Origin of the sequence: Bacillus sp. JS (assembly GCF_000259365.1) — a bacterium.
GTDB lineage: Bacteria > Bacillota > Bacilli > Bacillales > Bacillaceae > Bacillus > Bacillus stercoris.
Genome location: NC_017743.1, coordinates 833,015 through 890,685 on the forward strand (window position 1 = coordinate 833,015; position 57,671 = coordinate 890,685).

Here is a 57,671-nt window from a genome sequence, read left to right on the forward strand (position 1 = left end):
TGGCGGTATGCATGACATGGTATGCATCAAAAAAAATCTATCGTCCCATCCAGCATTTGCTTGGCTTGTTTACCGGTGGAGAGAAGAAAGTATGGCAGGCATCCGGGCAGGATGAATTCAAGTGGATTGAAAAGAGATGGCAGGATCTATCCCTTGAAAGCCGGAAGCTCCAAGAGCAGCTCCTGCGGCAGACGCCCCATATGAAAAAGAGTTTTTTGCAGCATCTCTTGCAGGGTGATTTTTACTACGACAACGAGGAAAGTCTCAGATCTCGGATGGAGGAGGCCGGCTGGAACATCGGCGAAAACGAGTTTCATGTGCTGGACCTTCAATTGACAGGGCTCCGCTGTGAAAAAAGCATCTTCTGTTGTGATGATGAACAGCTCGCTGTGTTTACACTGACTAATATCGCTGAGGAATTGGCGGCTAAACGCGTTTTTCAGCTCTCCATACTTGATATCGGCCGGCTTTCTGTCACCGTGCTTGTGGTGACAACAAACAGCTCTGATCTCAAAATGTATATAACGGAGCTGGCACGCCAATTTGGGGATGTAACCGGACTATGCCTGACCTCGACATTGAGCAGCAGGACGGAACGTGTCACGGAAATCCCTTCTTTATTTCAGGATGTGAAAAGCGGCAAATCCCGCAGGCAGTTTGCCAATCGGGATCAGGTCATTGATTTGCAGGCCGACTTCCCGCAGGATAAGCAGTCTGCCCCTTATTACCCTTTTGAGCTGGAAAAACAGATTGTTCAGGCCATCCGGCTGGAAAGAAAACAGGAAGCCCAGGAACTGATAAATAGCTGTATGAAGGAACTGGCGGAAAAGGCGGCCATAGACAGGCATGTGCATTCTGCCCTGATTCAGCTGTTCTCACGCATTCAGGAGGATATTTTGCATTCCGGTCTTAATCCCAGCGAACTGTTTCAGCATCGGAATCTGCTTCTTGATATATCAGAATTGCGCGAACCTAATGAAGCGGCGGCCTGGCTGATGGATATTGTGGTGACGCCTTACCTTTCCAAGCTTGAAGGCAGAAAAAACAGACAGCAAAAGCAGCTGGTAGAACGTGTGATAACGATGATTCACGATCAGTATATGGCGGATATTTCTCTGGAAAGCTGTGCCGATGCGTTTGGCATGAATTCATATACGTTAAGCAAGGCATTTAAGCAAGTGACCGGCATTAACTTTATCGATTATGTGACCCAGATCAGAATCGAAAAGGCGAAAGAACTGCTGGTCAATACGAATAAAAAAATTCATGATGTGTCAGAAGAAGTCGGCTACCGCCACAATTACTTCAATCGGATTTTTAAAAAACAGGTCGGCATGCCGCCGGGTGTCTTCAGGCAAATGTATCAGGAAACGCAGTGAAAGGAGAGAACATGTGATGGAGAAACCGATTCACGTATTTTTGGCCGGGGATTCCACTGTGAGTGACTGCCCGCCTCATGAAGCGCCGATGGCGGGATGGGGGCAGGTATTCGGGCAATTGTTTTCTGAAGAGGTAGTGGTGCGCAATCACGCCAAAGGAGGAGCGAGCACCAATTCTTTTGTGGAGGAAGGGAGGCTTCAAGCAATTGCCGAGCACATGACACAAGGGGATTATTTGTTGATTCAATTCGGCCACAATGACCAAAAACCGCGGGGGACGAAGCCGTACTCCACATTTCAGCAGTTTCTTACCTTGTTTGCAGATACGGCACGCGAAAAGGGCGCGCATCCTGTTTTCGTCACATCGGTGCAACGCCGCCGCTTTGACGAAAACGGACGGATCGAGCATACGCTCGGTGAGTATCCCGATGCGATGAAAGCACTGGCGAAGGAGCTCGATGTACCTGTGATTGATCTGCTTGCGAAAACAAAGGTGCTGTATGAAGCATACGGTCCTGAGGAGTCAAAGCGATTGTTCGTTTGGTTTCAGCAGAATGAACATCCGAATTATCCGGACGGCATTGAGGACAATACGCATTTTTCGGAAAAAGGTGCAATGGAGGTTGCGAAGCTTGTGGCAGAAGGCATTGAAGAGCTCGGACTTCCGCTGAAGGACCATCTTGTGAGCCGGGAGGGAAAAGAACATGTATAAGAAAGGCGCGTGCCTGTACCGTAATTCGCTCCAGTCAGAAAGCGATGTGAAGAACTGGCGGATGGAGGGTGGCGGACAGATCTCATTTGATGATCACAGCATGCACCTGTCACATGTCCAGGACGAAGCGCACTTTGTCTTTTGGTGTCCGGAAACCTTTCCGGACGGCATCATTGTGACATGGGATTTCTCCCCGATTGAGCAGCCGGGACTATGTATGCTGTTTTTTTCCGCTGCAGGGATTGGGGGCGAGGATTTATTTGATCCAAGTCTCCAGAAAAGAACGGGAAAATACCCCGAGTATCATTCAGGGGACATCAACACTCTCCACCTGTCATATTTCCGCAGAAAATACCCGGAGGAAAGAGCATTTCGCACCTGCAATTTAAGAAAAAGCCGCGGTTTCCACCTCGCCGCAATGGGAGCCGATCCGCTGCCTTCTCCAGACGACGCTGATTCTCCGTATCGTATGAAGCTCATTAAAGACAAAGGCTATGTGCACTTTTCAATCAATGATCTGCCCATTCTTGAATGGATGGACGACGGCAGCACATACGGGCCTGTTTTAACTAAAGGAAAAATCGGGTTCCGGCAGATGGCGCCCATGAAAGCCGCTTACAGAGATTTTGCCGTACATCAAGCGGTGAGAAGATGAAGACGACCGTAACGGATGCGTTCTATGCAGGCTGCGAAGCGGTGGTGAAAATCGCATGGCTAAACGGGCTGTGGCTGTTATTTACCCTTTTGGGCGGCGTTCTTTTCGGTTGGGCGCCGAGCACAGCCGCGATGTGTGCCGTGATAAGAAAATGGCTGATGGGGCAAAAAGATGTACCGGTATTTCCGTTATTTCTCGATACCTATAAAAAAGAGTTTCTCAAAGTTAATGCGATCGGATTGGCGTTTTCGGCTCTTTTGCTCATATTGTCCACGAACTATCATTATTTTTCGGCCAGTACGGATTGGCTGTCCTTTGCCGTAACAAGCTGCACGCTGCTCGCGGGGCTTTTGTATATCATTGCGCTGATGTATGTGTTTCCCCTTTATGTGCATTACCAGCTCCCGCTTCGCAAATATATTCCGCAGGCACTGCTGTTTGGCGCCATGAGGCCGCTGACGACCAGCTGTATGCTGATCGGGTGCGGATTTGTCCTTTATTTGCTGTATACGCTTCCCGGCCTGATTCCATTTTACGGCCCATGTTTATTTGGGCTTGTGATGATGTTTTTTGCTCTTAGGGGATTTCAAAAGACGGAGGCCCAGCATCACCAAGCCGGGTAACAAAAAAATGACACATACGCAAAAAAGTGCAGTGGCTGAAATAGGCAGATGCAAAAAAGTGAAATTGAAGACAGCTCACACAGCGCATAAAATCCAATTTAGGTAAGCGCTTACAGAAAAATAAGAAGGAGCTGTCTGATGATTACACGAAGGAAACGCATGTTTACCACTGTTACGTTGCTGGTCTTGTTGGTGATGGGAGCCTCTGTATATCCTGTGAAAGCTGAAGGGGCAGCGCGGCAGATGGAAGCGCTGAACCGGGGGCTTGTCGCGGTCAAGACGGACGGAGGCATTTTTGTCAGCTGGCGGTTTCTTGGCACTGAAAACGCATCTGCTTTGTTCAATGTGTACAGAGACGGGCAAAAACTGAATGCTGCGCCTGTCAAAGCCACGAACTATGTGGATAAAAACGGATCGGCCGGCTCAACGTATACGGTTCGGGCCGTCGTTAACGGTACCGAACAGGCGGCATCTGAAAAAGCCTCCGTATGGGCGCAGCCGTATCATTCCGTCCCGCTGGATAAACCGGCTGGCGGCACGACACCAAAAGGTGAAGCTTACACCTACAGCGCCAATGACGCAAGTGTTGGCGATGTGGATGGTGACGGGCAATACGAGCTAATCCTGAAATGGGACCCATCTAACTCAAAAGACAACTCGCAGGATGGCTATACAGGTGACGTGCTGATTGACGCGTATAAACTGAACGGAACGAAGCTATGGCGGATCAATCTCGGCAAAAATATCAGAGCGGGCGCGCACTACACCCAGTTTATGGTGTATGACCTTGATGGTGACGGAAAAGCGGAAGTGGCGATGAAAACGGCGGACGGGACAAAAGACGGCACTGGAAAAGTGATTGGAAATGCCAATGCTGATTACAGAAATGAACAGGGGCGTGTGCTGTCAGGGCCGGAATACCTTACTGTGTTCCAGGGAGCAACCGGGAAAGAACTTGTTACAACAAATTTTGAGCCGGCACGCGGCAATGTATCGGATTGGGGAGACAGCTACGGCAACCGTGTTGACCGTTTTCTCGCCGGCATCGCCTACCTTGATGGACAGCGGCCGAGCCTGATCATGACCAGAGGGTATTATGCTAAAACCATGCTAGTCGCTTATAACTTCAGGGACGGAAAGCTGTCAAAGCTTTGGACGCTTGACTCCTCAAAGCCAGGAAATGAAGCGTTCGCAGGACAAGGGAATCACAACCTGAGCATTGCGGACGTTGACGGGGATGGAAAAGATGAGATTATTTTCGGCTCAATGGCTGTTGATCATGACGGCAAAGGCATGTACTCAACGGGCTTAGGCCATGGGGATGCCCTCCATGCCGGGGATCTTGATCCGAGCCGGCCGGGGCTTGAGGTGTTTCAGGTACATGAGGACAAAAACGCCAAATACGGCTTATCCTTCCGTGATGCGGCAACCGGAAAAATCCTTTGGGGCATCTATGCCGGCAAGGACGTAGGCCGCGGAATGGCTGCTGATATCGACCCGCGTTATCCGGGGCAGGAAGTGTGGGCCAACGGTTCCCTTTACTCAGCGAAAGGGGCCAAAATCGGAAGCGGGGCTCCGTCCTCGACCAACTTCGGCATATGGTGGGACGGCGACCTGCTGCGGGAACAGCTGGACAGCAACCGAATTGATAAGTGGGATTATCAAAACGGCGTATCGAAAAATGTGCTGACCGCATCAGGCGCAGCGGCTAACAACGGCACAAAAGCAACGCCGTCACTTCAGGCTGACCTGCTTGGTGACTGGCGTGAGGAAGTGGTGTGGAGAACGGAGGACAGCAGCGCGCTCCGCATTTATACGACGGCCATTCCGACTGAGCACAGGCTGTACACGCTGATGTATGATCCTGTGTACCGGCTTGGCATCGCCTGGCAAAATGTCGCCTATAACCAGCCGCCGCACACAAGCTTCTTTTTAGGAGACGGCATGGCGGAACAGCCAAAACCAAATATGTATACGCCTTAACTGAAAGGGGGAAGGAACGGGCTGCGCGCAGCCCGTTCCCATCAAATGAAACCAAAAAAGAGGCAAATGGAATACTTGACCAGAGGTTTGATTGCGGTACAGACAGAACAGGGCGTGTTTGTCAGCTGGCGTTTTCTCGGAACGGATCATGAGACGACGGTTTTTCACCTTTATCGAGATGGAAAGCGAATCACCCGCGATCCGATCGCTGACAGCACTAATTTTCTTGATCAAAACGGAATGGCAGACTCAGTTTATCAAGTGGCGGCTGTCAATAAAGGCCGGGAAGAAAAGCTTTCCAAGGAAGCTCGTGTTTGGCAGGAAAATGTCCTGGAGGTTCCGCTTGCCAAACCGGAAGGCGGTGTGACGCCGGACGGAAAGCCGTACACTTACAGCGCCAATGATGCCAGTGTCGGAGATGTAGATGGGGATGGAGAATATGAAATAATCCTGAAGTGGGATCCGTCCAATTCAAAAGACAACGCTCATGACGGTTATACCGGGGAGGTGCTCATAGATGCCTATAAACTGGACGGCACCTTTTTGTGGCGCATCAACCTCGGCAGAAACATCAGAGCGGGCGCTCATTATACACAATTTATGGTGTATGACCTGGACGGTGACGGAAAAGCAGAAATCGCCATGAAAACAGCTGACGGCACAACAGACGGGAAAGGACATATCATCGGTGATGAGCATGCCGATTTTAGGAACGAACAGGGCAGAATCCTGTCCGGTCCGGAATATTTGACCGTGTTTAAAGGAGAAACCGGTGAGGCGCTCACGACCGTGGAATATGAACCGCCCCGCGGCAAGCTGGAGGATTGGGGAGACGGCTATGGAAACCGGATGGACCGTTTTCTCGCTGGAATCGCTTACTTGGATGGGGAGCGGCCGAGCCTCGTAATGGCGCGCGGCTACTATACGAGAGCCGTGCTCGTGGCATACGATTTCAGAAACGGAAGGCTCAAAAAACGTTGGGTATTTGACTCCAACCAGCCGGGACATGAAGCGTACGCAGGACAGGGGAACCACAGCTTGAGCGTGGCAGATGTGGACGGAGACGGAAAGGATGAAATCATCTATGGCGCAATGGCGGTCGATCATGACGGAACCGGCCTGTACTCAACGGGGCTCGGACACGGAGACGCGATGCATGTAGGGGATCTGGACCCGTCACGAAAAGGGCTTGAAGTGTTCCAAGTGCATGAGGACGCCGCGAAGCCGTACGGACTGTCACTCCGAGATGCCGGAACCGGTGAGATATTATGGGGCGTCCATGCTGGAACTGATGTGGGCCGGGGCATGGCGGCTCATATTGATCCAAGCTACAATGGGTCGCTCGTCTGGGGAATTGATCCGCCTGGCAATGATGGCATGTCGTATGGGCTTTTTACGAGCAAAGGAGAAAAAATCAGCGACAAAGCGCCCGCTTCAGCCAATTTCGCCATCTGGTGGGACGGTGATTTGGTCAGAGAACTGCTTGATCATAACTGGGACGGAACGATTGGCAGGCCAAAGATTGAAAAATGGGATGCTGAAAACGGCTGTCTGAAGACGATATTTCAGCCGGCCGGCGTGCTGTCCAACAACGGCACGAAAGGAAATCCTGTTCTTCAGGCCAACCTGTTCGGGGACTGGCGGGAAGAAGTGATATGGAGAACGGAAGACAGCAGCGCACTCCGTATCTATACAACGACACATCTCACCCGCCACCGTTTTTACACGCTGATGCACGATCCGGTTTACAGGCTTGGCATCGCTTGGCAGAACACCGCCTATAACCAGCCGCCGCACACGAGCTTTTACCTCGGTACAGGGATGGAAAGACCGCCAAGGCCTGCCCTGTATATAGCGGGCAGCAAAGCTGAGGCACCGCTGTAGGAGGACTAAGGGATAAGAAGCAGCCGTATAAAAAACGAGGAGGAATGAAAAAATGGCAAATCATATTTATCTCGCCGGCGATTCGACTGTTCAAACGTATGGAGACAGCACAAATCAAGGGGGCTGGGGGCAGTTTCTCGGCTCGCATCTGCCGGAGCATATTCAAGTAATCAATAGAGCGATCGGGGGAAGAAGCTCGAAAACATTTGTGGAAGAGGGCAGGCTTCAGGCGATTCTTGATGTGATCGAGCCGGATGATTGGCTGTTTGTGCAGATGGGCCATAATGACGCATCGAAAAATAAGCCGGAGCGCTACACCGAGCCCTATACTACCTATAAACAATATTTAAAACAGTACATCACCGGCGCGCGGGAAAAAGGCGCCCATCCGCTTCTCATTACCCCCGTAGCGCGATTTCACTACGAAAACGGCGTGTTTTTGAACGATTTTCCTGATTATTGCATTGCCATGAAGCAAACGGCTGCTGAGGAGAATGTCCAGCTCATAGATCTGATGGAGAAAAGCCTTTCTTTCTTTACAGAGAAGGGCGAGGAAAAGGTGTACACCTATTTTATGGTGTCAGAAGGGATTAACGATTACACGCATTTTACAAAAAAAGGCGCAAATGAAATGGCGAAACTTGTGGCAAGAGGCATAAAGGAGCTCGGCCTGCCATTGACAGAATCGATCATCAAAGAAGGGTGAAGGATGTGAGAAGAAAACTATATCATGGCGCTTGCTATTATCCGGAATTATGGGATGAAGAGACGATTCAGCAGGACATTGACATCATGCGTGAAGTTGGCGTGAATGTTGTGCGGATCGGCGAATTTGCCTGGTCTGTCATGGAACCTGAAGAAGGAAAAATTGACATCGTTTTTTTCAAAGAAATCATCACCCGGCTGTATGATAGCGGCATCGAGACGATCATGTGCACGCCGACGCCTACCCCGCCGATTTGGCTGTCACACGGCCGGCCCGAACGCATGCATGTCAATGAAAAAAGAGAGATCATGGGGCATGGCTCCCGTCAGCACGCCTGTACGAACAACCCATACTTCCAAAAAAGAGCCGCCATCATCACGACAGCCATCGCCAAGGAGCTTGGCCGGCTCCCGGGGCTGATCGGCTGGCAGCTAGACAATGAGTTTAAATGCCATGTTGCAGAATGCATGTGTGAGACGTGCTTGCGCTTATGGCATGACTGGCTCAGAAACCGCTACGGAGTGATTGAGCGGTTAAACGAGGCATGGGGAACCGATGTGTGGAGCGAAACCTATCAGACGTTTGAGCAAGTGCCGCAGCCGGGGCCGGCCCCGTTTCTGCATCACGCCTCTTTAAGGACCATGTATCAGCTGTTTTCGATGGAGATGATCGCTTCGTTTGCGGATGAACAGGCCAAAATCATCCGCTGCTATTCGGATGCGCCGATCACTCATAACGGATCAGTCATGTTCAGCGTGGACAATGAGCGAATGTTTCAGAATCTCGATTTTGCCTCCTATGATACGTACGCTTCGCAGGAAAACGCCTCTGCCTTTTTATTGAACTGTGATTTATGGAGAAATCTGAAACAGGGGCGCCCATTTTGGATTTTGGAAACGAGTCCGTCGTATGCCGCCTCGCTTGAAAGCTCCGCTTACCCGCACGCCGACGGGTATTTGCAGGCCGAAGCCGTATCGTCCTACGCCTTAGGAAGCCAGGGGTTTTGCTACTGGCTGTGGAGGCAGCAGCGTTCAGGCAGCGAGATTTCCCACGGTTCGGTTCTCAGTGCCTGGGGCGAGCCCACCATCGGCTACCCAAATGTGCTGGCGGTTGAGCGGGCAAGAAAGGAAATCGAACCGATTATTCTATCGACTGAACCCGTTCAAGCCGAGGCGGCGATGACGTATTCTGATAGAGCAAAAGCATTTATCAAAACTGAGCCTCACCGGGGACTCCGGCACCGTTCGCTTGTGACGCATTTTTATGAACGCCTTCTCAATACGGGGATTCACCGTGACCTCATTCCGGAAGGCGCTCCGCTGGACGGCTATCGTTTGCTGTTTACGCCATTTGTGCCGCATTTGTCTTCTGAATTTATCCAAAAGGCTTCGGCATTCACTGAAGCCGGCGGCATCTGGATCGCCGGGCCGCTGACAGGAGGGCGCACATGCGAGCATACGATTCATACCGATTGCGGACTTGGCGAACTTGAGAAAACGTCAGGGATCAAAACGCTGTTCACCTTTCCGATGAACGAGAACGTGAATACAGGAAAAGCGTTTGGCATCACGGCGCCGCTCGGACTGTGGAGCGCGGTGTTTGACACAGAGAGCGGAAACACCCTTGGCACGGTTGAATCGGGACCGGGAGCGGGCCACGCTTTTTTGACGGAACGAAATTACGGCGAGGGGAAAATCGTCATGCTGGGCTCGCTTCCAACCGGGAAAGACGGGGATGCGATGCTGGAGGCGCTTGTCAGGCATTACGCCGCTGAGGCAGCCATTTCTGTCCGCTCGGATGTGACACCCGGCACGATCGTTGCCCCGCGCAAAGGCGATAACGGCCTTGTGTGGATCATCGTGAATATGGATGGAAAAGGCGGAAGCGTGACACTGCCGGAAGCGGGAACGGATCTGTTGAAAAAACGTTTGGAAAAGGCGGGGAGGCTGGCGGTCGGACCGCATGAATACCGTGTAATTCAGTTTGACAATCACAGCTGATTCTTTGCATCGAATCAGCTTTTTTCTATGGAAGGGGAGGACCGATGAAAAGGATCAAATGGTTATCAGAACAGCCAAAGGTGACAAGCGGTGTGACGTGGGGCGTGTCATGGAAAAAAGGAGAATTAAAAAAGGGTGGCCGTCTCGCGCTTCTGAATGAAAACGCGGAAATGCGATATGTGCAAAGCGAACCGTCGGCCTATTGGCCTGACGGGAGCATCAAGTGGACGAAGCATGCGGCGGTGTTTGGCGGTCAGGAGAACCAAAGCTTTACAGTACAAAAAGGAGATGCACCGCAGCCGACAAAATCGATCAGCATTCACGAGTCAGTGCATGACATCCAAGTGGATACAGGAACGCTCGTCTGTACCATTCATAAAACAGGCTCTGATTTCATTCAATCGCTGCAGATCAACGGAAAGCCGATCGCCGCAGGCGGGAGGCTCGTTGCCATAAGAGAAACGAGAAAGGAGTCAGCGGCGGAAATGGTTCTTTTTCAAGAAACGTCTGTCAGCCTTATCAAACAGGCGGCGATTGAGCAAAGCGGTCCTGTCAAAGCAGTGGTCAAAATCGAGGGAGTTCATGTGCTCCATAAAACGAATGAAGAATGGCTGCCGTTTGTCATCCGTTTGACGTTTTATGCCGGGATGTCTGAGATCGGCCTTGTGCACACGCAGCTGATTGACAGGAGCGGTAAACAAGAATTCATTAAGGGGATCGGCATCGAATTTGATCTTTTTTTGGAGGGAGAGCCGTACAACCGCCATTTTCGTTTTGCGGGAGAGAAGGGGATGTACAAAGAACCCGCCCAGCTGTTTGGCACACGTAAATTCAATGAACGGTATCCGCTTTATGAAAAACAAATCAATGGCGAAACGCTGTCACCAGATGAAGAGCATAAGGAATGGTTTGCGCACGGAACACAGAATGCGGTTTGGGACGATGTGAAGCTTGTTCAGGATTCAAGCGATCATTACAGCCTGTCAAAACGGACCGGAAAAGATTATGCGTGGGTCGGCATGCTGCATGGCAGCCGGGCGAAGGGGCTTTGCTATGCGGGCGGCGAAAATGGCGGTGTGGCTCTCGGCCTGCGGTATTTCTTTGAGAAATATCCGTCAGCACTGGAAATCACAGGTCTTGCCGGCAGCCGTCCCAAAATGACCGTCTGGCTTTGGCCCCCGGATGGAGAAGCGATGGATTTGCGGCATTATACAGGAAATACCCATGTGGCCAGCGCGTATGAAGGCTTTGATGAACTGCGCTCTGATCCGACCGGCATTGCGAACACAAATGAAATCAGCCTGGCGTGCTTTTCGCACATGCCGTCTGGTGATGTCCTCAATGCGCTCGCTGACAAATGGCAGGCGCCGCCGCTCTTGGTATGCGAGCCGAACGTCTATTACGAATCAAAAGCGCTCGGGGTTTGGAGCATCATTGACACATCCCATCCGCTCAAAAAAGAGCTGGAGGAACAGCTTGACGCCGCCTTTCTGTTTTATAAAAAGGAAGTAGAGCAGCGCAAATGGTACGGATTTTGGCATTATGGCGATGTCATGCATACGTATGATCCAATCCGGCACATATGGCGATATGATCTCGGCGGATACGCCTGGCAAAACAATGAGCTCGTTCCGACCCTATGGCTGTGGCAGGCGTTTTTCCGCTCAGGCAGAGAGGATATCTTCCGAATGGCAGAAGCCATGACCCGCCACACGAGTGAAACGGACAGCTTTCATCTCGGTGAATACGCCGGGCTTGGCTCACGGCATAACGTTGTGCACTGGGGATGCGGCTGCAAGGAAGCGAGAATCAGCATGGCCGGACTTTATAAATTCTATTATTATCTGACGGGTGATGAACGGACGGGAGATCTTTTGACAGAAGTGAAGGATGCCGATTATGCCCTTGTCAAAACCGATCCGATGCGCGCTTTTTACGAGAAAGGCAAGCACCCGACTCACGTGAGAACGGGACCGGACTGGGCGGCGTTTTGCTCAAACTGGCTGGCGGAATGGGAGCGTACCGAAAATCCGGAATATCTCAAAAAAATCAAAACGGGCATCAACTGTCTAAAGCAACTGCCGCTCCGCTTATTATCCGGCCCGACATTTGAATATGATCCGGCGACTTCGATGCTTCATCACATGGGAGACGGCATTGCGGGCGGATATCATATGATCATTGCCTTCGGCGCGCCGCAAGTGTGGATGGAGATGGCTGAGCTTCTTGATGACCGGGAATGGGAGGATATGCTGAGTGAATTCGGCGAATTTTACACCCTCAGTGATGAGGAAAAACGCAAAAAAAGCGGAGGCGCGCTTCATGACGGGCATTTTCACTGGCCGATGTTCGCCGCCGGTATGACAGCCTACGCCGCGAGAAAAAAACAAGATCCTCATCTCGCCGCCAAAGCGTGGAATCTTTTGCTCGATGATAAGCTCAGCCATACGCCGCTTCCGATCAAACCCGAGCGCATCGAGACATGGACGCAGCTGGAGGAACTCTCGTGGGTGACAACAAACACCGTCTCCCAATGGTGTTTAAACGTCATAGCAGCACTGGAACTGATCGGAGATTCTCTTCCGGCAAAAAAAGAAACATTGGGCAAAAAAGGATAACAGCCGGAATTTCATAGGAGAAATGAAGCAAAAAATGAAGATTGCAAGAATTTATGTAAGCGCTTTATATTGAGAGGGGCAAAGGGGAAATGCAAAGTGAAAAAAAGGGGGACTTACGCATCATGAAAATAAAAATGCGAAAAAAATGGCTGGCCTTGCCGCTTGCTGCCATGATGATCGCCGGATGCAGCAATTCGGAAACATCCAGTTCAGCGGGCGGTTCGAAAGACACGATTAACATTATGGCGCCGCTCTTATCGCCGGAAAGCCCGAGTGAAAAGAGCCCTTCATTAAAAGCGCTTGAAAAGTACACAGGCAAAGAGATTAAGGTCACATGGGTGCCTGATTCATCCTACAACGACAAATTCAACATCGTCATGGCTTCAGGAGAGATGCCTCATGCGATTGTCATTAAAGATAAGTCAGCCGGCTTTATCAAGTCTGTCAAAGCAGGGGCATTTTGGGAGCTGTCCCCTTATTTAAAAGACTACAAGAATTTAAGTCAGGCAGATGAAAAGATTTTGAAGAACAGCTCGGTGAACGGCGAGGTGTACGGAGTCTACAGAACGAGGGACCTGATCAGGGCGTGTATGATCATCAGAACCGACTGGCTGAAAAATGTCGGTCTGGATATGCCGGAAACGCTTGATGATTTCTATGAAGTGCTGAAAGCTTTTAAGGAAAAAGATCCTGACGGGAACGGCAAGGATGACACGTACGGCATGGTCGTGCCGAAATGGATGGGGCTCGGCAACGGAAGCCCGTGGGATGTTCTGCAAATCTGGTTCGGCGCCCCGAACCGCTACGGTGTTGAAAACGGAAAGCTGATTCCTGATTTTACAACGAAGGAATACATGGAGGCGCTCAAGTTTTTTAAAAAGCTCTATGATGAGGGTTTGATCAATAAGGATTTTGCGGTCATGGATTCAGCAAAGTGGAATGATCCGGTTGTGAAAGGAAAAGCGGGTGTCATCGTTGATACAGGCTCCAGAGCGTCTCAGATCCAAAGCGCGATGGAGGAGGCGGATGAATCGAACAAGGATATCATTGATATTGTCGGCTCGCTTGAGGGGCCGAATGGCAAGCGCACCTTCCCGACATCCGGTTATTCAGGCATGATCGCGATACCAAAATCAAGCGTCAAAACCGAAAAAGAGCTGAAAGAGGTGCTGTCCTTCCTCGATAAAATGAATGATAAGGAAGCGCAGATTCTCACGAACAACGGAGTGGAGGGGCGCAATTACGAGCTCAAGGACGGCGTATTCACCTCACTTGAAAAAAACAACAAATCCCTCCTGTATGAGCACGAAGGCTTGGCGCAGTTCAGCATGTCGATCCCGAAAAGCGAGTATTACATCGAAGACCAGAAAACAAAGCTCTTTCAACATCGCAAAGACATCATAACTGAAGGAGAAAAAATAGCCGTCTTTAACCCGGCTGAGTCGCTTGTATCTGATGTCTATACCCAAAAAGGAGCCCAGCTTGACAACATCATTCTCGACGCGAGAACACGATTTATCATTGGAGAAATTGATGAAAACGGGTTCGAGGATGCGGTGGAGCTTTGGAAAAAAAGCGGCGGCAATGACCTGATGAAGGACTTGAACAAATTGTATCAATCGTCAAAATAAACCGATGCGCCTGCCGCTCGGCGGGCGCGCCGGTACCACGAAAGGAGAACAGATATGGAAACAGTGACGAAGAAGGGAGATTCACCTGTTCTCACTGCTGGAAAAGACATCAGTTGGATGGCTGCGCTCAAACGGGACAAATGGCTTTATCTTCTTCTTATTCCCGGTCTGCTTTATTTTTTGATTTTTAAATACTTGCCGATGTGGGGCGTCCTGATCGCATTTAAAGACTATTCGCCATATCTCGGCTTCTGGAAAAGCGAATGGGTCGGCTTTGATTACTTCAAAGACTTTTTTATGAATCCGGATTTTTTCCGGCTGCTGCGCAACACCCTCATGCTGGCGAGCTTGGATCTTCTGTTTGCCTTTCCCGCGCCGCTCATTTTGGCCTTGCTTTTGAATGAGGTGAGAAAGGCCGTGTATAAAAGATGTATCCAAACCTTTATTTACGTCCCCCATTTTGTATCCTGGACAATTGTGGTCAGCATCACCTTCGTTTTCTTTACTGTCGATACAGGTGTGATCAACAAAATGATTATGAGCCTGACAGGTGAGCAGATTTCTTTCTTGTCTGATGCAGACTGGTTCCGCCCGATGATTGTGATGCAAAGCATTTGGAAGGAGACAGGCTGGGGGACGATTTTATTTTTGGCCGCGCTGGCAACTGTTGACCAAGAGCAGTATGAAGCCGCCATCATGGACGGAGCGGGCCGGTTCAGGAGAATGTGGCATATTACGCTGCCGGCAATCAGAAGCACCATTATTGTTTTGTTGATTTTAAGAATCGGCAGCTTTTTGAATCTCGGCTTTGAACAGGTGTATTTGATGACGAACTCGCTCAACCGCAGCGTGGCTGATATTTTTGACACGTACGTGTACATGATGGGGATTACCCAAGGCGCGTACAGCTACAGCACGGCGGTGGGGTTGTTTAAATCGCTTGTCGGAATCATCTTGATTTTCGGCGCCAATTACATTGCGAAAAAGTTTGACCAGGAAGGATTGTTTTAGAGGAGGGAGAGGTATGGCTGAAATTCACACGATGCATAACACCAAAGCCGGACGGGTGTTTGACGTCTGCAACATTCTGTTTCTCGGCGGTGTCGGCGCGATTACCATTTTGCCGTTTTTGTATATTATCGCTGGTTCCTTTGCGACAGAAGCGGAACTTGCCCAGCGGAGCTTCTTTATTTTTCCGAAAACCTTTACACTCGATGCTTACAAGTATGTGTTTTCGACACCGACGTTCATTCGAAGCATGGGCGTGTCCATCTTCATCACCGTGGTCGGGACGGCTGTGCAGCTGTTTTTCACCTTCACGATGGCATATCCGCTTGCGAAGCGGCATGTGAAGGGACGGAACCTGCTGTTGAATCTGGTAATTTTCTCGATGCTGTTTTCCGGCGGCATGATCCCAACATACCTTGTCGTAAAATCACTCGGCCTTTTGGATACGTATTGGGCATTGATTCTGCCGATGGCGATTAATCCGTTCAACCTCATTATTATCAAAAACTTCTTTCAGCAGCTGCCGCGCGAGCTGGAGGAGTCGGCAAAAATTGACGGGTGTTCCGAAATCGGCGTCTTCTGGCGGATCGCCCTGCCGCTGTCAAAGCCGGTCATCGCGACCTTTGCGCTGTTTTATGCGGTCGGGATTTGGAATGATTTCTTCCACGCTCTCTTATATATCAATGACAGTGCAAAATGGCCGCTGCAAATGGTGCTTCGCCAAGTCACGATTTTATCGGATTTAACGGCGACCAATGGCGATACGTTGCAACATGCCGTTCCGCCTGAGCAAGGTATAAAGCTCGCCGTCATTGTCATTGCGACGCTGCCGATTTTGGCGGTATATCCATTTTTACAAAAACACTTTGCAAAGGGTATGCTGATTGGCTCGGTAAAAGGCTGAGAAAGGGAGTGTTTTATATGAGTACGTTACATCAGATTAAAATTGCCTATATCGGCGGGGGGTCTCAAGGCTGGGCCAGAAGCCTGATGAGTGATTTGGCGATTGATGAGAGGATGTCAGGCATGGTGGCACTCTATGATCTTGATTTTGAGGCCGCCCAGAGAAACGAAGTGATCGGCAATTACAGCGGGAACGGCAGATGGAGATATGAGGCCGTTTCTACTTTGAAAAAGGCGCTATCTGGCGCGGATATCGTCATTATTTCCATTTTGCCGGGTTCTCTGGATGATATGGAAATTGATGTTCACTTGCCTGAGCGCTGCGGTATTTATCAGTCTGTAGGTGATACTGTCGGGCCGGGCGGAATCATCAGAGGCTTGCGAGCTGTCCCGATATTTGCGGAAATTGCCCGGGCAATAAGAGACTACGCACCAGAGTCCTGGGTTATTAATTATACAAATCCAATGTCTGTCTGTACTAGAGCGTTGTATAAAGTGTTTCCCGGAATCAAAGCGATAGGCTGCTGCCACGAGGTGTTCGGGACGCAAAAGCTATTGGCGGAAATGGTCACGGAAAGGCTGGGAATAGAGGTGCCGCGGAGAGAAGATATCCATGTTAATGTGCTCGGCATTAACCATTTTACATGGATTACGGCAGCCTCTTACCGCCATATTGACCTGCTGCCTATATTCCGTGAATTCAGCTCGCACTATGGGGAATCAGGATATGAGCTGGAGGGAGAAAGCTGGAGGGACAGCGTCTTTCATTCGGCACACCGTGTTGCGTTTGATTTATTTGAAACGTATGGCGCGATCCCTGCTGCGGGTGACAGGCACCTGGCAGAGTTTCTTCCCGGTCCATATCTTAAACAGCCTGAGGTATGGAAATTCCATCTCACACCTATATCATTCAGAAAACAAGACAGAGCACTGAAACGACAAGAAACAGAACGGTTCATTCAGCAACAACGGGGTGTTGCTGGGAAAGCTTCGGGAGAAGAAGGCGTGAACATCATAGCGGCCCTTCTCGGATTGGGTGAACTCGTCACGAATGTAAATATGCCGAATCAAGGCCAGGTCTCAAACCTTCCTATACAAGCCATTGTCGAAACAAACGCATTCATCACAAGGAACAGTGTCAAGCCGATTTTTTCCGGAGCGCTTCCAAAAGGTGTGGAAATGCTGGCGGCTAGGCATGTATCCAATCAGGAGGCAGTGGCGGAAGCTGGTTTGACAAAGGATACAGGCCTCGCGTTTCAAGCCTTCCTTAATGACCCGCTTGTCATGATTGACCGCAATGATGCAGAGCAGCTTTTTGATGACATGCATCAAAGCACCATACAAAGCTGAGCAGGCCGATTTTTCTAGCAGGGTGAGCTTCTTTCGCGGTTTAGAAAGGAAAGCATTGACCATACTGATAGTATTATCAAGAAGTAGGTGCTATCAATATGGGAAATTATTTAAGTGTTGCGGTGGAACTGGTCTGCGGTTTAGGCATTTTATTTATCATTTTAAAGCTTCTCGGGAAAACCCAATTTTCTCAAATTACGCCGTTTGACTTTATTTCTGCTTTAATTTTAGGAGAATTGGTCGGAAATGCCGTTTACGATCATGAAATCAAGATCAAAGAAATTATTTTTGCTTCGCTATTGTGGGGCGTGCTGATTTATATTATTGAATTTATCACGCAAAAAATGAAATCATCGCGGAAGTTTTTAGAGGGCGAGCCGAATATCGTCATCCGCAAAGGGGAGCTTCAATATAAAGTATTGAAGAAAAATAAGATGGACATTAACCAGCTGCAAAGCCTTTTGAGGCAAGCGGGGAGCTTTTCAATCCAAGAAGTAGAATATGCGATTCTTGAAACAAACGGGATGGTCAGCGTGCTCCCCAAATCCGACTTTGACAAACCGATAAATAAGGATTTGCAGATTCCTTCGAAGTCTGTTTCTCTGCCGATCACTTTAATCATAGATGGAGAGATTGTGCAGGATAATTTGAAGGAAGCAGGTGTGGATGAACAGTGGCTGAAGCAAGAATTGAAAAAGAAGAACATTGATAAGGCGGAGGACGTGTTATTTGCGGAGTGGCACAAAAATAATCCGCTGTATACCGTAACCTACGAACAAAGCAGATCAACATGACTCTTTGAAAAAAAGCTTGCAGCGAGGCGCAAGCTTTTTATTGATTATATGTCCCTTGTTTGACAGCACGTACATGGTACATGCTCACTTCAGTGTTGATCAGATAGTCAGGCTTTGGTTTGCCTTTGTTTGCTTTATGGCCGGCGATATGCGCATCGCTTTTTTCCCATTGTTTCCAGTGATCCTCTGATTCCCAGCGAATCATGACAACAACTTCTTCATCACCGCGGCGCACATTTTTCTCAAGCACTGTCACATCAATTAAACCTTCTTGTTTTTCAATGATTCCTTCAGTACTGAAACGTTCTATGACTTTATCTGCAAAGCCTTCTTTAACCGTCATTTTTCTCAACTGTACAAACATTTGTCTCACTCCAATCATTCTCACATATGAATAATTGTAAATGAAATTCATTCTCAATGTCAAAAGAAAGCGCAGGGCGGAATGAACCGCCGTGCGCAGTTTATTCTTTTAATAAAAACACATTTCCGTCTTCGTCCTTAAATTGAACGAAGGTGCCCCACTCCATTTGATTGGGCTCACCGAGAAATTCTACGCCGTTTGTCTTCATTTTCTCGTATGTACCGAAGATGTCTTCACATTCAAACACGATAGAAGCCTTCATTTGCTCAGAGCCTTTCATCATGGCTTTCGGATAAATGACTAAACGAGTCTGAGCACCTTTTGGCGCAACCTCCAGCCAGCTTGCTTCAGGTCCCATCGGGTGGTCGGCTGCAATATCAAAGCCTGCCTTCTCAGTCCAAAATTGTTTCGCTTTCTGCTGGTCTTCAACATATACAGCTACAGTGCCAATTTGTTTGATCATAGGGGAAACCTCCAAGTTGCAAAGATAATAATACTATAACCTGTTTAAGGCCGAAGTAACACAAAAAATCAGCCGGGAAAACCGGCTGATTTTTGATTAAACTGAGCAGCTCACAACATCGATCTGATTTGTGTCTAAGGCGAAATAAACCCAGCGGCGCCGTGAATGATCCCAGTAAAAGCCGCCGACGGATCTTCTGCCAAGGATAATTGGGTAGAACCAAAATGAGCGGCCATTGGTTAACCAAACATAGGTAAACCGGAAAAGGCAAGGACGAATGGTGATTGGTTCAACTAACAAAACGGCTCCTTGAGAACTCTGCGGTTTTTTTGGTTTCGCTGGTATTTGGGAAGGAGGAGGTCCCTGTGGCGCACCGCCGAAGCCCGGAGCGGCGCCGCTGCCGATGCCAGGGCCGGAGCCGCCGCCAAAGCCCGGAACGGCACCGCCGCCAATGCCAGGGCCAGAGCCGCCGCCGAAGCCCGGAACAGCGCCGCTGCCAATGCCAGGCCATGGATATCGATATTCATATTCAAAAGCAGGCCAAGGCTCATAAAAATGCCCTGCAAACATATAAGGATCAACATAATACATGTGATAACGCCCTTTCTCATTGTAAACTGTACACTGCAGTTTATGCGGGCAGGCTCTTATTGGTGCATTCGCCTATGGATATAAACTGGAATGCGTTCAGGGAGTAGATTCATTTGATTTTTTCCTAGTCTTATTCACAATTTCGATTTATCATTTTATAATGAAAGTGCTTCTATTACGAAAAAGGAGACAGACCGTGAATATCGATCAATTATTATATCAATATATCATAGACCACACTGCGGACATTACTGAGAAATGGTTCAGTTTACGCTGCCAGCTACAAGGCGAACTGTATTCCGCCGACCATTTAAGTGCAGAAACGAAAACGCTTTTAACCGAGCAGCATACGTTTACCAATATAACAATTGCAAGCGCGTTTCTAGAGGATCAAACCGATTTTCAAGAAAATATGGCGAAATGGGCGCAAACCGTTGCGAAAAACAGGGTAGAGCAGGATGTTCAGGTGCATGAGGTCGTAGAAGCCATATCCAATTCTAGAATCTCATTCTGGGACGCAGTCGTCACATTTATAAAAGAAAATCAGGAGATCGTCACAAATGAAGATGCAGACCGATGGAACCGCATTGTGAATCAGTCGTTCGATAAGCTGATTATTGAATTCTCCGAGCAGTACCAAAAATTCATGCTGATGAGGCTTACATCTCAGCAGGAACTGATCTCAGAGCTTGGCTGTCCGGTCATTTCCATTGCTGATGGAATCGGGATATTGCCGCTTATCGGCTCAGTTGATACAAAACGGGCACAGATCATTTTAGAAACAGTGCCGGTCCGCTGTGTCGAGAGAAAAATCACAAGCCTCGTCGTTGATCTTTCGGGTGTCCCGATTGTGGATACCATGGTGGCGCAGCAATTGTACAACCTGTCTAAAACGCTTTTCTTATTAGGCGTCAAAGCCGTATTTTCGGGGATTCGCCCGGATGTGGCCCAAACATCGATTCAATTGGGGCTAGATTTTAGTGAATATGAAACGTATGGCACGCTGAAGCAGGCATTAGAAAACATGGGTGTCCGCTGTATTGTTGAGGAATTGGAAGAAAACAAATAGGAAGTTCCAGGCATATGATTGTCCATCATCGGGTGATCATATGCCTTTTTGATTTGAAGAGAAATCACCATTGATTTATCAAAAAAAACATAATATTATAATTCTTATAAGAATACTGTGAATTAAAACCTATTCAACAGGGGGGAAGGTCTTTTGGTTTCAAAATTAACGATTGATCCGGAAGTGATTGAAAAAATCATCAGTTCGCTGGAAACGCTCGATTTCGGCACCGTTCAGATTACGGTTCATGATTCTCAGGTTACCCAAATTGAGAAAATAGAAAAGCATCGTTTTTCGCTGAAAAGGAAAGAATCGAAATGATAACGTAAAGGGCGTTTGTTTTCATTAAATTCTCCTTAAAACATATACATATTTCATCCAATTTTTATATAATAGACCTTTAAGATCATTTTTTAGGAGGATTTTTGACATGCAAGCTACGGTTCACGAGAGTAAGCAATCGATCATGCAACGCATTTTGACAGTCTTTGTCTTCACATTGCTGATCGCGACTGTCGGCCTTTTTATCGGCCAATTTGTTCCTGTCGCTTTGATGCTGCCGCTTTCTATTCTTGAAGTGGCGATGATTATTATGGCCTTCTGGATGCGCAGAAGAAAAGCGGTCGGGTATGCGTTTGTATATACATTCGCGTTCGTTTCCGGCATTACCTTATTTCCGATCGTCAGCCATTACGCTTCCATCGCCGGCGCCTATGTCGTGCTTGAAGCCTTTGGTTCTACATTTGTCATTTTTGCCGTCTTAGGCACAATCGGCGCAAAAATGAAGAAGGATTTATCCTTCCTGTGGTCATTTCTGATGGTAGCGGTGCTCGCCCTCGTTGTGGTTGGCATTTTCAACATTTTCAGCCCGTTAAACTCAGCGGCGATGATGGCGTATTCCGTGATTGGAACCATCGTCTTTTCCCTTTACATTTTGTATGATTTGAACCAAATCAAGCACCGCCACATTACGGAAGACTTAATTCCCGTTATGGCATTATCGCTGTACCTTGACTTTATCAACTTGTTCATCAACCTGCTTCGCTTCTTCGGCATTTTGAGCAGTGATGATTAATGAAAAAGCGCCTGTCATTGGATAGGCGCTTTTTGCCATACACAAAAAGGCAGGTGGAGTGTTGATGAGTATCCTATCATTTTAAATACACTGGAGCAGGTCACAGTGCTGGAGCCATGGTGAAAAGGCCCGTCGTCATCGGAGGAGACGCCGCCCACGCCGGAGCGCCGACCCTGGCGCAAGGAGCGGCAATGGCGATCCTGGATGCCATCGTCCTCGCCGGAGAACCCAAAAACCCACGCCGATCACGAAACAGCTTTACTGGGCCTACTTCAAAAGAAGAGCGCTCAAAGTCCAGAACCTATCCTCAGAAATCGTCCGCCGCGGGCTGAAAGGAGAGCTGGGAGCGGAAGAGCTGATTGGGGAGTGCTATGCGGTGTTGAGGGAAGGGTATTAAATTGGAAAAGTCCAGAAAGTGATTTCTGGACTTTTTAGTCTTGCTCTGTTTTATTCCTTATCCGCTCAATCACCTCATGCAGCCCCTCAGGCTTATAAAACTCCACCGGTGAACTGCCTTTCTCAAACGAAATCGTCTCGGCTTCAATCAGCGCGACATAGCGCCCGTTTACTTTTGCGAGATGAATAGAATCGCCAAAATCCGCTAGCAATCCTTTAATCTCTGTTTCTCCGACTTTCATTTTCAGCTGGGCCTCTGGCGTGTGCTCGATGATTTGGGCGGAGGCTTCGATCACTTGATGGGTGTCGAGGCGCTCTTGGATCTCCCGCTTTTCGCTCGCTTCCCAAATCTCAATGTCGTGCTCGAACTGCTTGAGCTCTTCGCTGTTGTCTTCAAATGTCTCGTAGACGTGCTCCTGCACCATGTTCATGACCTGGTTTTTCATGATTTCCGGCATCGATTCGCCGTACTCGACGAATTTCAGAAAGTCCTCAAAATAGCGGGCGTGCGAGGCCTGGTGGATTTTCAGCTCGCCTTCCTCGACCATTCCTTCCTCGGGCATGTACGGGTATTGGATGCTTTTCATGTTTTTTGTCGTGATCGCCATTTCGACTTTTTTAATGAGAGAAGACGCGTCAGAGATGCGGGCGACCTTCGGCTCAAAGTCACATTTCATAATGAAGACAAATGACTCGTCAAAGTATTTTCTCGGCACGGCTGAAGCGACGAGAAACACGCCGCCGCGGACTGCGCTTGTGTCGAGGTACGTGCGGACGAACTGCTCGCTCAGCTCATTGAAGTCTTCTTTTGTTGCCGCCAGACGCGCGCGGTTGAACATGTTGTAGTTTGGGTTGGAATCAAGCTCGTGGCCGGGCTCGACGATAAAATGGCCGATTTTCGTCGGCACCTGCTCAGACTGCGGATGACGTTCTGCTTTCCGTTTGACGATTTTTTTCAGTTCCCCGTCGAGAAAGTCCTTCAGCTCGCTTTCTTCAAATTCGCCCGTATCAAGGGTCTGAAAGTGCTTGAACTGTTTGTTCGCCTGCTCATCCTTGCCTTCCACCTGTATGACATAAAAGGATAAAAACCGAATTTCAAAATCCATATGTGAACTCACCTTATTCGTGTATTGTACAGCTTCTCAAGTATAGAAAAAACAGCGATCATGCGTCAATTGGAAGAACGGAATAATCATGACCATGAAAGGGAAATGTAGTCAAATAGAAGGCATTTCATACGGAAAGGAATGGTTCGATGAAGGAAACAAGCCCGATTCCTCAGCCGAAGACGTTTGGGCCGCTCGGCAATTTGCCTTTAATTGATAAAGACAAACCGACGCTTTCACTGATCAAGCTAGCGGAAGAACAGGGTCCGATTTTTCAAATCCATACACCCGCGGGCACGACGATTGTGGTGTCCGGCCATGAATTGGTGAAAGAGGTTTGTGATGAAGGACGGTTTGATAAAAGCATTGAAGGCGCCCTGGAGAAGGTTCGCGCGTTTTCCGGTGACGGATTGTTTACGAGCTGGACGCATGAGCCTAACTGGAGAAAAGCGCACAACATTCTGATGCCGACGTTCAGCCAGCGGGCCATGAAGGACTATCATGAGAAAATGGTCGATATCGCTGTTCAGCTCATTCAAAAATGGGCCAGGCTCAATCCGAATGAAGCTGTTGATGTCCCGGGAGATATGACCCGGCTGACGCTCGACACCATTGGGCTGTGCGGGTTTAACTACCGCTTTAACAGCTACTACAGGGAAACGCCCCACCCGTTTATCAACAGCATGGTGCGGGCGCTTGATGAAGCGATGCATCAAATGCAGCGGCTTGATTTCCAAGATAAGCTTATGGTCAGAACAAAGCGGCAATTCCACCATGATATTCAAACGATGTTTTCGTTAGTCGATAGCATTATTGCAGAGCGTAGGGCGAATGGAGACCAGGATGAAAAAGATTTGCTCGCCCGCATGCTGAATGTGGAAGATCCGGAAACGGGTGAAAAGCTCGACGACGAAAATATCCGCTTTCAAATCATTACGTTTTTGATTGCCGGCCATGAAACAACGAGCGGCCTGCTGTCCTTTGCGATCTACTTTTTATTGAAGCATCCTGACAAACTGAAAAAGGCGTATGAAGAGGTAGAGCGGGTGCTGACAGATGCAGCGCCGACCTATAAACAAGTGCTCGAGCTGAAATACATACGGATGATTTTAAATGAATCACTGCGCTTATGGCCGACAGCTCCGGCTTTTAGCCTTTATCCAAAAGAAGACACAGTCATTGGCGGAAAGTTCCCGATCACGACGAAGGACAGAATTTCTGTGCTGATTCCGCAGCTTCATCGTGATCGAGACGCTTGGGGAAAGGACGCCGAGGAATTCCGGCCGGAACGGTTCGAGCATCAGGACCAAGTGCCTCATCATGCGTACAAACCGTTCGGAAATGGGCAACGGGCCTGTATCGGCATGCAGTTTGCCCTTCATGAAGCCACACTTGTGCTGGGCATGATTTTAAAATATTTCACGCTGATTGATCATGAGAATTATGAGCTTGATATCAAACAAACCTTAACGCTCAAGCCCGGCGATTTTCGCATCAAGGTTCAAACCCGTCATCAGGAAGCCATTCATGCTGACATCCAGGCAACAGAAAAACCGGGGCCTGATAAGCAAAAAGAAGAAACGGAGACAAAGGGCGCATCGGTCATCGGCCTTAACAACCGCCCGCTTCTCGTGCTGTACGGCTCTGATACCGGCACCGCAGAAGGCGTCGCCCGGGAGCTTGCAGATACAGCCAGTCTTCACGGCGTCAGGACCGAAGTGTCACCTCTGAACGATCAGATTGGCAAGCTGCCGAAAGAGGGAGCGGTTGTCATTGTGACCTCGTCCTATAACGGAAAACCGCCAAGCAACGCGAGACAGTTTGTCCAGTGGCTCCAAGAAATCAAACCGGGTGAGCTTGAGGGCGTCCATTACGCGGTATTTGGCTGCGGCGACCACAATTGGGCGAGCACGTATCAAGACGTGCCGAGATTCATTGATGAACAGCTTGCAGAGAAAGGCGCGACTCGGTTTTCTGCACGCGGGGAAGGTGATGTCAGCGGGGATTTCGAAGGGCAGCTTGATGAGTGGAAAAAGAGCATGTGGGCGGACGCCATCAAAGCATTCGGACTGGAGCTTAATGAAAACGCCGATAAGGAACGAAGCACGCTGAGCCTTCAGTTTGTCAGAGGGCTGGGAGAGTCCCCGCTTGCCCGATCGTATGAAGCGGCTCACGCATCCATCGCCGAAAATCGTGAGCTTCAGTCCGCGGACAGCGATCGAAGCACCCGCCATATCGAAATCGCATTGCCGCCGGATGTTGAATATCAAGAGGGCGACCACCTTGGCGTATTGCCAAAAAACAGTCCAACCAATGTCAGCCGGATTCTCCATAGATTTGGTCTGAAGGGAACCGACCAAGTGACATTGTTGGCAAGCGGCCGCAGTGCGGGGCATCTGCCATTGGGCCGTCCTGTCAGCCTGAATGATCTTCTCAGCTACAGCGTTGAGGTGCAGGAAGCAGCCACAAGAGCGCAAATACGTGAACTGGCCGCTTTTACTGTGTGTCCGCCGCATAAGCGCGAATTAGAAGAACTGACAGCAGAGGGTGTTTATCAGGAACAAATATTGAAAAAACGAATTTCCATGCTGGATCTGCTTGAAAAGTACGAAGCATGCGACATGCCGTTTGAACGATTTTTAGAGCTATTACGTCCGTTAAAACCGAGATATTATTCGATTTCAAGCTCTCCAAGAGTGAATCCGGGGCAAGCATCAATCACAGTCGGCGTTGTGCGCGGCCCGGCGTGGAGCGGCCGTGGCGAATACAGGGGCGTGGCATCAAATGATTTAGCTGAGCGTCAAGCCGGTGATGATGTCGTGATGTTTATCCGCACACCGGAATCCCGGTTTCAGCTTCCGAAAGACCCTGAAACTCCAATTATTATGGTCGGGCCAGGCACGGGAGTCGCACCATTCCGCGGCTTCCTTCAAGCCCGTGATGTTTTAAAGCGGGAGGGGAAAACGCTCGGTGAGGCTCATCTCTATTTTGGATGCAGGAACGATCGGGATTTTATTTACCGAGATGAGCTTGAGCAGTTTGAAAAAGACGGTGTAGTCACAGTCCATACAGCCTTTTCCCGAAAAGAAGGCATGCCGAAAACATATGTCCAGCATCTCATGGCTGAACATGCAGAAACCTTAATATCGATTCTTGACCGCGGAGGCAGGCTTTATGTATGCGGTGACGGCAGCAAAATGGCCCCGGATGTGGAGGCGGCACTTCAAAAAGCGTATCAGTCTGTTCATGGAACCGGGGAACAAGAAGCGCAAAACTGGCTGAGACATCTGCAGGATACCGGTATGTATGCCAAAGATGTCTGGGCAGGGATATAGATAAAGAAGACTGGAAACATCCAGTCTTTTTTGTCCTTTCGAAAAAATGGTGATCACGCTAAACATTAGTGCATACAATAACTTCAGTCCGCCGGAAGGGCGGGCTGTCTGCAAAACCTATTTTTCGTTTTTGCTAGTTTATGTTATTCTTATACTCGGTATCTATTTCTTTTTCCAAAGGCACACATGACAAAAGAAATCCTTTTTTTATTTCTGAGGAAAAAAGTGAAACGAAATGAAGGTTTCTTTCGTCCAGTGATTGGTTTCCAAATGGTTGTAATAAAAATGGTATGGTGCGAAACATAAATATTCCGGCTTGCCGCGGTGTATTTATTGTTGTGTGATGCCTTGATTTTGTTTGGAAAGAAGAAATGAGAAGGCAGGATATAAAGAGCAGGTAAATATGAATGAAGAACTTAAAGTGTTTAAGAAAGTAGAGGTTGCCATGAAGAAACTTTTTTCTTACAAACTTAGCTTTTTTGTGCTGGCTGTTATACTGTTTTGGGCAAAAACGTATTTATCCTACAAGACTGAGTTTAATCTTGGGGTAAAAGGCACAACTCAGGAGATCCTCCTGATATTTAACCCATTCTCAAGCGCCGTCTTCTTTTTAGGACTGGCTTTGCTGGCGAAAGGGCGTAAATCAGCCATTATTATGCTGGTTATCGATTTCTTGATGACATTTGTGTTATATGCAAATATTTTATTCTATCGTTTCTTTGACGATTTCTTGACGTTCCCGAACATTAAGCAGTCCGGAAACGTTGGAAACATGGGAGACGGTATTTTCAGTATCATGGCCGGTCATGATATTTTCTATTTCTTAGATATTATCATTTTGATTGCGGTATTGATCTGGAGACCTGAATTAAAAGAATACAAAATGAAAAAACGCTTTGCATCTTTAGTGATCCTTTCCGGGGTCGCACTGTTTTTCATCAACCTGCACTATGCGGAAAAAGACCGTCCGCAGCTGCTGACAAGAACGTTTGACCGCAATTATATCGTGAAATATTTAGGTCTTTACAACTACACCATTTATGACGGTGTACAGACGGCTCAAACAGAAACACAAAGAGCCTATGCAAGCAGCGATGATTTAACAAGCGTCGAGAATTACACGACGTCTCATTATGCGAAACCGAACGCCGAGTACTTCGGCTCTGCCAAAGGCAAAAATATCATTAAAATTCACCTCGAAAGCTTCCAGTCGTTCCTGATTGACTACAAGCTGAACGGTGAAGAGGTAACGCCTTTCTTAAATAAACTTGCGCACGGCGGAGAAGATGTGACGTATTTTGATAACTTCTTCCATCAGACAGGCCAGGGAAAAACATCTGACGCCGAGCTGACAATGGATAACTCGATCTTCGGCCTTCCAGAAGGCTCCGCGTTTGTGACGAAAGGCGAAAACACGTACCAGTCGCTTCCGGCGATTTTAGACCAGAAGGAAGGCTATACAAGCGCCGTCCTGCATGGTGATTACAAATCGTTCTGGAACCGTGACCAGATTTACAAACATATCGGATACGACAAGTTCTTCGACGCAAGCACGTATGATATGTCAGATGAAAATGTCATTAATATGGGTCTGAAGGATAAGCCGTTCTTTACAGAATCCATTCCAAAGCTTGAGTCTCTTAAACAGCCGTTTTACGCGCATTTGATTACATTGACAAACCATTATCCGTTTAACCTGGATGAAAAAGACGCGTCTCTTAAAAAAGCGACAACCGGCGATAACACAGTAGACAGCTACTTCCAAACAGCGCGTTACCTTGACGAAGCGCTTGAGCAATTCTTCAAGGAGCTGAAGGAAGCCGGCCTGTATGACAACTCAGTCATTATGATTTATGGTGACCATAACGGTATTTCAGAAAACCATAACCGAGCGATGAAAGAGATCCTTGGAAAAGAGATTACAGATTATCAAAACGCCCAGAACCAGCGTGTGCCGCTGATGATCCGTGTTCCTGGCAAAAAAGGCGGAGTGAACCATACGTATGGCGGCGAAATTGACGTCATGCCGACACTCCTGCACTTAGAAGGAATTGATTCTCAGAAATATATCAACTTTGGTACTGACTTATTCTCTAAAGACCACGACGATACAGTGGCATTCAGAAACGGAGACTTCGTAACGCCGAAGTACACATCAGTCGACAATGTCATTTACGATACGAAGACTGGTGAAAAATTGAAAGCGAATGAAGAAACGAAGAATCTGAAAACAAGAGTGAACCAGCAGCTGAGCCTTTCAGACAGTGTCCTGTACAAAGACTTGCTGAGGTTCCATAAACTAAATGATTTCACAGCCGTTGATCCGTCAGACTATCATTACGGCAAGGAAAAAGAAATCAAATAAGATGAAAAAGAGCCTTGAGCGGGCGCATTGCCTTCGCTCAAGGCTCTTTTTTTTGGTTACATAACCAACTTGAAAAAATAGATTCCATTTGGTCACCAAGGCTGGCTTTCTCTCATATCATTACAGTAGATTTTGAAACCGGTATTGAAATCGGACAAATTATCGGGGAAATGCCTTGATAGATTGTAAAGATGTACCAGGTTTCGAACTCAATATTCATAGAGATGAGGGGTAGAGATGAAAGCGGTCATTCTCTGCGGCGGAAAAGGAACGAGAATGAGTGAAATCACGAATGACATTCCTAAACCGCTCGCCATGATAGGCGGCAAACCGATTCTATGGCATATTATGAAAATCTATCAGTACTACGGAGTAAACGAGTTTATTCTGCTTTTGGGCTATAAAGGCGAAAAAATCAAAGAATACTTTCTCGACTATGAATGGAAGCACAACAGCCTGACACTCGACAGCGCTACGGGAGAGGTACAGATGCTGGGGCAGCCTGAAACGTGGAAAATTACGTTTTTGGAGACTGGGGAAGATACGCTGACAGCCGGAAGAATCTTGCAGGCGAAAGACTATATCGGTGATGAAACATTTCTGCTCACCTATGGGGACGGGCTGGCCAATATCAATCTTTTCCATCTCATCAGCTATCATCAGACAAAAGGTGCTGCCGCGACTGTCACCGGCATTGACAAAGTCTCGCAGTTTGGCACCTTGACGGTTGAGGACGGCATGGCGAAAACATTTTCTGAGAAGACATCAAGTGACGGAATCATCAATGGCGGATTCTTCGTTCTCAGTCCCAAGGTTTTCGATTATTTGCCGAAGGACGGGAACACAATGTTCGAAGATGAACCGCTGAAGAACCTTGCCAAAGACGGAGAGCTTGCCGTGTACCGCCATTATGGATTTTGGACGGCCATCGATACGTATAAAAATCTCTTAGAAGTCAACAAGATGTGGGATCAAGGACAACAAGTATGGAAGGTATGGTGAACCGATTTGAGTTTCTGGAAAAATAAAAACGTATTTGTTACGGGGTGTACAGGTCTTTTAGGAAGCTATTTGGTGAAAGAGCTGATCGAACAGGGTGCAAACGTGACGGGTCTTGTCAGGGATCATGTGCCCCAATCCAATCTGTATCAGGGAGACCATATCAAGAAAATGAACATCGTGCAGGGCTCTCTTGAAGACTTGGCTGTCATTGAACGCGCGCTTGGAGAGTATGAAATCGACACTGTCTTTCACCTCGCTGCACAAGCGATTGTCGGGGTGGCAAACCGCAACCCGATTTCTACCTTTGAAGCAAATATTCTCGGCACATGGAATATTCTCGAAGCCTGCCGCAAGCATCCGTTAATTAAACGGGTCATTGTCGCTTCAAGTGATAAAGCTTACGGCGATCAAGAAAACCTTCCGTACGACGAAAACATGCCGCTGCAAGGCAAGCACCCGTACGACGTCTCAAAAAGCTGCGCAGATCTGATCAGCCACACCTATTTTCACACGTACGGGCTTCCGGTCTGTATTACGCGCTGCGGAAACTTATACGGCGGCGGGGATTTAAACTTCAACCGCATCATTCCTCAGACGATTCAGCTTGTGCTGAACGGGGAAGCGCCGGAAATCCGCAGCGATGGCACCTTTGTCCGGGACTACTTCTATATTGAAGATGCCGTTCAGGCTTATTTGCTTCTTGCAGAGAAAATGGAAGAAAACAATCTTGCCGGAGAGGCCTTTAACTTCAGCAATGAGATCCAGCTGACCGTCCTTGAACTGGTAGAGAAAATTTTGAAGAAAATGAACAGTAATCTGAAACCTAAGGTGCTGAATCAGGGAAGCAATGAAATCAAACATCAATATTTATCCGCAGAAAAAGCGAGAAAGCTGCTGAATTGGACACCGGCCTACACCATTGATGAAGGACTTGAAAAAACGATTGAGTGGTATACGGAATTCTTCAAAAAGTAATGTGAAACGAGGTGAACATGACTGTGACCAGCGCGTATTGCACCGTTTTATCAAAAGGAAGATTATATCAGGCAGTCGCCTTATTTAAGTCATTAGAGCGAGTAGACCAAGACAGTCCCATTTTTACGCTGTGCATGGACGAAGATACGCACCGCGTGTTACAGAAGCTGAAGATGAAGCAGCTAAACCTTGTGCCGGTGGCCGCTCTTGAAAATGAAATGCTTCAAAAGCTGAAGGAAACTAGAGATCAAAGTGAGTATTGCTGGACGATGAAGCCGATCTTTCTGCAAGCTGTGCTGAACAGCAATCCCGAGCTGGAGCGTGTGACATACATTGACGGGGATCTCTTTTTCTACGCAGATCCATCGCCGATTTTTGAAAACCAGCCGGACTGTTCGGTGCTGCTTTCACGGGGGGATATTGTCATTCCTTCTTTTGAGAAAGATCAGATTGACATGCTGCAGCGTCTTTTAGGCAGATATAATTCTGGGTTTATCAGCTTCAAGCATGATGATGCAGGCACTGACTGCTTGGATTGGTGGAAGGAACGCTGTCTTGAGGAATGCAAAAATGCGCCGGGTGAAGGAAAATTCGGTGACCAAGGCTATTTGGATTATATGTCTGGGCTGTTTCCGAATGTTTGTGATATTACGACACCCGGCGTGAACATTGGTCATTGGAATTATGGGCAGCATACGTTTTCGTGGGAGGATGGCCGGATCGTGCTGGAGGATGGCAGTCCGCTGATTTTTTATCATTTCAGCGGATACCGAATCGTCGGCATCAATGAAATCAAACAGATTCATGAAACAACCCGCACAGACCTGCCGTTTGTGCATGAACTGTATCAAGAGACACTGCCGCATATCATTGAGCACATCAAAACATTAGACCCTGAATTTAACGGTTTTGCTTCAAAAGATGACAACAAATAAATGAGTAAATACAGGAAGTGAAAATGAAGTGAAAGCAAGCGTTATTATTCCTGCATATAATTCAAAGGAGCGTCTTTATAATAGCCTTCTGTCATTAAACCAGCAGGAGTGCGATGAAGAATTCGAAGTCATTGTAGCGGACAATGGCTCTGAGGACGGAACGCTCTCAATGCTTGAATCATTTCAAGCGGATTTTCCGCTGATTTTTACCCGGATTAAAGAAAACAGGGGGATTGCGTACGGTCGAAATCAGGCGCTGCGCAATGCCAGAGGAGATATCCTGATTTTCCATGACAGCGATATGCTTGCGGCGAAGGACCTTGTGGCAAAACATATTAAAGCCCATGAGAATGAAGAGAATCTCGTCGTGTGCGGGTTGTTTTGGAAGCGGATCTACAGTTTTTATTATGAACGATTTGAAGAAGAGCATAAGGAACAGCTCGCAAAGCTCACAGATGAAATGCCGAAAAAAGACAAACAAAAGCTGCTGGAGGAAGCGGACATTAAAAACGGAAGCTTTCTTGATAAAAGCTTTGACCTTAATACCGACTTTATTGACGTGCTCAAGCAGATTTTAGATGAGTACGGAGATGATCTGGAAGGCTATCATATGCCATGGCGCTTTTTTATCACGAATAATTCCTCTGTTAAACGCAAGCATGTCGTTGATCTCGGTTTATTTGATGAGGGCATTGTGCGGTACGGGTTTGAGGATTATGATCTCGGCATCAGGCTTCATCAGGCCGGATTGACCTTCAGGCTTCGGCGCGATATTGTCAGTGTTCATCAGGAGCATCCAAGCAATTGTAAGTCTGTAGACGATATTCGGGCAAACATTGCCTATATGTGCGATAAATACAACAATATCCGGTCCTTAGACGTTCATCTCGCTTTTAATGGGCCGTTCCCGCCTGACATGACGAACAGAATCATGGATGATATTCAAAAGCTGCTGGAATCTCAGAAATATGATCTGCTGCTGAATCTGTTTCTTGAGCTTCTGCATGTTGTTAAAGAGCGCAATATTGATCCGGATTGGCGAAAGAAATCCCCAAGGGTGACGGCGGAAAGCTTTGATTTACAAACTGTCCGCAAGCTTCTGCCAAAAGCGAAGAAAAAGCTAGGCGTGAACGATTTCGCCAACGCACTGTATGCGCTTGTCAACGATTTGCTGCACGTGGATCTTAGATCATTGGATGTGGTATAAGTGAGTACATTTCATTTTTCAACGATAGTGTCAAGGACACATATCTTTAAGCTCATGCCCATGATTCATTCTCTCCATGAGCATTGCGATGATTTTCATTTATATGTGCTGTGTGTCGACCAGAAAGCGTACGAATTGCTTCAGCACGTTCCATGGGAGCATGTCAGCTTTGTGCAGCTGCATGAAATGGAAGACCCGGAGCTGCTGAAAGCAAAAAGCAACAGAACGTTTCATGAATATTGCTGGACGTTAAAGCCCGCCTTTTTGTTTCATGTGATGAGCAAGTGGGATAACGCTGAATACTTTGCCCATATGGATACGGATCTATTTTTCTTTTCTGATCCGGCACGTATTTTTGCAGAAAACCCAACGGCGTCTCTGTATTTGACTGATCATCGTAATTCGCCGCGTTTCACGTCCTACTACGACCGAACCGGACGCTTTAATACAGGCTTTGTCGGTGCCGGTAATACAAAGGAAGCATATGAAGCGGTATGGCAGTGGAGACAGGACTGTATTGCATTTTGTACGGTCGAAATGGATACAGAACGAAAGACATATGGTGATCAAAGATATGTGGAGAAATGGCCGGCACAGTTTAAAGGTGTTCATGTTGTCAAGTCAATAGGAGCCAATACAGCGCTTTGGAATATCGAAAACTATAAGGTCGGGCAAAAGGACGGCCGCGTGTATATAGATGAAACGCCGCTGATTTTCTATCATTTCTCTGGGTTTACACTGGTGACAGAAAAAGAGTTTAATCTTTGTTGGTACTACCGGATTGAAGATGAAGCGACAATTGAGATGATTTATATGCCGTATATATTAAATCTGAAAAAATGGATTGATGAAATACAGTCCGCGTTTCCAGACTTTGCGGACGGATTTATCCCGAAGCATGCAGTGCCTGACACTCATTTTATACAGCTGGATTAAAAAAACCCTGCCGCTGGGCAGGGTTTTTTAGCTATGCCATTCTCTCACCTTCTGGTCACTTGGCAATAGGAAGGCAAGGATGCCGAGGACAGGGAGAAAGGCAATGGCGATCATCGTCGGGGTCAGTCCCGCTGCATCAATCAGAGCGCCCAGCGCCACAGCGCCGATCGCGCCCATCCCGAAGGCAAGCCCGACGGTTAACCCAGACATTGTGCCGATTTTTCCAGGAACTAGTTCCTGTGCATAGACAACCGTTACGGAAAAGCTCGACATCAGAACCACGCCAATCAATGCGAGCACGCCATAGGCGAGAACCGGGCCGGCAAATGGCAGCAAAATCGCCAGCGGCGCCGAGCATAACAGCGAACCGAGGATAACGAAGCGTTTTCCAAAACGGTCTGCAAGCGGGCCGCCGAGAAACGTGCCGATCGCGCCAAACAGCAAGAAGACAAAAATATAGCTTTGTGCCTGCTGAATGCTTACGTGATATGTATCCATCGCGTAAAACGTGTAAAAGTTGCCGATCGCACTCGTATACCAGGAACGCGCAAAAATGAGAAATATAATAATAATAAGAGCAGATATAACAGATTTGGTGATGGCTGTGTTTTCAGCCGTTTTCTTTTGCTTGCCTGATTTCTGGGCGAGGCTGCCAAGACGTGAGGCGTACCATTTCGCAATATACATGAGAAACATAACAGCAAGCGCGGCGACAAGCGTGAACCAAACAGCGCCGAATTGCCCTAGCGGCACAAGGATCAGTGCGGTAATCAGCGGCGCCATCGCCTGGCCTGAGTTTCCGCCCACTTGATAAATCGACTGGGCGAGTCCGCGTTTTGTGCCGGCGGCCATATACGCCACACGAGAGCCCTCCGGATGGAAAATGGCTGAGCCTAATCCAATGAAAAACACACAGCATAAGATCGTGATGAATGACGGGGCGAATGCAAGACCCAAAATGCCAAGCATGCTGGCGGTCAAACCGACTGGAAGCGCGTACGGCCGCGGCCGTTTATCGGTATACCAGCCGACGACAGGCTGCATCACGGATGACACCATGTTTAATGTGAAAGCGATGATGCCGAGCTGTGTAAACGTCAGGCTCATGGAGCGTTCCAAAATAGGAAACATGGCCGGAATCACGGCCTGCAGCGAATCGTTGAGCATATGGCAGATTCCGATAATAATCAAAATCGGATACACCGTGGTGCCGGGTTTTTGAACTGTTTTTTCTTTTAACGGGGCGGCGATAGCCAATTGAGTCTCCTCCTTACATATATAGCCAAAGCATACCATCATATTATTCATAAGGTGAAGAATTTATCAAGAGGAAAAAAGACTTTTATGAAAGAAACGCCGTCAGCCGATTAGCAGCTGACGGTATTTTCGATATTCAAAATGTGATATAGCTCTTCAAGCTTACGAATCTCATAGGTTGGGATGATCTCTGGCACATTCGGCTTCATCTCAGGGTTCATCCAGCAAGTATCAAGCCCTGCGAGCTGGCCGCCTTTAATGTCAGCAGTCAACGAATCCCCAATGATTAATGTGTGCTCTGCTGAAAATTGGGGAATCCGTACAAACACGTAATCGAAATATTCTTTCATCGGCTTTTGGAAGCCTGTGTCTTCAGAAACGAAAATGTCCTTGAAGAACGGAAATAATCCTGAGTCACGGAGACGCTTGTATTGTGTGTTAGACACGCCGTTTGTCACGATGTACAAATCAAACTGATGCTGCAGATTAGAGATGAGAGCAAAAGCACCGTCTATTAGCTGATGTCCTTCTTCAAGAAAGCTGCGGTATTTTTGCTCAAGCAAAGCGCCGTCCGCCTCGTAACCGTACTCCTTAAGCAAAGCGGAAAAACGCGTATTCACGACTTCATCCCGTGTTATCTTTCCTTCTTCAAAGGCTCTCCAGAGACCTTGATTGATGGCTTTATATTGCGTTTTTATGTCACTTGTTAAAGGAATGTTTTGATCTTCAAACAGCAAACGCAGGGCCAAAGCTTCTGCCGCTTTAAAATCAAGGATGGTATCATCTACATCAAATAATAAAGTGCGGTATTGTTTCATCTGTGTGTCTTCCCTTCTCATATGTACTCAAAGTATAGCACATAAAAAAAGGAAAAAGCCGGCGGATGAGTGAGGCAGCGCCGGCTGAAAAAGAGATTATTTGTTTAATAAACTGTGTTTTCTCGAATATAGGAAGTAAACCAGCGTTCCGACAGCGATCCAGATGACAAATGAAAGCCATGTGACGCCGGGAAGGCTGTACATGAACCAGAGGCAGATGCCTGCGCTGATAATCGGCACAACCGGAACGAATGGCACTCTGAAGGACGCTTTGATTTCAGGATGTTTCTTTCTTAACACAATGACAGCAATGGAAATGACCGTAAACGCGGCAAGTGTTCCCATGTTCACCAGATGAGCCAGCGTTCCGAGGTTAATAAACCCGGCGATTCCCGCTGCAACGATCCCTGTGAGCCATGTATTGCGAAACGGCGTTTTAAATGACGGATGCACCTTTGCGAACAAGCCAGGCAGAAGGCCGTCTCTGCTCATGGCAAATGTCAAGCGGACCTGAGCGTACAGCAAAGCGAGCATCACCGTCGTAATCCCGATAATCGCACCAACAGAAATAATTCCGGCGACAGCGTCCTGTCCGACGAATTTCAGCGCGAAGGACACCGGATCTCCGACATTCAATTTGGCATAAGGCATCATGCCTGTCAGCACAAGCGATACCGCGATGTACAGAACCGTACAGACGGCTAGAGCTGAAATAATGCCGACGGGCATGTTTTTTTGTGGATTTTTCACTTCCTCTGAAGCGTTAGAAACCGCGTCAAACCCAAGGTACGCGAAGAAAACAGTGGCAGCGCTCAGAATGACGCCTTTCATCCCAAATGGCATAAAAGGTGACCAGTTGTCCGGTTTCACATAGCCGATGCCGACAATAATGAACAATAAAATGATCGCGATTTTCATCAGTACGATGACGTTGTTAAAGCGTGTGCTTTCCTTGACGCCTCTGCTGACAATCGCAGTGATGAGGAGAATGATCACTGCAGCCGGAAGATTAAATACGGCATCCGGCGTGCTTCCCGGCGCTCCTGTCAGTGCAGCCGGAAGATGGAGATTAAAGCCGGCAAGCAGCGATTGAAAGTAGGAAGACCAGCCGGTGGCAACTGCCGACAGTGCAATGACATATTCAAGCATGAGATCCCATCCGATCAAAAAGGCGAGCAGCTCTCCAAGTGTCACGTATGAGTATGAGTACACGCTTCCCGAAATCGGAATGGAAGACGAAAACTCAGCATAACAGAATGCAGCCAGCGCACAGGCGAGCCCTGCTAAAATAAACGATATGATGAGGGCGGGACCTGCACCGGTCGCTGCCACTGTTCCTGTAATGACAAAAATCCCTGTACCGATGACACAACCTATACCGAGCAAGGTTAAATCAAATGCGCTTAACGTACGGGCAAGGCTTTTTGACTTGCTCTGCGCACTCAATGTTTCAAGCGGTTTTTTTCTAAATAATGAACTCATCAAAAGTTCCTCCTGGAAATATTCAAAATATTCTAATCATTATATACAGTTCTTGTTGTATTATATTGTCGAAATTTGACGCAGTCAATAAAATATTTTTCTGCTTTAAACGATAGAAGCGAAACAGCGTTGTCGTATCATAGGATAGCAATTTTTACTAATCTAATATTCAATTTTATGCAGGATGAACCGATAGAAAAAATAGATTCGCCCATATTTTGATTTGCGGTTATAAAGGAGATGCTGACCATGTTTCAATATGAAGAGTTGAATAAACAGTATATCGGCGGGAAATGGCAGGAGGGCAGCAGCCCAAATGTATTGGAAAACAAAAATCCTTATACTCAAAAAACATTCACAACATTCCGTAAAGCGACTGCTGACGATGTAGATGAAGCGTACCGGGCAGCGGCGCTGGCGAAGAAAAAATGGGATGCGGTCAATCCGTTCGAAAAAAGATCCATTCTAGAAAAAGCCGTCACGTATATCGAAGAAAACGAAGAAGCCATCATTTATTTGATTATGGAAGAGCTTGGGGGAACAAGGCTCAAAGCAGCCTTTGAAATCGGTCTTGTCAAAAACATCATAAAAGAAGCGGCAACGTTCCCTGTCCGCATGGAAGGTAAAATTCTTCCGTCCACAATAGACGGAAAGGAAAACAGATTATATCGCGTGCCGGCAGGTGTTGTCGGTGTCATCAGTCCATTTAACTTCCCATTCTTTTTATCTATGAAATCAGTGGCGCCTGCACTCGGAGCCGGCAATGGCGTTGTGTTAAAGCCGCATGAGGAAACGCCTATATGCGGCGGAACGCTGATTGCGAAAATTTTTGAGAACGCGGGAATCCCAGAGGGTCTGCTGAATGTTGTTGTCACAGACATTGCTGAAATCGGAGACAGCTTCGTTGAGCATCCAGTGCCGCGAATTATCTCATTTACCGGTTCTACGAAAGTCGGCAGCTACATCGGGCAGCTTGCGATGAAGCATTTTAAAAAGCCGCTTCTTGAGCTTGGCGGGAATAGCGCCTTCATCGTGCTTGAGGATGCAGATATAGAATATGCGGTCAACGCTGCGGTGTTCAGCCGATTTACACATCAAGGACAAATTTGCATGTCAGCCAATCGCGTGCTTGTCCATTCATCTATTTATGATAAGTTCCTTGAGCTCTATCAGGCAAAAGTGGAATCGCTGAAAGTCGGCGATCCAATGGACCCTGATACGATTATCGGGCCATTAATCAACAGCAGACAGACGGACGGGCTGATGAAGTCTGTTGAGCAAGCAATTGAAGAAGGCGCTGTACCGGTGAAGCTTGGCGGATTTAACGGGACGATTGTGGAACCGACGATCTTAAAAGACGTCAAACCGTTCATGAGCATTGCCAAGGAAGAGCTGTTCGGGCCGGTCGTCTCCTTTATGAAGTTTGATTCAGAAGACGAAGCGGTGGATATCGCAAACGAAACGCCGTTTGGATTGAGCGGTGCCGTACATACGTCAAATCTTGAGCGCGGCGTGGCTTTTGCGAAACGCATTGAAACAGGCATGATTCACGTTAATGACACGACCATTAATGATGAACCGAATGTAGCCTTCGGCGGTGAAAAGCAATCAGGCCTCGGCCGTTTGAACGGTGAGTGGAGCCTTGAAGAATTTACAACGCTGAAATGGATCTCGGTTCAGCACGAAAAACGCAGCTTCCCTTATTAATGAATAGGAGTGAATGGAATTGAGCATAAAAACGGAAAAAGAAACGGCAGATATTCTGGACGCATTTATCAAAGTAGCCCCTTATTTAAACAGCCTGGTTCAGGATGATATTACAATCGGCATTTATGATACGGAAAAGCTGCTCGTGAACATACCGGCCAAAACCTTTTCGCTGAATGTAAAAGCCGGCGATCCGCTGCAGGAAGGGGATATCATCACAGATGCCATCCGCAGCAATCAGAAGAAAACGAGCATGGTTCCGAAAGAATTGTTCGGCTTCCCGTTGATCGCCCGTGCCATCCCGCTCCACGACGAGAATGGAAGAGTCATTGGAGGCGTTGGCCTCGGTACGAGCCTTGAGGAGTCATCAAAGCTGCATGATGTGGCAGAAAGCTTATCGGCTGTTGTTGAACAAACGGCCGCGGCCATTTCCGACATTTCTGAATCAATTAACGGGTTTTCAACTCAAATGTCAGGCATTTCCTCACAGGCGAAAAAAGTAAGCGAAAGCGCCGGTGAAATCGCCGATATTTCAGTCACTGTTAAAGGCATCTCTGACCAAAGCAATCTGCTCGGCTTGAATGCCGCGATCGAAGCGGCAAGAGCAGGGGAGTCCGGAAAAGGTTTCTCTGTCGTTGCAGATGAGATCAGAAAGCTGGCGACGCATTCAAAAGACAATGTCGGCCAAATTGACCAGATTACGAAAAAAATCCACAGCCTGCTAAAAGGGCTGGAGGAATCCATTGAGTCAATCAATCAGCATACAGACGGACAAGCCGCTGCCGTTGAACAAATTTCCGCCACGATGCAGGAGATTTCAGGAAGCGCGCAGCATCTTGCAAAAATGGCAGAAAAAGCGCTTGAGGAAGAGTAAGAGACCGGGGACAAACGTCCCCGGTCTTTTTATTATCCCGCATTTCCATGAAATTCGTCTGACGTTTTACTAGTTTTATTCCAGCGGCTGATTTAAAATGTACACATGAACTTACGTGAGGATTGATAGGAACCATGAGCATATTAAAAGCGGAAAACCTTTATAAAACATACGGAGATAAAACATTATTCGACCATATCTCCTTTCATATTGAAGAGAATGAGAGAATCGGATTAATCGGGCCGAACGGAACAGGGAAATCAACGCTGCTGAAAGTGATTGCCGGCCTGGAATCTATCGAAGAAGGAGAAATCACGAAATCCGGAAGCGTGCACGTGGAATTTCTTCATCAAGACCCTGAGCTGCCCGCGGGGCAAACAGTACTGGAGCATATCTATTCCGGTGAATCGGCTGTGATGAAAACCTTGCGTGAATATGAAAAAGCGTTGCATGAATTGGGGAAAGATCCCGAAAATGAACAGCGCCAGAAACACCTGCTGGCAGCGCAGGCGAAAATGGACGGAAACAACGCATGGGATGCAAACACCCTGGCAAAAACCGTACTGACTAAGCTGGGTGTCAACGATGTAACAAAGCCGGTCAACGAGCTCTCAGGAGGCCAGAAAAAACGGGTAGCCATTGCCAAAAACTTAATTCAGCCCGCTGATCTGCTCATTTTGGACGAGCCGACAAACCATTTGGATAATGAAACGATTGAGTGGCTTGAAGGATATTTAAGCCAATATCCCGGCTCTGTTATGCTGGTCACGCACGATAGATATTTCTTAAACCGTGTCACGAACCGCATTTATGAGTTAGAACGAGGCAGCCTCTACACGTATAAAGGCAACTATGAAGTGTTTTTAGAAAAACGAGCGGAACGGGAAGCGCAGGCTGAGCAAAAGGAAACGAAGCGGCAAAACCTGCTGCGCCGTGAACTGGCTTGGCTCAGACGAGGAGCGAAAGCCCGATCCACAAAACAAAAGGCGAGAATTGACAGGGTAGAAGCGCTTAAAGAGCAGAAAGGCCCTCAGTCATCGGGTTCACTCGATTTTGCGATTGGCTCGCACCGTCTCGGCAAACAGGTCATTGAAGCGGTGAACGTCATGATCGCTTATGACGGCCGCATGCTCGTCGACCGCTTTAATGAACTTGTCATACCGGGTGAACGGATCGGAATCATCGGGCCGAACGGCATCGGGAAAACAACGCTGTTAAACACCCTTGCCGGCCGTCATACGCCGGACGGAGGCGATATTACGATCGGACAGACGGTCAGAATCGGCTACTATACCCAGGATCATAGTGAAATGAATGGTGAGTTAAAGGTCATTGATTATATAAAAGAAACGGCGGAGGTCGTAAAAACAGTAGATGGCGATATCATTACAGCTGAACAAATGCTGGAGCGTTTCCTCTTCCCGCGTTCAATGCAGCAGACGTATATCCGCAAGCTGTCCGGCGGGGAAAAACGCCGTTTATACTTGCTACAGGTTCTCATGCAGGAGCCGAATGTCCTGTTTCTCGATGAGCCGACGAACGATTTGGATACTGAAACATTAAGCGTTCTTGAGGATTACATCGACCAATTCCCTGGCGTCGTCATTACCGTATCCCATGACCGCTATTTCCTTGACCGCGTCGTCGACCGTTTGATTGTGTTTGAAGGAAATGGTGTCATTTCCCGTTTCCAAGGCTCCTACAGCGATTATATGGAAGAGTCAAAAGCGAAAAAAACAACTGAAAAATCGGCTGCTGAAGCAAAACCGGCTGAAGCCGAGCCAAAGAAAAAACGGAAAAAGCTTTCTTACAAAGACCAGCTGGAATGGGACGGCATCGAAGATAAAATTGCTCAGCTGGAAGAAAAACATGAACAGCTCGAAGCTGACATCGCCGCAGCAGGCAGTGATTTTGGCAAAATCCAAGAGCTGATGGCCGAGCAGGCGAAAACGGCGGAAGAGCTTGAGGCTGCGATGGACCGCTGGACAGAATTGTCCCTCATGATCGAAGAACTGGAAAGCTAAAAAGCGTGGCCGCAGCAGGCCGCGCTTTTTTTCACATAATGTACAAAAACGAATCGGCCTGCTTATGATAGGATGGAATTGTGTGTCAGCGGCACATGGAAAACTAACGGAGATGATGAAGTATGACATGGGCGATCGTGATGTTAATTCTCATGAGTCTGGTGAAAATCGTATTAACCTGTCTTCCTACAGGCGTCATAGAATGGCTGCTCAGCAAATTTGAAGTGCACGCCAAGCTTAGTGATGAAAATGCGAGCCTCTCTCTAGACGGAAAACGTCTCGAGGGTACAGAGAAGCAGAAAGTGATTGATCAATTTAACGAAGCTGTCTTCCTGGAGAAATATTATATTTACCCAGGTGACGAAGAGCGTTATTTATATCCGGAAAACGGCGGCACGCCGCTGGTGATAGATACGAAAAAAGGCAAACATGATGTGAGGCTGTTTGTATACCGCTACGATGACCATATCGACGTCGTAAAACAGTACAAGAAGAAAGTGATCGCGTATCGAGTGCTTTCTGAAAGCCTTCAAAAAGAGTCTCTGTCATTGACGGGAAGTTTAGCTTAAACAGGAAAGTGAAAGACGGGTGCTTTATGCTGCTCGTCTTTTTTTATTGCTTTTCAAAAGTTAACGTTTACGTTAAGGTTCAAAAGGTGTATAATGGTAACAGAAACGGCGAAGGGGGATTTACCTTGGAATGGATGAAGATTGATCAAGTGGCCAAAAGAAGCGGGCTGACAAAGCGGACCATCCGGTTTTATGAAGAAATCGGTTTGATTCCGGCGCCGAAACGGACAGACGGCGGTGTAAGGCTTTATTCAGAGGATGATATGGAGGAGCTTGAGAAAGTCATCAGCACAAAAGAGGTGCTCGGTTTTTCCCTTCAGGAGCTTCAGCATTTCATGGAAACCAGCCGTCAGCTAGAGTTAAACAAAGAGGGGTATTTGTTGTCACTGGATCCTAAGGAACGGAAAGAAAAACTGGAGGAAATTCAGGAAACCCTGAATCACCAGCTGGGTTTGATTGATGAGAAAATCCGCACATTCCAAAGCTTTAAAGAACATCTGCAGGGCATGAAAGAAAAAGCGGAACGTGGCATTCAATCAATCGAATGAAAAGTTTGTTAAACGCTATTTTTGTAGCGTTTCTTTTAATGGAATAAAAATGGAGGTCAGGTCAAATGGATAAAACAAAACAAGTGAATCAGAAAACAGGCTTGCTCAGCCAGCCGAAAGCGGTATGGGCTGTCGCGTTTGCCTGTGTGATTTCTTTTATGGGAATCGGGCTGGTCGATCCAATTCTTCCGGCAATTGCCGCACAATTACATGCTTCACCTAGTGAAGTATCACTCTTGTTTACAAGTTATTTGCTTGTTACCGGCTTTATGATGTTTTTCTCAGGAGCCATTTCCAGCCGCATCGGCGCGAAATGGACATTAATTCTCGGACTTATTTTTATTATTGTGTTTGCGGGGCTTGGCGGCAGCTCAAGTTCAATTGCTCAGCTAGTCGGCTATCGCGGCGGCTGGGGATTAGGTAATGCTTTGTTTATCTCCACAGCGCTTGCGGTTATCGTCGGCGTGTCAGTCGGCGGAAGCGCCCAAGCGATTATTTTGTATGAGGCTGCGCTCGGTCTTGGGATTTCTGTCGGACCGCTTGCAGGCGGAGAGCTTGGAAGCATTTCATGGCGCGCACCGTTTTTCGGAGTATCTGTCCTGATGTTTATTGCGTTAATCGCGATTTCTTTCATGCTGCCAAGATTACCGAAACCGGTGAAACGCGTCGGTGTGTTTGATGCGATGAAGGCGCTCAAATATAAAGGCCTTTTAACGATGGCCGTATCGGCATTCTTATACAACTTTGGATTTTTTATTTTGCTTGCTTATTCTCCATTCGTTCTGGATTTGGATGAACACGGTCTTGGATATGTCTTCTTCGGCTGGGGCCTTCTGCTGGCGCTTACGTCAGTCTTTACGGCGCCGCTCGTGCACAAAGCGCTGGGCACAGTGCGTTCGCTCGTCGTTCTCTTTATCGCCTTTGCGGCCATTCTCGTTATTATGGGGATCTGGACAGACCATCAGACTTTGATTATTACATGTATCGTTGTCGCTGGTGCTGTCCTCGGTATGGTGAATACGATCATGACAACCGCTGTGATGGGTTCTGCGCCGGTTGAACGCTCAATCGCGTCTTCAGCCTACAGCTCAGTCCGCTTCATCGGCGGCGCACTCGCTCCGTGGATTGCGGGAATGCTGTCAGAACACTTCACCGCAAGCACACCATATACAGTCGGCGGTATCGTCGTTTTTGTCGGCATGCTTGTCCTTCTCATGGGACGTAAACATCTTGCCGGAATTAAGGCGGGGCATTAATAAAGAAAGACACTGCGCATATGCAGTGTCTTTTTATTTGTTATAATGCATCATAATCGAATTGGCGCAGGAAAGGAAAGTCTTTATGACACAATTTTACTACTTAACAGCTAAAATCCCTTTAGAAACCGGTTTTTTCGGTCAGCAAGAACGGCGTTCGCGGAAAGGGCATCCGCTACGGTCAGGCATTGATGCGGCTGGGATTTATCTTGTAGGAGCTGAGAATGTGTCCGTTCATTTACAATTGCCATTTCAAGTGATGGTTCATGCTGTAGAGGGGACGTTTGCCATGAAGGCAAAGCCTGACGAATATGAACAGAAATGTTTAGAAACGCTCTATCAATACATACACAGCGTCATGAAAAACAGCTTTTCTGTAGAGTGGTTCACCGCTTGGGCTGATGAGGAGGACTTTGAATTGTCTGCCAAAAGAGAGCTGACACTAGATGAATGCACATCGCCATTGCAGCTCATTTTAAAAGACAGAGAGCTTTTGAGAATCGTTCAGAAAAAATGGCAGTAAAAAACCCGCCCTTCAGCAGGCGGGTTTTCTTCGGTTTAAAGCACTTTCGTTGTCCAAGACTCGCAGTTCCATGTTTCTGTCGCGATATCCATATAAAACTCTGGCTCGTGGGAAATAAGCAGAATCGAGCCTTTGTATTCTTTGAGGGCGCGCTTGAGCTCTTCCTTGGCATCGACATCCAAGTGGTTTGTCGGCTCATCGAGCACCAGCAGGTTTGTTTCCGAATTGATTAGCTTGCACAATCTGACTTTCGCTTTTTCGCCTCCGCTTAATACGGAGACGCGGCTTTCGATATGCTTTGTCGTCAGTCCGCATTTTGCCAGTGCGGCACGGATTTCATACTGCGTATAAGAAGGGAATTCGCTCCATACCTCTTCAATGCACGTATTGTTGTTTGTTTCCTTGACCTCTTGCTCGAAATAGCCGGTATAGATGTGCTCGCCGCGTTCAACCGAACCTTCGAGCGGCTGGATCTCGCCAAGTAAACTTTTCAGCAACGTCGTTTTTCCGATCCCATTCGCGCCGTAAAGGGCGATTTTTTGGCCGCGCTCCATGCGGAGGTTGAGCGGACGGGACAGCGGGGAATCGTAACCGATCACGAGATCCTTCGTTTCAAAAATCAGCTTGCCTGACGTTCTCGCCGGCTTGAAGTGGAATTCCGGCTTTGGCTTTTCTGCCGCAAGCTCGATCATATCCATCTTATCGAGTTTCTTTTGGCGGGACATCGCCATGTTTCTCGTGCTGACACGCGCTTTGTTGCGGGCAACGAAATCCTTCAGCTCTGCGACTTCCTGCTGCTGCTTTTTGTAGGCCGCTTCAAGCTGCTGTTTCTTCACCTCGTAGACTTCCATAAACTGATGGTAGTCGCCGACATAGCGTGTCAGCTCTTGATTTTCAACGTGATAAATCAGGTTGATGACGCTATTTAAGAACGGAATATCGTGGGAAATCAGGATGAACGCGTTCTCGTATTCCTGCAGGTAGCGTTTCAGCCATTCAATATGCTGTTCATCAAGATAGTTGGTCGGCTCATCGAGAAGCAGAATTTCAGGCTTTTCAAGAAGCAGCTTGGCGAGAAGAACCTTTGTGCGCTGTCCGCCGCTCAAATCGGTGACATCGCGCTCTAAACCGATATCACTCAAGCCGAGGCCGCGGGCGATTTCTTCCACTTTGGAATCAATAACATAAAAATCATTGTTCGTCAGCGCGTCTTGAATCACGCCGACTTCTTCAAGCAGCTTCTCGAGTTCGTCGGGATCAGCTTCACCCATTTTGTTGTAAATCTCGTTCATTTCCTCTTCCATCGCAAATAAATAATGGAACGCGTCTTTCAGGACGTCACGAATGGATTTTCCTTTTTCAAGCACGGTATGCTGGTCAAGATAGCCGACACGGACATTTTTTGACCACTCGACTTTTCCCTCATCAGGTTCAAGCTTTCCGGTAATAATATTCATGAAGGTTGATTTTCCTTCACCGTTTGCGCCGATCAGCCCGACGTGCTCGCCTTTTAACAGGCGGAAGGAGACGTTATTAAAAATGGCCCGGTCCCCGAAGCCGTGGCTTAAATCCTTTACAGATAAAATACTCATGTTTACACCTCTATCGTTTATCAAACACGCTCAATCGGCGTGTAATATTCACCCTTTTGATTATAAAGGAGGATTCGGAATGTTGAAAGGTATAGGAAAGAAAAAGAAAAATTGCGTTCCGGGCGAGGTTTTGAGATACTATGGAGTAGATTTCAGGAATTGAGGAGAACGAAAATGACGCAAACTTGGCCATTTTTACATAATGCACAATCATTTATACAAGAGAATTGGAATGCTTCCAGCTTTCAAAAGCCAACTCCTGTACAGGAGCAGGCTGCCCAGCTGATCTTGGACGGAAAGGATGTCATCGCGGAATCGCCGACAGGCACAGGGAAGACGCTGGCGTATGCGCTGCCGGTCTTGGAGCGGATCAAGCCGGACCAGAAGCATCCGCAGGCAGTCATTTTAGCGCCTTCGCGTGAGCTGGTCATGCAGATTTTTCAAGTGATTCAGGATTGGAAAGCGGGCTCAGAGCTGCGCGCCGCTTCCTTAATCGGCGGGGCGAATGTGAAGAAGCAGGTTGAAAAGCTGAAAAAACACCCGCATATCATCGTCGGCACGCCAGGCAGGGTATTTGAACTGATTAAAGCAAAAAAACTCAAAATGCATGAAGTGAAAACGATCGTGCTTGATGAAACGGATCAGCTTGTCCTGCCGGAGCATCGCGAAACGATCAAGCAAATCATTAAAACGACATTGAGAGAGCGCCAGCTTCTATGTTTCTCTGCCACGCTCAAAAAGGAAACAGAGGACGTGCTCCGCGAATTGGCGCAAGAGCCTGAGGTGTTGAAGGTGCAGCGAAGCAAGACGGAAGCCGGGAAAGTGAAGCATCAATATCTCATTTGCGACCAGCGTGACAAAGTAAAGCTGCTGCAAAAGTTGTCAAGGCTTGAAGGCATGCAGGCGCTCGTATTTGTGAGAGATATCGGCAACCTGAGTGTATATGCCGAAAAGCTGGCATATCACCACGTTGAACTCGGCGTTTTGCACAGCGAAGCGAAAAAAATGGAGCGGGCTAAAATCATTGCCGCATTCGAAGACGGAGAGTTCCCGCTTTTATTGGCGACTGACATTGCCGCACGCGGCTTAGACATTGAAAACCTGCCATACGTGATTCATGCTGATATTCCTGATGAAGATGGCTATGTCCACAGATCAGGACGAACAGGCCGGGCCGGAAAAGAAGGCAACGTGCTGAGCCTTGTGACAAAATTGGAGGAATCAAAGCTGAAAAAAACGGCGAAGAAGCTTGGTGTTGAGCTGAGTGAAGCTGTGTATGCAGGCGGAAAACTGAAGACGAAATAAAAAGGAGGGCGAAAAGCCCTTCTTTTTTGTTGTAAAATAATAGAAAAGGTTTCGCTCGGAGGTGGGAAGATGGCTTCAATAGACAGGTTTCAAGCAGTGAAAGAGCCAGAGCTTAAAATCCTTGAACACTGGTTTGAAAATGAGGATACCAGGCGGAGAATGGATGGGATGCTGCCATTAGATGAGTGGTATGCACGAGTAAATAAAGATGAACACGATACCATCATCATGGCGTATGATGGGCAGCTGCCGGCAGGAATGGCCGTTATTGAGTTCGGGGAGGAGCGGACGTATATTGGATTGATCGTCAATCCTTTGTACCGGCTTCAAGGGTACGGGAAACGGATATTACAAAAGCTGCTGACCGAACCTGATTTTACTAAAGTGCGGGAATGGGTGGCATGCATTGAAGAAGACAATCGAATCAGTTTAGCCTGCTTTCAGGCAGCAGGGTTCATTTTGGAGGACACGAAACCAGATGAAGATGGTTTTCTTACGCTGATTTTTCGCAGCTGACCTCAATAAACACAAAAGGAGGGCAAAAAGCCCTCCCGTTTTCATCTTCAGCTCGGATCGCTGACCTTGATCAGCTGTTTCCCTTTATTTTCTCCCTTAAATAAGCCGAGAAACGCATCAGGAATATTTTCGAAGCCTTCTATGATGGTTTCCTCGTAATGGAGTTTACCAGCCTTCAGCCATTCGGCCAGCTGTTTTGCTCCCTCAGGAAAACGATCGGAGTAGTCGCTGACGATAAAGCCTTGCATCAGCGACTTGGTTTTAATCAGCTTTGATTGCACACGCGGGCCCATGTCATCTGCTTCGCTTTCTGCATTGTAGGAAGAAATGGCGCCGCACACCGGAATGCGGGCAAATTCATTGAGCAGATTCATGACCGCGTCTGAAATCGGTCCGCCGACATTGTCAAAATACACATCGACACCGTCAGGACATGCGTCTTGAAGCGCTTTTTGGATATCATCCGCTGTTTTGTAATTGATGGCTTCGTCAAACTGAAGCTTCTGTTTTAAATAGTCGATTTTTTCATCAGAGCCCGCGATACCGACAACTCGTGCGCCTTTGATTTTGGCAATTTGCCCGACTGTTGAACCGACGGCTCCCGCAGCTCCGGAGACAACCACGGTTTCGCCTTCCTTCGGGCGCCCGATGTCCAGCAATCCGAAGTATGCCGTTAAGCCGGTCATCCCCAAAATGCCGAGATAGGCAGAAGCGGGAGCAAGGCTTGTATCAATTTTTCGCAAGGCAGACTCGCTTACCGCGGAATATTCCTGCCAGCTGAGGTTTCCGATGACGATATCGCCTTTTTTTAGATGATTCCCGTCTGACACAACTTCAGCGATAACCCCGCCAGAGAGCGCTTCATTTAAAGCGAATGGCTCAACATATGATTTCGTATCCTGCATACGGCCGCGCATATAGGGATCAACCGATATATATAGCGTTTTGACAAGCACTTCCCCTTGCTTCGGTTCAGGAACCGGAACGGTTTCAAAGCGAAAGTCTTCATGAACAGGAACACCTTGCGGACGTCTTGCTAATTGAATTTGCTGCTGAGATGCTGTCATTTTCATCCTCCTATCACTTGGTTGACACCACTGTAACATGGACAGGAGAGGAAATACAAAAGGTAAGCTGGCAAAATAAAAAGGAGAGGATCTACCTCTCCTTTTCATTTCGCCCGTAATTTCGGGCACAGTCCCGTCGGCAGGCACATTGGCTTCTGGTCGATCGGGCTTCTCATGATGCAGCATTCCAAGCCGAAGACTTCACGGAAAAATGGCTGGGTAAATACATCTTCCGGCGTTCCGGCATTATATATTTTTCCATCCAGCACACTGATCAGATAGTCAGCATATTGAGCGGCTTGGTTTAAATCATGGAGCACCATGACAATGGTGCGGCCATGATCGCGGTTCAGCTTTTTCAGCAGCTCAAGCACTTCAATTTGATGTGAAATGTCTAAGTACGTGGTCGGCTCATCAAGCAAAAGCAAATCGGTTCCTTGGGCAAGTGCCATGGAAATCCAAGCTCTTTGTCTTTGGCCGCCTGAGAGGGCATCAAGTGTCCGATCCTTCAGTTCAATCATACCTGTTGCTTCCAGCGCCCACTCTACCATGTCGTGATCCTCTTGCGTATGCTTGGATAACAGCTTTTTGTGAGGATGTCTGCCGAAATAGCATAATTCCTCTACCGTTAATCCTTCAGGAGCCTGAGGAGCTTGTGGAAGAATGGCCAGCTTTTTTGCGACTTCTTTTGACGGCTGGCGGTGGATGTCTTTCCCTTCTAATAGCACTGTACCGCTTTTCGGGGCCATCAGCCTGGCGAGCGATTTGAGGATTGTTGATTTACCGCAGCCATTAGCGCCGATGAGCGCAGTGATTTTTCCTTCTTCTATCTTTAAGTCGACTCCGTCAATAATCACTGTGCTGTCATATGAAAGAGTGAGCTGGTCTGCAGCCAGTTTTCCCATGGTATCCTCTCCCTACTGTTTCCTCGCTTCGAATTTCAATAAATATAAGAAATAAGGCGCGCCAATCACGGCTGTCAGTATTCCGGCAGGTATTTCAACCGGAGGCATGAGGCCGCGCCCTAGAGTATCTGCAATTAATAATATAATAGCACCAATCAATGCCGATGCAGGCAGTAAATATTTAGCTTTTTCTCCGGCAAGCCGTCTGGCAATATGCGGAGCAAGCAAGCCGATAAAACCGATTGAGCCGACGACGGCTACACAGCTTCCCGCCAGCGCAACCGCGGTGAAAATCAGGATGAATCTCAGCCGGTTTGCGTTTTCTCCGAGACCCTGCGCAAGCTCATCACCGAGTGACATAAGATCCAGCTTCGGTATGAGAATGCAGACGATCGGAAAAAGAATCAAAAGCCATGGCGCAAGCAGCTTGACTTCTTCCCAGTTTCTTCCCCAGAGGCTGCCTGTCAGCCAAATGAGTGCAGCATTCACGTCGCCCGGAAACTTGACCATCATATATTGCATTCCGGCGTGGCAGACCGCGCCTAAGGCAATGCCTGATAAAGCCAGTGAAGAGGGCTGAATGCTCTTTTTTCGGGCTATCATTAACAATAGTACAGCAATAATGGCTGCTCCGGCAAATGCGGAGAACGGAAGCACGTATACCGGCGACTCAGGAAAGATGAGAATCACAGCCATCGCCGCAAGTCCAGACCCTTTTGAAATGCCGACAACGTCCGGGGAAGCAAGCGGATTTCGGATCACGCCCTGTAAAATCGCTCCGGCAGCGGCGAGACCTGCACCGGCCAGAATCGCTAAGATAATGCGGGGAAGCCGATATTGCTGGATGATAAATTCAAAGGAATGATCCAGACCCAGCAAATTCGTCACCACCGCCTCAGGTGAAATGTATAATGCACCGATTCCGATGCTGATGACGGACAGAACGATCAAAATCACGGCCAATATGATTATCGCCAGCAAGGGGCGTTTTTGTTTTCTGGTTGTTTTCTTCATTTCAGGTGTCGCCCTTTCCTTGCCAAATATAAGAAAAACGGCGTTCCGATAATCGCGGTGACAATGCCGACCGGTGATTCATAAGGAAATGCAATCCATCTGGCCAGAACATCTGCGTACACCAGCAAAATGGCACCGAACAGTGCCGAAAACGGAAGCACGTATTGATAATGTTCTCCGATCAGCTTGCGGACAATATGCGGGACGAGCAGCCCGACAAAGCCAATCGGCCCGGCGACGGCTACGGAAGCGCCGGAAAGGATTAAAATAATCAAACTGATCAGAATCCGGATGCCGTTCATATTTTGTCCAAGCCCTTTTGCTGTTTCGTCTCCGAGACCGAGAACAGAAATAGAACCGGAAAATACGAGAGCAAGCCCGATGCCAATGACAGAAAACGGAGCGATGGTCAAGACGTCCTGCCAGTTGCTGCCGTCGATTGCGCCTGTCATCCAGTACAGAACATCCTCACCTGACTCATTTAAAATAATGATGGCCTGTGTCATGGAGGAGAGGAACAAGTGCACGGCCATTCCTGACAGCGCCAGTTTGACAGGTGTCATGCCGCCGGATGAGGCAATCATATACACAATCGCGCCGCCTGCCGCCGCACCCGCAAAAGCGAAAAGAACAGAAGAATAGGGCGATGCCGGCAGAATGACGAGAGAAGCAACGACAAAAAGCGATGCACCCGCATTCACACCGAAAATTTGGGGTGAAGCCAGAGGATTTCTCGTCATAGCCTGCATCAGCGCCCCTGCTACAGCTAGGCTGGCGCCGACAAAAACGCCGATTAATGTGCGGGGAAGGCGAAGAGTAGAGATGATGAGCTGTTCCTTTGAACCGTCCCATACAAAAAGATATTTCAATGAATCTATGATGCCGATGTCTGAGGCTCCTACTGAAAGATTCAGCCCAAGCCCAAATATAAAAATGATCAGTGCAATGATGAACATCATCAGTCTTGATGATGAGCGCCGTTTGGCTGAATGATACAACAGTCTCACTTCCTTACTGCGTCTGGTTGCAAAAACGAAGAAGCAAGGATTTCCCCTCGCTTCTCATTTGTCCTATTTATTATACACTTTTTTAAGCACATCTTTGGCGCTTGTTTCACTAGACTTGATGCCTCTGAATCTTGTCCAAGTGTCACGGTCCGCATCATAGACTTGTCCATTTTTCACCGCTTTGAGATTTTTCCAGAGCGGGTTCGTTTTCCACTCGTCTACAATGGTCTTGCCTTCGTTGGCTGAGATGAACAAAATATCAGGATCGATTTTGCTCAATTGCTCGAGGCTGACCTCTTGATAGGCGTTATCTGACTTCACAGCGTGTGTAAAGCCGAGCATTTTAAAGATTTCTCCGTCATAGGATGATGATGTATGAAGCTGGAAGGAATCCGCTCTTGCAACGCCGAGAACGATGTTGCGGTTTTCATCTTTCGGAAGTTCGGCTTTCAGGCCGTTGATGACTTTTTTGTGATCGGAAAGCTTTTCTTTTCCTTCATCTTCTTTATTTAATGCTTTTGCAATGGTTGTAAAGCTGTCGATTGTTTCGTCATATGTCGCTTCACGGCTTTTTAATTCAATCGTCGGGGCGATTTGTTTCAGCTGTTTATAAATGTTTTTATGGCGCTCAGCGTCAGCGATGATTAAATCAGGCTTCAAGGAACTGATGACCTCAAGATTCGGTTCGCTGCGTGTGCCTACAGATGTGTAATCAATGGAGCTGCCGACAAGCTTTTTAATCATATCTTTTTTGTTGTCATCGGCGATGCCCACCGGCGTCATGCCGAGATTGTGAACGGCATCCAAGAATGAAAGCTCAAGCACAACCACCCGCTTAGGTGTGCCGCTTATTGTCGTTTTTCCTTCTTCGTCATGGATCACTCTGGAATCCTTAGACTTGCTTTCGCTGCTTCCGTTGTTATTCTGGCTTGATGAACAGCCGGATACAATGAGGCAGGCGAGCAATAAAACACTCATGATGGCAATCAACTTGTTAGAATAGGTGCGCATGTCATTCTTCCTTTTTTTAGTTTTAGTAATGAGAATCATTATCACATGTAACACTATAATAGCATGGCTTATCATGTCAATATTTTTTTAGTAAAGAAAGCCGCTTTTTCACTGCTTTCTCATAAAAGCATCATCAGATACAAATAAGTGGTATGCAGCGTTACCGTGTCTTCGAGACAAAAACGCATGGGCATTGGCTTTAGAGGTTTCGAACATCTCAGCAGTGACATAAGGGAGGAGAGTGTTGAGATAACCGGACAATTTCGTTTCTATTTCGTCCGCAAGCGCAAACTCAATATCGCCGATATTCATAATAATCGAGAAAACAAAGTCGATATCGATATCAAAATGCTCCTCGGCAAAAACTGCAAGCTCGTGAATTCCTGGCGAACATCCGGCACGCTTATGGAAAATCTGTTTGACTAAATCACTTACAATCCAAGCATTGTATTGCTGTTCTGGTGAAAAATATTGCATTAGACATACCTCCTGCTCGTACGGATAAAGGCAGCAATTCATGGTCGTGTGCTCCGTGCAGCGGCTTCTCTTAGATTTTGACTTTTCTGAAAATGGGTCCCGGTCCTATCACTTTACCATGGACGGAAAATAAATAGCTACTACCATTCTTCCTGTTTTTCTCTTCAATGTTCTGGAATCTGTTTCAGGTACAGACGAACGGGTATGAAAGAAATATAGAAAACAAGAAGGAGGAATATCGAAATGAAACCAGTTGTAAAAGAGTATACAAATGACGAACAGCTCATGAAGGATGTAGAGGAATTACAGCAAATGGGTGTGGCGAAAGAGGATGTATACGTCTTAGCTCACGACGATGACAGAACGGAACGCCTGGCAGACAACACGAATGCCAACACGATCGGAGCCAAAGAAACAGGTTTGAAGCACGCAGTAGGAAATATCTTCAATAAAAAAGGAGACGAGCTCCGCAATAAAATTCACGAAATCGGTTTTTCTGAAGATGAAGCCGCTCAATTTGAAAAACGCTTAGATGAAGGAAAAGTGCTTCTCTTTGTGACAGATAATGAAAAAGTGAAAGCTTGGGCATAAAGCAGGGGAAAAAACCAAAAGGCCAATTGACGGCCTTTTGGTTTTTTTTGCGGTCTTTGCGGCGGATCTTCTGCAGAATGCCGCAATAAGATAGCGGAACATTTTCGGTTCTGGATGTCCCTCAATTTGCTATTATATTTTTGTGAGAAACTGGAATAAAATCTCACAAAACAGAAAATGGGGGTACATAGTGAATGAAAAAAGTGATGTTAGCTACGGCTCTGTTTTTAGGGTTGACTCCAGCTGGCGCGAACGCAGCTGATTTAGGCCACCAGACGTTAGGATCCAATGATGGCTGGGGCGCCTACTCAACCGGTACGACAGGCGGATCAAAAGCGTCATCTTCGAATGTATATACCGTCAGCAACAGAAACCAGCTTGTCTCGGCATTAGGGAAGGATACCAACACAACACCAAAAATCATTTATATCAAGGGAACGATTGACATGAACGTAGATGACAATCTGAAGCCGCTTGGCCTAAATGACTATAAAGATCCGGAGTACGATTTGGACAAATATTTGAAAGCCTATGATCCTAGCACGTGGGGCAAAAAAGAGCCGTCGGGCACACAAGAAGAAGCGAGAGCACGCTCTCAGAAAAACCAAAAAGCACGGGTCATGGTGGATATTCCTGCAAACACGACAATCGTCGGTTCAGGGACTAACGCCAAAGTCGTGGGCGGAAATTTCCAAATCAAGAGTGATAACGTCATTATCCGCAACATTGAATTCCAGGATGCCTATGATTATTTTCCGCAATGGGATCCGACTGACGGAAGCTCAGGGAACTGGAACTCACAATACGACAACATCACGATAAACGGCGGTACGCACATTTGGATCGATCACTGTACGTTTAACGACGGCTCGCGTCCGGACAGCACATCACCGGAATATTATGGAAGAGAATATCAGCACCATGACGGCCAAACGGATGCTTCCAACGGTGCTAACTATATTACGATGTCTTACAACTATTATCACGATCATGATAAAAGCTCCATCTTCGGATCGAGTGACAGCAAAACCTCTGATGACGGCAAATTAAAAATTACGCTGCATCATAACCGCTATAAAAATATTGTCCAGCGCGCGCCGAGAGTCCGCTTCGGGCAAGTGCACGTGTACAACAACTATTATGAAGGAAGCACAAGCTCTTCAAGTTATCCTTTCAGTTACGCGTGGGGAATCGGAAAGTCTTCTAAAATCTATGCCCAAAACAATGTCATTGACGTACCGGGACTGTCAGCTGCTAAAACGATCAGCGTATTCAGTGGGGGAACGGCTTTATATGACTCAGGCACATTGCTGAACGGCGCACAGATCAACGCATCGGCTGCAAACGGGCTGAGCTCTTCTGTCGGCTGGACGCCGTCTCTGCATGGATCGATTGATGCTTCTGCTAATGTGAAATCGAATGTTATAAATCAAGCGGGTGCGGGTAAATTAAATTAAGAAAGTGAAAAACACAAAGGTTGCCAACCTTTGTGTTTTTTAATTAATTAAAATGTTTATTAACTTAGTTAAGGAGTAGAATGGAAAAGGGGATCGGAAAACAAGTATATAGGAGGAGACCTATTTATGGCTTCAGAAAAAGACGCAGGAAAACAGTCAGCAGTAAAGCTTGTTCCATTGCTTATTACTGTCGCTGTGGGACTAATCATCTGGTTTATTCCCGCTCCGTCCGGACTTGAACCTAAAGCTTGGCATTTGTTTGCGATTTTTGTCGCGACAATTATCGGCTTTATCTCCAAGCCCTTGCCAATGGGTGCAATTGCAATCTTTGCATTGGCGGTTACTGCACTAACTGGAACACTATCCATTGAGGATACATTAATCGGATTCGGGAATAAGACCATTTGGCTTATCGTGATCGCATTCTTTATTTCCCGGGGATTTATCAAAACCGGGCTCGGTGCGAGAATTTCGTATGTATTCGTTCAGAAATTCGGGAAAAAAACCCTTGGACTTTCTTATTCACTGCTGTTCAGTGATTTAATACTTTCACCTGCCATTCCAAGTAATACGGCGCGTGCAGGAGGCATTATATTTCCTATTATCAGATCATTATCCGAAACATTCGGATCAAGCCCGGCAAATGGAACAGAGAGAAAAATCGGTGCATTCTTATTAAAAACCGGCTTTCAGGGGAACCTGATCACATCTGCTATGTTCCTGACAGCGATGGCGGCGAACCCGCTGATTGCCAAGCTGGCCCATGATGTCGCAGGGGTGGACTTAACATGGACAAGCTGGGCAATTGCCGCGATTGTACCGGGACTTGTAAGCTTAATCATCACGCCGCTTGTGATTTACAAACTGTATCCGCCGGAAATTAAAGAAACACCGGATGCAGCGAAAATCGCAACAGAAAAACTGAAAGAAATGGGACCGTTCAAAAAATCAGAACTTTCCATGGTTATTGTGTTTCTTTTAGTGCTTGTGCTGTGGATTTTTGGCGGCAGCTTCAACATCGACGCAACCACAACCGCATTGATCGGTTTGGCCGTTCTCTTATTATCACAGGTTCTGACTTGGGATGATATCAAAAAGGAACAGGGCGCTTGGGATACGCTCACTTGGTTTGCGGCGCTTGTCATGCTGGCCAACTTCCTGAATGAATTAGGCATGGTGTCTTGGTTCAGTAACGCCATGAAATCCTCAGTATCAGGATTCTCTTGGATTGTAGCATTCTTAATCCTAATTGTTGTGTATTTCTATTCACACTATTTCTTTGCGAGTGCGACAGCACACATTAGTGCGATGTATTCTGCATTTTTGGCTGTCGTCGTGGCAGCGGGCGCACCGCCGCTTTTAGCAGCGCTGAGTCTCGCGTTCTTCAGCAACCTGTTTGGATCAACGACCCACTACGGTTCTGGAGCGGCCCCGGTCTTCTTCGGAGCAGGCTATATCCCGCAAGGCAAATGGTGGTCCATCGGATTTATCCTGTCGATTGTTCATATCATCGTATGGCTTGTGATCGGCGGATTATGGTGGAAAGTACTAGGAATATGGTAGAAAGAAAAAGGCAGACGCGGTCTGCCTTTTTTTTATTTTCACT

At 47.5% G+C, this 57,671-nt stretch carries 49 protein-coding genes and 3 pseudogenes (1 of these 52 cut by a window edge); 38 read left to right on the forward strand and 14 right to left on the reverse strand.

Annotation, left to right across the window (positions count from 1 at the left end; translation table 11 throughout):
• From yesS to MY9_RS04175, 14 genes are all read left to right on the forward strand, one after another.
• A protein-coding gene (gene yesS, locus MY9_RS04110) for a transcriptional regulator YesS (protein ID WP_014663125.1) crosses the window boundary here: on the forward strand, positions 1–1,379 show its 3' portion. 907 nt of this gene lie to the left of the window's left edge; the window shows 1,379 of its 2,286 coding nt (coding positions 908–2,286); its start codon lies beyond the left edge, outside the window; the stop codon is at positions 1,377–1,379.
• A gap of 13 nt (positions 1,380–1,392) precedes the next feature.
• Positions 1,393–2,091, forward strand: coding sequence for a rhamnogalacturonan acetylesterase (gene rhgT, locus MY9_RS04115; RefSeq protein ID WP_081483597.1), 699 nt, complete (start codon positions 1,393–1,395; stop codon positions 2,089–2,091).
• The gene (locus MY9_RS04120; RefSeq protein ID WP_014663127.1) at positions 2,084–2,746 is read left to right on the forward strand and encodes a YesU family protein; all 663 of its coding nucleotides are present in this window, start codon (positions 2,084–2,086) and stop codon (positions 2,744–2,746) included. Before rhgT ends, MY9_RS04120 begins: the two co-directional genes overlap by 8 nt.
• Complete coding sequence (locus MY9_RS04125; protein ID WP_014663128.1) at positions 2,743–3,369, forward strand: YesL family protein; 627 nt, start codon at positions 2,743–2,745, stop codon at positions 3,367–3,369. The genes MY9_RS04120 and MY9_RS04125 overlap by 4 nt, the downstream gene beginning before the upstream one ends.
• 138 nt (positions 3,370–3,507) lie before the next feature.
• Positions 3,508–5,352, forward strand: a complete 1,845-nt coding sequence (gene rhgW, locus MY9_RS04130) for a rhamnogalacturonan lyase (protein ID WP_014663129.1) — start codon at positions 3,508–3,510, stop codon at positions 5,350–5,352.
• A gap of 45 nt (positions 5,353–5,397) precedes the next feature.
• Complete coding sequence (gene rhgX, locus MY9_RS04135) at positions 5,398–7,236, forward strand: rhamnogalacturonan exolyase (RefSeq protein ID WP_014663130.1); 1,839 nt, start codon at positions 5,398–5,400, stop codon at positions 7,234–7,236.
• 52 nt (positions 7,237–7,288) lie between these two features.
• Positions 7,289–7,942: a rhamnogalacturonan acetylesterase gene (locus MY9_RS04140; RefSeq protein WP_014663131.1), complete on the forward strand. Its 654-nt coding sequence runs from the start codon at positions 7,289–7,291 to the stop codon at positions 7,940–7,942.
• 5 nt (positions 7,943–7,947) lie between these two features.
• Complete coding sequence (gene yesZ, locus MY9_RS04145; protein ID WP_014663132.1) at positions 7,948–9,942, forward strand: beta-galactosidase YesZ; 1,995 nt, start codon at positions 7,948–7,950, stop codon at positions 9,940–9,942.
• 44 nt (positions 9,943–9,986) lie between these two features.
• Entirely contained in the window at positions 9,987–12,560 is a 2,574-nt protein-coding gene (locus MY9_RS04150) for an exo-rhamnogalacturonan lyase family protein (RefSeq protein WP_014663133.1), read from the forward strand.
• A gap of 122 nt (positions 12,561–12,682) precedes the next feature.
• Entirely contained in the window at positions 12,683–14,191 is a 1,509-nt protein-coding gene (locus tag MY9_RS04155) for an extracellular solute-binding protein (protein WP_014663134.1), read from the forward strand.
• A 54-nt stretch (positions 14,192–14,245) separates the two neighbouring features.
• Entirely contained in the window at positions 14,246–15,202 is a 957-nt protein-coding gene (locus MY9_RS04160; protein WP_014663135.1) for an ABC transporter permease, read from the forward strand.
• 13 nt (positions 15,203–15,215) lie between these two features.
• Complete coding sequence (locus tag MY9_RS04165; protein WP_014663136.1) at positions 15,216–16,103, forward strand: carbohydrate ABC transporter permease; 888 nt, start codon at positions 15,216–15,218, stop codon at positions 16,101–16,103.
• Positions 16,104–16,111: 8 nt separating this feature from the next.
• Positions 16,112–17,452, forward strand: coding sequence for an alpha-galacturonidase LplD (gene lplD, locus MY9_RS04170; RefSeq protein WP_041521262.1), 1,341 nt, complete (start codon positions 16,112–16,114; stop codon positions 17,450–17,452).
• Positions 17,453–17,550: 98 nt separating this feature from the next.
• Positions 17,551–18,246 (forward strand): DUF421 domain-containing protein, encoded by a 696-nt coding sequence (locus MY9_RS04175; RefSeq protein ID WP_014663138.1) that lies wholly within the window; start codon positions 17,551–17,553, stop codon positions 18,244–18,246.
• Between the two features lie 37 nt (positions 18,247–18,283).
• On the opposite strand, the gene hmoA is transcribed toward MY9_RS04175, so the two are convergent.
• From hmoA to MY9_RS04190, 3 genes are all read right to left on the reverse strand, one after another.
• A complete protein-coding gene (gene hmoA / locus MY9_RS04180; protein WP_041521263.1) occupies positions 18,284–18,610 on the reverse strand; it encodes a heme-degrading oxygenase HmoA in 327 nt (108 codons plus the stop codon).
• Between the two features lie 100 nt (positions 18,611–18,710).
• Complete coding sequence (locus MY9_RS04185; protein WP_014663140.1) at positions 18,711–19,073, reverse strand: VOC family protein; 363 nt, start codon at positions 19,071–19,073, stop codon at positions 18,711–18,713.
• 96 nt (positions 19,074–19,169) lie between these two features.
• Positions 19,170–19,664: a hypothetical protein gene (locus MY9_RS04190; protein ID WP_014663141.1), complete on the reverse strand. Its 495-nt coding sequence runs from the start codon at positions 19,662–19,664 to the stop codon at positions 19,170–19,172.
• A 196-nt stretch (positions 19,665–19,860) separates the two neighbouring features.
• On the opposite strand from MY9_RS04190, the gene MY9_RS04195 reads away from it, so the two are divergent.
• From MY9_RS04195 to MY9_RS21845, 5 genes and pseudogenes are all read left to right on the forward strand, one after another.
• The gene (locus MY9_RS04195; protein ID WP_041521264.1) at positions 19,861–20,733 is read left to right on the forward strand and encodes an STAS domain-containing protein; all 873 of its coding nucleotides are present in this window, start codon (positions 19,861–19,863) and stop codon (positions 20,731–20,733) included.
• Between the two features lie 153 nt (positions 20,734–20,886).
• Positions 20,887–21,054: a YezD family protein gene (locus MY9_RS04200; protein WP_014663144.1), complete on the forward strand. Its 168-nt coding sequence runs from the start codon at positions 20,887–20,889 to the stop codon at positions 21,052–21,054.
• 109 nt (positions 21,055–21,163) lie between these two features.
• On the forward strand, positions 21,164–21,808 hold the full coding sequence (locus MY9_RS04205) for a Bax inhibitor-1/YccA family protein (RefSeq protein ID WP_014663145.1): 645 nt from the start codon (positions 21,164–21,166) through the stop codon (positions 21,806–21,808).
• Positions 21,808–21,875 (forward strand): annotated as a pseudogene (locus tag MY9_RS22090) (hypothetical protein); the annotation flags it as partial. The gene MY9_RS04205 and the pseudogene MY9_RS22090, both read left to right, overlap by 1 nt.
• Positions 21,875–22,205, forward strand: a pseudogene (locus MY9_RS21845) (FAD-dependent monooxygenase); the annotation flags it as partial. The pseudogenes MY9_RS22090 and MY9_RS21845, both read left to right, overlap by 1 nt.
• Positions 22,206–22,239: 34 nt before the next feature.
• Here the strand turns inward: MY9_RS21845 and MY9_RS04215 are convergent.
• Positions 22,240–23,310 carry a DUF3900 domain-containing protein gene (locus MY9_RS04215; protein WP_014663147.1) on the reverse strand — a complete coding sequence of 357 codons (1,071 nt, stop codon included), beginning with the start codon at positions 23,308–23,310 and terminating at the stop codon, positions 22,240–22,242.
• A gap of 149 nt (positions 23,311–23,459) precedes the next feature.
• Here MY9_RS04215 and cypD point away from each other — a divergent pair, with 149 nt between their 5' ends.
• From cypD to MY9_RS04250, 7 genes are all read left to right on the forward strand, one after another.
• Positions 23,460–26,645, forward strand: coding sequence for a bifunctional P-450/NADPH--P450 reductase (gene cypD / locus MY9_RS04220; protein WP_014663148.1), 3,186 nt, complete (start codon positions 23,460–23,462; stop codon positions 26,643–26,645).
• A gap of 445 nt (positions 26,646–27,090) precedes the next feature.
• Positions 27,091–29,010: a lipoteichoic acid synthase LtaS1 gene (gene ltaS1 / locus MY9_RS04225; RefSeq protein WP_041521491.1), complete on the forward strand. Its 1,920-nt coding sequence runs from the start codon at positions 27,091–27,093 to the stop codon at positions 29,008–29,010.
• 237 nt (positions 29,011–29,247) lie between these two features.
• Positions 29,248–30,012 carry a glucose-1-phosphate cytidylyltransferase gene (locus MY9_RS04230; RefSeq protein ID WP_014663152.1) on the forward strand — a complete coding sequence of 255 codons (765 nt, stop codon included), beginning with the start codon at positions 29,248–29,250 and terminating at the stop codon, positions 30,010–30,012.
• 6 nt (positions 30,013–30,018) lie between these two features.
• The gene (locus tag MY9_RS04235) at positions 30,019–30,987 is read left to right on the forward strand and encodes a GDP-mannose 4,6-dehydratase (protein WP_014663153.1); all 969 of its coding nucleotides are present in this window, start codon (positions 30,019–30,021) and stop codon (positions 30,985–30,987) included.
• 23 nt (positions 30,988–31,010) lie between these two features.
• On the forward strand, positions 31,011–31,922 hold the full coding sequence (locus tag MY9_RS04240; protein WP_041521265.1) for a putative nucleotide-diphospho-sugar transferase: 912 nt from the start codon (positions 31,011–31,013) through the stop codon (positions 31,920–31,922).
• A 28-nt stretch (positions 31,923–31,950) separates the two neighbouring features.
• Positions 31,951–33,129: a glycosyltransferase family 2 protein gene (locus tag MY9_RS04245; protein WP_014663155.1), complete on the forward strand. Its 1,179-nt coding sequence runs from the start codon at positions 31,951–31,953 to the stop codon at positions 33,127–33,129.
• The gene (locus MY9_RS04250) at positions 33,130–34,065 is read left to right on the forward strand and encodes a putative nucleotide-diphospho-sugar transferase (RefSeq protein WP_041521266.1); all 936 of its coding nucleotides are present in this window, start codon (positions 33,130–33,132) and stop codon (positions 34,063–34,065) included. It abuts the gene before it with no gap.
• A gap of 27 nt (positions 34,066–34,092) precedes the next feature.
• Here the strand turns inward: MY9_RS04250 and MY9_RS04255 are convergent, their stop codons facing one another.
• The 3 genes from MY9_RS04255 to MY9_RS04265 form a co-directional block, all read right to left on the reverse strand.
• Complete coding sequence (locus tag MY9_RS04255) at positions 34,093–35,322, reverse strand: MFS transporter (RefSeq protein WP_014663157.1); 1,230 nt, start codon at positions 35,320–35,322, stop codon at positions 34,093–34,095.
• Positions 35,323–35,432: 110 nt separating this feature from the next.
• The gene (locus tag MY9_RS04260) at positions 35,433–36,140 is read right to left on the reverse strand and encodes a YjjG family noncanonical pyrimidine nucleotidase (protein ID WP_014663159.1); all 708 of its coding nucleotides are present in this window, start codon (positions 36,138–36,140) and stop codon (positions 35,433–35,435) included.
• Between the two features lie 96 nt (positions 36,141–36,236).
• Positions 36,237–37,622: an amino acid permease gene (locus MY9_RS04265; protein WP_014663160.1), complete on the reverse strand. Its 1,386-nt coding sequence runs from the start codon at positions 37,620–37,622 to the stop codon at positions 36,237–36,239.
• A 249-nt stretch (positions 37,623–37,871) separates the two neighbouring features.
• Here MY9_RS04265 and yfmT point away from each other — a divergent pair, with 249 nt between their 5' ends.
• The 7 genes and pseudogenes from yfmT (at position 37,872) to MY9_RS21060 (ending at position 45,040) form a co-directional block, all read left to right on the forward strand.
• Positions 37,872–39,329, forward strand: a complete 1,458-nt coding sequence (gene yfmT, locus MY9_RS04270) for a benzaldehyde dehydrogenase (RefSeq protein WP_014663161.1) — start codon at positions 37,872–37,874, stop codon at positions 39,327–39,329.
• A gap of 469 nt (positions 39,330–39,798) precedes the next feature.
• On the forward strand, positions 39,799–40,203 hold the full coding sequence (locus MY9_RS22095; protein ID WP_373925650.1) for a methyl-accepting chemotaxis protein: 405 nt from the start codon (positions 39,799–39,801) through the stop codon (positions 40,201–40,203).
• Between the two features lie 134 nt (positions 40,204–40,337).
• Positions 40,338–42,227, forward strand: coding sequence for an ABC-F family ATP-binding cassette domain-containing protein (locus tag MY9_RS04280; protein ID WP_014663163.1), 1,890 nt, complete (start codon positions 40,338–40,340; stop codon positions 42,225–42,227).
• A gap of 122 nt (positions 42,228–42,349) precedes the next feature.
• Positions 42,350–42,796: a YfmQ family protein gene (locus MY9_RS04285; protein WP_014663164.1), complete on the forward strand. Its 447-nt coding sequence runs from the start codon at positions 42,350–42,352 to the stop codon at positions 42,794–42,796.
• Positions 42,797–42,921: 125 nt separating this feature from the next.
• Positions 42,922–43,344 carry a MerR family transcriptional regulator gene (locus tag MY9_RS04290; RefSeq protein ID WP_040083865.1) on the forward strand — a complete coding sequence of 141 codons (423 nt, stop codon included), beginning with the start codon at positions 42,922–42,924 and terminating at the stop codon, positions 43,342–43,344.
• Between the two features lie 65 nt (positions 43,345–43,409).
• Positions 43,410–44,600: an MFS transporter gene (locus MY9_RS04295; protein ID WP_014663166.1), complete on the forward strand. Its 1,191-nt coding sequence runs from the start codon at positions 43,410–43,412 to the stop codon at positions 44,598–44,600.
• Between the two features lie 289 nt (positions 44,601–44,889).
• Positions 44,890–45,040, forward strand: a pseudogene (locus MY9_RS21060) (hypothetical protein).
• A 118-nt stretch (positions 45,041–45,158) separates the two neighbouring features.
• Here MY9_RS21060 and MY9_RS04305 read toward each other — a convergent pair.
• Complete coding sequence (locus MY9_RS04305; RefSeq protein WP_014663168.1) at positions 45,159–46,715, reverse strand: ABC-F family ATP-binding cassette domain-containing protein; 1,557 nt, start codon at positions 46,713–46,715, stop codon at positions 45,159–45,161.
• 174 nt (positions 46,716–46,889) lie between these two features.
• Between MY9_RS04305 and MY9_RS04310 the strand changes: the two genes are divergently transcribed.
• Both MY9_RS04310 and MY9_RS04315 read left to right on the forward strand, forming a co-directional pair.
• Complete coding sequence (locus MY9_RS04310; RefSeq protein WP_014663169.1) at positions 46,890–48,020, forward strand: DEAD/DEAH box helicase; 1,131 nt, start codon at positions 46,890–46,892, stop codon at positions 48,018–48,020.
• Positions 48,021–48,089: 69 nt separating this feature from the next.
• A complete protein-coding gene (locus MY9_RS04315; RefSeq protein ID WP_014663170.1) occupies positions 48,090–48,536 on the forward strand; it encodes a GNAT family N-acetyltransferase in 447 nt (148 codons plus the stop codon).
• A 47-nt stretch (positions 48,537–48,583) separates the two neighbouring features.
• Here the strand turns inward: MY9_RS04315 and MY9_RS04320 are convergent, their stop codons facing one another.
• From MY9_RS04320 to MY9_RS04345, 6 genes are all read right to left on the reverse strand, one after another.
• Positions 48,584–49,603 carry an NADP-dependent oxidoreductase gene (locus MY9_RS04320; protein ID WP_014663171.1) on the reverse strand — a complete coding sequence of 340 codons (1,020 nt, stop codon included), beginning with the start codon at positions 49,601–49,603 and terminating at the stop codon, positions 48,584–48,586.
• 104 nt (positions 49,604–49,707) lie between these two features.
• Positions 49,708–50,508, reverse strand: coding sequence for a Fe(3+)-citrate ABC transporter ATP-binding protein YfmF (yfmF, locus tag MY9_RS04325; RefSeq protein ID WP_014663172.1), 801 nt, complete (start codon positions 50,506–50,508; stop codon positions 49,708–49,710).
• 12 nt (positions 50,509–50,520) lie between these two features.
• A complete protein-coding gene (yfmE, locus tag MY9_RS04330; protein ID WP_014663173.1) occupies positions 50,521–51,522 on the reverse strand; it encodes a Fe(3+)-citrate ABC transporter permease YfmE in 1,002 nt (333 codons plus the stop codon).
• Positions 51,519–52,520, reverse strand: a complete 1,002-nt coding sequence (gene fecD, locus MY9_RS04335) for a Fe(3+) dicitrate ABC transporter permease FecD (RefSeq protein ID WP_040083854.1) — start codon at positions 52,518–52,520, stop codon at positions 51,519–51,521. The genes yfmE and fecD overlap by 4 nt, the downstream gene beginning before the upstream one ends.
• 72 nt (positions 52,521–52,592) lie before the next feature.
• The gene (gene yfmC, locus MY9_RS04340) at positions 52,593–53,540 is read right to left on the reverse strand and encodes a Fe(3+)-citrate ABC transporter substrate-binding protein YfmC (protein ID WP_014663175.1); all 948 of its coding nucleotides are present in this window, start codon (positions 53,538–53,540) and stop codon (positions 52,593–52,595) included.
• A gap of 108 nt (positions 53,541–53,648) precedes the next feature.
• On the reverse strand, positions 53,649–54,017 hold the full coding sequence (locus MY9_RS04345) for a DUF3212 family protein (RefSeq protein WP_014663176.1): 369 nt from the start codon (positions 54,015–54,017) through the stop codon (positions 53,649–53,651).
• Positions 54,018–54,260: 243 nt separating this feature from the next.
• Between MY9_RS04345 and MY9_RS04350 the strand changes: the two genes are divergently transcribed.
• The 3 genes from MY9_RS04350 to MY9_RS04360 all read left to right on the forward strand — a co-directional run bounded on the left by MY9_RS04350 (position 54,261) and on the right by MY9_RS04360 (position 57,628).
• Positions 54,261–54,608: a general stress protein gene (locus tag MY9_RS04350; RefSeq protein WP_014663177.1), complete on the forward strand. Its 348-nt coding sequence runs from the start codon at positions 54,261–54,263 to the stop codon at positions 54,606–54,608.
• Between the two features lie 194 nt (positions 54,609–54,802).
• On the forward strand, positions 54,803–56,065 hold the full coding sequence (locus tag MY9_RS04355) for a pectate lyase (RefSeq protein WP_014663178.1): 1,263 nt from the start codon (positions 54,803–54,805) through the stop codon (positions 56,063–56,065).
• Between the two features lie 126 nt (positions 56,066–56,191).
• Positions 56,192–57,628 carry an anion permease gene (locus MY9_RS04360; RefSeq protein ID WP_014663179.1) on the forward strand — a complete coding sequence of 479 codons (1,437 nt, stop codon included), beginning with the start codon at positions 56,192–56,194 and terminating at the stop codon, positions 57,626–57,628.
• Positions 57,629–57,671 lie beyond the last annotated feature (43 nt).

Excerpts from the sequence above, each read along its gene's own strand:
- MY9_RS04140 (WP_014663131.1), top strand. The coding sequence starts at position 7,289 with ATGGCAAATCATATTTATCTCGCCGGCGATTCGACTGTTCAAACGTAT.
- MY9_RS04310 (WP_014663169.1), top strand. The coding sequence starts at position 46,890 with ATGACGCAAACTTGGCCATTTTTACATAATGCACAATCATTTATACAA.
- MY9_RS04350 (WP_014663177.1), top strand. The coding sequence starts at position 54,261 with ATGAAACCAGTTGTAAAAGAGTATACAAATGACGAACAGCTCATGAAG.
- MY9_RS04185 (WP_014663140.1), bottom strand. The coding sequence starts at position 19,073 with ATGATCAAACAAATTGGCACTGTAGCTGTATATGTTGAAGACCAGCAG.
- rhgW (WP_014663129.1), top strand. The coding sequence starts at position 3,508 with ATGATTACACGAAGGAAACGCATGTTTACCACTGTTACGTTGCTGGTC.
- MY9_RS04360 (WP_014663179.1), top strand. The coding sequence starts at position 56,192 with ATGGCTTCAGAAAAAGACGCAGGAAAACAGTCAGCAGTAAAGCTTGTT.
- yfmF (WP_014663172.1), bottom strand. The coding sequence starts at position 50,508 with ATGGGAAAACTGGCTGCAGACCAGCTCACTCTTTCATATGACAGCACA.
- MY9_RS04165 (WP_014663136.1), top strand. The coding sequence starts at position 15,216 with ATGGCTGAAATTCACACGATGCATAACACCAAAGCCGGACGGGTGTTT.
- MY9_RS04285 (WP_014663164.1), top strand. The coding sequence starts at position 42,350 with ATGACATGGGCGATCGTGATGTTAATTCTCATGAGTCTGGTGAAAATC.
- MY9_RS04355 (WP_014663178.1), top strand. The coding sequence starts at position 54,803 with ATGAAAAAAGTGATGTTAGCTACGGCTCTGTTTTTAGGGTTGACTCCA.
- MY9_RS04175 (WP_014663138.1), top strand. The coding sequence starts at position 17,551 with ATGGGAAATTATTTAAGTGTTGCGGTGGAACTGGTCTGCGGTTTAGGC.
- yfmE (WP_014663173.1), bottom strand. The coding sequence starts at position 51,522 with ATGAAGAAAACAACCAGAAAACAAAAACGCCCCTTGCTGGCGATAATC.
- MY9_RS22095 (WP_373925650.1), top strand. The coding sequence starts at position 39,799 with ATGTCAGGCATTTCCTCACAGGCGAAAAAAGTAAGCGAAAGCGCCGGT.
- MY9_RS04295 (WP_014663166.1), top strand. The coding sequence starts at position 43,410 with ATGGATAAAACAAAACAAGTGAATCAGAAAACAGGCTTGCTCAGCCAG.
- MY9_RS04120 (WP_014663127.1), top strand. The coding sequence starts at position 2,084 with ATGTATAAGAAAGGCGCGTGCCTGTACCGTAATTCGCTCCAGTCAGAA.
- MY9_RS04160 (WP_014663135.1), top strand. The coding sequence starts at position 14,246 with ATGGAAACAGTGACGAAGAAGGGAGATTCACCTGTTCTCACTGCTGGA.
- MY9_RS04215 (WP_014663147.1), bottom strand. The coding sequence starts at position 23,310 with ATGGATTTTGAAATTCGGTTTTTATCCTTTTATGTCATACAGGTGGAA.
- ltaS1 (WP_041521491.1), top strand. The coding sequence starts at position 27,091 with ATGAAGAAACTTTTTTCTTACAAACTTAGCTTTTTTGTGCTGGCTGTT.
- yfmT (WP_014663161.1), top strand. The coding sequence starts at position 37,872 with ATGTTTCAATATGAAGAGTTGAATAAACAGTATATCGGCGGGAAATGG.
- MY9_RS04315 (WP_014663170.1), top strand. The coding sequence starts at position 48,090 with ATGGCTTCAATAGACAGGTTTCAAGCAGTGAAAGAGCCAGAGCTTAAA.
- MY9_RS04155 (WP_014663134.1), top strand. The coding sequence starts at position 12,683 with ATGAAAATAAAAATGCGAAAAAAATGGCTGGCCTTGCCGCTTGCTGCC.
- MY9_RS04280 (WP_014663163.1), top strand. The coding sequence starts at position 40,338 with ATGAGCATATTAAAAGCGGAAAACCTTTATAAAACATACGGAGATAAA.
- MY9_RS04230 (WP_014663152.1), top strand. The coding sequence starts at position 29,248 with ATGAAAGCGGTCATTCTCTGCGGCGGAAAAGGAACGAGAATGAGTGAA.
- yfmC (WP_014663175.1), bottom strand. The coding sequence starts at position 53,540 with ATGCGCACCTATTCTAACAAGTTGATTGCCATCATGAGTGTTTTATTG.
- MY9_RS04265 (WP_014663160.1), bottom strand. The coding sequence starts at position 37,622 with ATGAGTTCATTATTTAGAAAAAAACCGCTTGAAACATTGAGTGCGCAG.
- MY9_RS04150 (WP_014663133.1), top strand. The coding sequence starts at position 9,987 with ATGAAAAGGATCAAATGGTTATCAGAACAGCCAAAGGTGACAAGCGGT.
- MY9_RS04320 (WP_014663171.1), bottom strand. The coding sequence starts at position 49,603 with ATGACAGCATCTCAGCAGCAAATTCAATTAGCAAGACGTCCGCAAGGT.
- hmoA (WP_041521263.1), bottom strand. The coding sequence starts at position 18,610 with ATGTTTGTACAGTTGAGAAAAATGACGGTTAAAGAAGGCTTTGCAGAT.
- MY9_RS04205 (WP_014663145.1), top strand. The coding sequence starts at position 21,164 with ATGCAAGCTACGGTTCACGAGAGTAAGCAATCGATCATGCAACGCATT.
- cypD (WP_014663148.1), top strand. The coding sequence starts at position 23,460 with ATGAAGGAAACAAGCCCGATTCCTCAGCCGAAGACGTTTGGGCCGCTC.
- MY9_RS04260 (WP_014663159.1), bottom strand. The coding sequence starts at position 36,140 with ATGAAACAATACCGCACTTTATTATTTGATGTAGATGATACCATCCTT.
- MY9_RS04345 (WP_014663176.1), bottom strand. The coding sequence starts at position 54,017 with ATGCAATATTTTTCACCAGAACAGCAATACAATGCTTGGATTGTAAGT.
- MY9_RS04125 (WP_014663128.1), top strand. The coding sequence starts at position 2,743 with ATGAAGACGACCGTAACGGATGCGTTCTATGCAGGCTGCGAAGCGGTG.
- rhgX (WP_014663130.1), top strand. The coding sequence starts at position 5,398 with ATGAAACCAAAAAAGAGGCAAATGGAATACTTGACCAGAGGTTTGATT.
- MY9_RS04305 (WP_014663168.1), bottom strand. The coding sequence starts at position 46,715 with ATGAGTATTTTATCTGTAAAGGATTTAAGCCACGGCTTCGGGGACCGG.
- MY9_RS04190 (WP_014663141.1), bottom strand. The coding sequence starts at position 19,664 with ATGTATTATGTTGATCCTTATATGTTTGCAGGGCATTTTTATGAGCCT.